Consider the following 53,872-nt stretch of genomic DNA (forward strand, 5'->3'; position numbering starts at 1 on the left):
CTGGTGATCGCCGAGTACCTGCGGCTGCGCCACCATCGACTGCGTCCGGTGGCGCCCTACAGCGCCCAGACCAAGGCATTGCGCACGGTGGTGCGCACCCGCGACGACATCGTCAAGATGCGGGTGTCGGCCACCAACCAACTCAGCGCCCTGCTCGAGGACCACTGGCCCGGCGCCAAAGCGATCTTCGCCGACGTCGAATCCCCGATCAGCCTGGCCTTCCTGCGCCACTACCCGACCGCCGTCAGCGCCACCCGCCTCGGCGAGAAACGGCTGGCCGCCTTCTTGGCCAAACACGCCTACTCCGGCCGTCGACCAGCCAAAGAACTGCTCGCCCGACTGCGCAGCGCACCCGCCGGCACCACCGACCCCGCCCTGACCACCGCCATCGCTGACACCGTGGCAGCCCTGGTCAACATCCTGGAAGCACTCAACAACGCCAGCAAGGCCCTCGACCGGTCGACCCTCACCCGCCTCGGGGAGCACCCGGACGCCGAGATCTTCACGTCGCTGCCAAGGTCGGGTCAGATCAACGCCGCCCAGGTGCTCGCCGAGTGGGGCGACTCCCGCGCAGCCTACGACGGACCCGACGCCATCGCCGCTCTGGCCGGGGTCACCCCGGTAACTAAAGCCTCCGGTAAACAACACGCGGTGCACTTCCGCTGGGCCTGCAACAAACGCTTCCGAAGGGCACTGACCACCTTCGCCGACAACAGCCGCCACGAAAGCCCCTGGGCCGCAAACATCTACACCACAGCCCGCGGCCGCGGACACGACCACCCCCACGCCGTACGCATCCTCGCCCGAGCCTGGATCCGCGTCATCTACCGCTGCTGGCACACCCACCAGCCCTACAACCCCAACCTCCACGGAGCCGCGCAAAAGCCGCAAACCGCAGCCTTGACTCAGGAAGTGTCATGCCTGCTTCATACCGGAGCCAGGCAACGGCGAGCAGATCGCGCGGTGAACGCCGGAACCGTCGGTAACGAATCCGGTAGCGTTTTCGATATGACGAAGGTGATGACGAACCTGCGGAATGGGGCGCTCCCCGTCGCGTCGGCAACGTTTGCACTGGTCGCGGCCGCGGCAGGCGCGATGTTTGGCCCGGCCACAGCGCATGCGGAGGGCCATCAGGTGACCTACACCGTGACCAGCCCGAACAATCTGACAGCCAACGTCTCCTACGTGAACGCCGACCCGCCAGGCCAGGCCGCCTACAATGCGGATCCGTCGAAGTTCATGACCAGCGTGCAGGCTCCGTTGAGCGGTGGGGCGCCGGCCGTCTACACGGTCACCCTGGCCAACCCGAACCAATGGGCGAGCGTCACCGCCAGCGGCATGCTGAAGTGGCCAGATTCGGGCAACGGCCCGGCGCAGTTCCACTGCGAGCTCGCGATCGACGGTCAGGTCGTCGCTCACCAGGACGCCACCACCACCGTCACCTGCGCGGCCCATCCCGGCTAGTCAGCCCGTTTAGCGCGGTTCGGTCTGAGCGACGACGACGACCTCGGCCGCATCGGTACCCAGGGCGCGGATCTTGTGGCTGATCGACGCGTCGAAGTACGCGCTGTCGCCGGCGGCGAGCGTGACGGTTTGGTCTGCGTACTGAAGTTCGATGCATCCGCTGTGGACGAACACGAACTCCTGGCCGGTGTGCTCGGCGTGTGGATCGTCGCCGACGGCCGCACCCGGTCGAACGATGAACGGCGACATGGACTTTCCCAGCAGCGCGGACGCCAGCACCTGATAGCGCCGGCCGTCGGCGTCGGTGGCGCGGTCGACGGTGATCTTGTCCTGAGCCGCTTCGTCGGAGAACAGCCGTCCGACATCGACGTCGAGTGCGCGCGCGACCTTGAGGGCGACCGCGATGGACGGGATGCTCTGCCGGCGCTCGATCTTGGACAGGTAGCTCTTGGTCAGCCCCGTCTGGGCGGCGAGTTGTTCGAGGGTCAGGCCGCGTTGCCTGCGGACGGCACGAAGCAGCGCTGTCATGCGGCAGGCCTCCCATCGCGGACGATGACGCTCGCGGACACAAAGTTTCCTATAATGCTACCTTGGTGTCATGGCAACCACGTTCCGCGATACCAAAGCCGACCTGATGCGTCGCTCCCAGGAGCAGCTGGCCGCCACCATCACCGATTCGGACCTGACCACCCGGCAGAAGCTGGCGCTGACCTGCCGGGCGCTATTTGACGCCGGGCATGATTCCGGTCTGGCCGGGCAGATCACCGCACGCGCCGAAACGCCGGGGACCTACTACACGCAGCGGCTGGGCCTGGGGTTCGACGAGATCACCGAGGACAACCTGCTGCTGGTCGACGAGGACCTCAACGTCCTCGATGGTGACGGACCCCAGGCCGGAATCCCTAATCCCGCCAACCGCTTTCACAGCTGGATTTACCGGGCCCGGCCCGACGTGCAGTGCATCGTGCACACCCACGCCTTCCACGTGGCGGCACTGTCGATGCTCGAGGTCCCGCTGGTGGTGTCGCACATGGACACCACGCCGCTCTACAACGACTGCGCGTTTCTGGCCGAGTGGCCGGGTGTGCCGGTCGGCAACGAGGAAGGCGAGATCATCAGCGCCGCACTCGGCGACAAGAAAGCGGTGCTGTTGGCGCACCACGGTCACGTGATCGCCGGCGCCAGTATCGAGGAGGCCTGCTCGCTGGGCATCCTGATCGAACGGGCAGCGAAGCTGCAGCTGGCGGCCATGGCCGCCGGCCGGGTCAAGCCGCTGCCCGAGCAGCTGGCCCGCGAGGCGCACGACTGGACGCTGACCCCCAAACGCAGCCAGGCCAACTTCGCCTACTACGCACGCCGGGCACTGGCCCGCCACCCCGACGCCCTGACGAGTTCCCCGACAAGCTAAGGAGCCGAGTGTCTGAGATCCACGGCATCATCGCCTACCCGGTCACCCCGTTCGTCGGGGACAGCGGTGGGGGCATCGACACCGCCGCGCTGGCCGAGCTCATCGAGCGGCTGATCACCGCGGGGGTGCACGCGATCGCCCCGCTGGGCAGCACCGGTGAATTGGCCTACCTCGACGAGAACGAGTTCGACACCGTGGTCGACACCACGATCGCCACCGTGGATCGCCGGGTTCCCGTCGTCGTGGGCATATCGGACGTCACGACCGCCCGGACCGTTCGCCGCGCCGAGTACGCCCAGCAGGCCGGCGCCGACGCGGTGATGGTGCTGCCGGTCTCCTACTGGAAGCTGACCGAACGGGAGATCGTGCAGCACTACCGCAGCATCAGCGACGCCGTCTCCATCCCGATCATGGCCTACAACAACCCGGCCACCAGCGGCGTGGACATGCCACCCGACTTGCTGGTCAGCATGTTCGAGAACATCGAAAACGTGCGAATGGTCAAGGAATCCACCGGCGACCTGTCCCGCATGCGGCGCATCGGCGAACTGTCCGGCGGTCGGCTGCCGTTCTACAACGGCAGCAATCCGCTGGTGCTCGACGCCCTGAAGGCCGGCGCCTCCGGATGGTGCACGGCCGCCCCGAATCTGCGAGCACAGCCGTGCCTGGACCTCTACGAGGCGGTGCGCGCAGGCAGCCTGGACAAGGCGCAGCTGCTCTACGACGACCTCAAGCCGTTGCTGGAGTTCATCGTCGCCGGCGGCCTGCCCACCACCGTGAAGGCGGGCCTTGACCTGCTGGGCTTCCCGGTCGGCGACCCGCGGGCACCGCTGCTCGCCCTGGATGAGGCGGGCCGGGCTCACCTGATGACGCTGCTGCGCGCGCCCTAGCCCTTAGCCCAGATAGTCGGCGGAGAACGTGTCACATTGGTGCACGTCGCCGGTTTGGTAACCGACGGTGAACCACTTCTGCCGTTGCGCGGCGGACCCATGCGTCCACGACTCGGGGTTGACCCGCCCGGTGGACTCCTTTTGGATCCGGTCATCGCCGACCGACGCGGCCGCCGAGAGCGCGTCTTGAATGTCTTTGTCGCTCAACGGTTCCAGATACGGCACTCCGGTGCTTTCCTGCTTGACCGTGGACGCGTAGTGCGCCCAGATGCCGGCATAGCAGTCGGCCTGCAACTCGGTGCGCACCCCGTTGCCGCCGGCGCCCTGGGCGCCCTGCTGGGAGCGGCCCAGCAGCCCCTGCAACTGCTGCACGTGATGGCCGTATTCATGGGCGACCACGTACTCCTGCGCGAAAGGCCCACCGCTGGACCCGAACTTGTCGACCAGCTCCTTGAAGAAGTCGGTGTCGAAATACGCGGTCTGGTCCACCGGGCAGTAGAACGGGCCCACCGCGGTCGTCGCCGGGCCGCACCCGGTGTTCACCGAACCGGTGAACAGGCGCACGTGCGGGCGGGTGTAGCCCTGCATCAGCTGGTGCCACACCGCGTCCACGGAGTTGCCGGTGGCCACCACGCGGCACTGCACGTACTTGTTGGCGTCGGCGCCCGTCTTGCACTGGCTGAGATCGAACCCGGGCGCGGAGTAGCCGCCCGTGTTGGGCAGCTGGTGGGTCGCCACGCGGCCCGGATCGATGCCGAAGAACAACGCGGCGACCAGGATCAGCAGCCCGACCCCACCGCCCCCGAACGCCATCCCCATGCCACCCATGCCGCCGGACGACTCCGCGGTGCTGGTGTCGATCTGCATACCCTCGTTGAAGGTCATCGCACCCTCCTAGTGTGTGGGCTGGTGGGGTAACGGCTGTCGGTGTAGCGGCGCAAGTTGCGGAGGAACCGGCGCAGCGCCAGGTTCAGCAGCGGCCCGGACGATCATCGCCAGCCGCGCCGGCCCGCGCGCCTGCTGCGCCATCGTCCAGGTCAGCCGGCACCCGCCCGGGACGGCCTGAACGCGGTAGTCCTCGGCGAACGCGGCGACACTTTTGGCGGAACACTCATTGAAGCGAAAGGCCATGTGGCTGAACGGTTCCCACGCCAAATATTCTTCGTTGCCGACCAGAGGTTTCAGGCCGCCGCGCATCTCGACGACGCGGGTGGTGCCGACGCCGCGGGGTGGTGGGCTGGTCCAGGTCACGTTGGTGATCACCGACGCCCAGCGCGGCCACGCGTCGGCGTCGGCCAGCACCTCGAACAACTGCTCGGGTGTGATCGCCAGATCGACGCTGTTGCGAAAGCGGAAGGGCGCGGTCTCGATGAAGTCGAGGCCGACCCGTTCGCAGGGATGCATAGGCATAAACCTAGCCCGGTCCGTCGCTGGCCGCGGCCAGTAACGGAACCAGCACATCGCTGATCGGCGTGGCCAGGTCGTGCCGGCGTGCCTTGCGGACGATCACCCCGTTGCGGATGTCCCATTCCATCGGCCGGTGGTGTTCGCGGTCGGCCAGGATCGAGGTGCCCAGGTCCGCCGGAGCCTGCGTGAACATCCCGACCAGCTCGTCGACCACGCCGTCGGGCAGGCGGGCGCCCTCGGCCCGCGCGACGGCGAGGCACTCGGCCACGTAACGGCGCGCCAGCACGGCGACGTCGTCGCGGCGAAACATCCCGGCGCGCCGCCCGGCCAGCGCCATGAACCCGGCCAGGGCATTGGTGAGCAGTTTGCGCCAGGCCGCCGTGTGGTGGTCGGGGTCGCAGTCCACCCGGCAACCGGCGCCGCTCAGCAGCTCGGCGACCGTCGCGGCCGCGGGGCCGGACGGCAAGACCAGTGCCGGCTCGGTGCGCAGCCGCACCCAACCCTCGGGTTGGGTCTCGGCGGAATACCAGACGATGCCGGGGATGACGGCCGAATCCGGGCACATCGGCTGCACCTGCTCGACTTGTTCGACGCCGTTCTGCAGCACCGTGACCACGGTGTGCGGGGCGCACAGCCGGGACAGCCAGCCGGCCGCCCGATGATTCTGGGTGGCCTTGACCGCCAACACCACCAGGTCCACCGGGCCGTCTACCTCGGCGGGGTCGGTGTGCACCGGGCCGGGCACGACGATAGGTTCCTGCCCGTCGGGACGCAGTTCGATCTTCTCGCGCGCGGTGCGGCCGCAGACAAGGACGGAATGGCCGGCCCGATACAGCAGGGCGGCAACCGTCGTGCCGACGGCGCCGGGGCCGACGAGTGCGATGTTTGTGGCGATAAAAGTGAAGTTACACCGCCCCTTAGACTGGTCAGTCGTCCAAGGTAGAGGGGAGTCTTCGTGCTGCGCAGTCACACCGCTGGTTCGCTTCGGGCTGCCGACGCCGGCCAGCAGGTGACACTGGTGGGGTGGGTGGCGCGCCGCCGCGACCACGGGGGCGTCATCTTCATCGACTTGCGCGACGCGTCCGGGGTCGCCCAGGTCGTCTTCCGCGACGCCCTGGAAGAAGGGCAGGTCCTAGAGCAGGCGCACCGGCTGCGGGCCGAATTCTGCATCGCCGTGCACGGCGTCGTCGAGATCCGCCCGGAGGGCAACGCCAACGCCGAGATATCGACCGGCGACGTCGAGGTCAACGCCACCTCGCTGACGGTGCTCGGCGAAAGCGCGCCGCTGCCCTTCCAGCTCGACGAGCCGGCGGGTGAGGAGTTGCGGCTGAAGTACCGTTACCTCGACCTGCGCCGTGCTGGCCCGGCCGCGGCAATCCGGTTGCGGTCCAAGGTCAATGCCGCCGCCCGGGCGGTGCTGGCCCGGCACGACTTCGTCGAGATCGAGACGCCGACCATCACCCGCTCGACCCCGGAGGGGGCCCGCGACTTTTTGGTGCCCGCCCGGCTGCATCCCGGCTCGTTCTACGCCCTGCCGCAAAGCCCACAACTGTTCAAGCAGCTGCTGATGGTGGCCGGCATGGAGCGCTACTACCAGATCGCACGCTGCTATCGCGACGAGGACTTCCGCGCCGACCGGCAACCGGAGTTCACCCAGCTCGACATGGAGATGAGCTTCGTCGACGCCGAGGACATCATCGCGATCTCCGAGGAGATCCTGACCGCGCTGTGGGCCCTGATCGGCTACCAGATCCCGACCCCGATCCCGCGGATCAGTTACGCCGACGCCATGCGCCGGTTCGGCTCCGACAAGCCCGACCTGCGCTTCGGGCTAGAGCTCGTCGAGTGCACAGAGTTCTTCAAAGACACCACTTTTCGGGTGTTCCAGGCGCCCTACGTCGGAGCCGTGGTGATGCCCGGCGGGGCGTCGCAGCCGCGGCGCACCCTGGACGGGTGGCAGGAATGGGCCAAGCAACGCGGGCATCGCGGGCTGGCCTACGTGCTGGTCGGCGAGGACGGCGAGCTGAGCGGTCCGGTCGCCAAGAACCTGTCGGACACCGAACGCGCGGGACTGGCCGCCCACGTCGGGGCCAATCCGGGGGACTGCATCTTCTTTTCCGCCGGCCCGGTGAAATCGTCGCGCGCCCTGCTGGGCGCGGCCCGCGGTGAGATCGCCAACCGGCTGGGCCTCATCGACTCCGGAGCCTGGGCATTCGTGTGGGTCGTCGACCCGCCGCTGTTCGAGCCCGCCGAAGACGCGACCGTCGCCGGCGACGTGGCCGTGGGATCCGGCGCCTGGACCGCGGTGCATCACGCGTTCACCTCGCCCAAACCCGAGTTCTCCGATGTGGTCGACACCGACCCGGGCGGCGTGCTGGCCGATGCCTACGACATCGTCTGCAACGGCAACGAGATCGGCGGCGGCTCGATCCGTATCCACCGCCGCGACATCCAGGAAAAGGTGTTCGCGGTGATGGGCCTGGACAAGGCCGAAGCCGAAGACAAGTTCGGATTTCTGTTGGAAGCGTTCACCTTTGGCGCACCGCCGCACGGCGGCATCGCGTTCGGCTGGGACCGGATCAACGCCCTGTTGTCGGGGGTGGACTCCATCCGCGAGGTGATCGCCTTCCCGAAGACCGGCGGCGGCGTCGACCCGCTGACCGACGCGCCCGCGCCGATCACCGCGCAGCAGCGCAAAGAGTCCGGAATAGACGTCAAACCCAAGACGGTTCCACAGACGTGACCGAACAGCGACCAGATCGCGACACCGTAAAAGAGTTCAACCGCAACCTCATCGAGGAGTTCCGCGCCAACGCACAGGTGCGTCTCGAGGTTGCCACCGACGCGGGTGTGCAGGCCTACGACGCGACCGCGCGCGAACTGCCGCCCGCCGAACGCGCGGCGATCCTGCCCAAGCTCACCGCCGGGGCGCCGGTGTTCGCGGAATTTCAGTCGAAGACCAGCCGGGTCATCCCGCTCTTCGAGTTGCAGCGCGGCTGACTCGTCCGCATTGCCGCACGCACAGCCGCTGCGGTAAATAAGCGGAATGAGCACATCACTGCTGACGCATCCGTTCGCGCGCGCCGCCGTCGTCGGCGGTGCGCAGCGGGTCCGCGGTGTGTGGTTCAACCTGCTGCAGACCTCGGTGGCGGCGGGGCTGTCCTGGTACATCGCGCACGACGTGCTCGCGCATCCGCAACCGTTTTTCGCGCCGATCGCCGCGGCGGTGTCCCTTTCGACGAGCAACGTGCTGCGCGCCCAACGGGCCATCCAGATGATCATCGGCGTGACGGTCGGCATCGGGACGGGCACCGTCGTGCAGGAGCTGCTCGGGCCGGGGACCCTGTCGGTCACGCTCGCGGCGTTGATCGCCCTGCTGGCCGCGGTTTTCATCGGACAGGGTCTGATCGGCCAGGGCATGATGTTCGCCAACCAAACCGTGGTGTCGTCGATCCTGGTGATCGCCCTCTACCGCAGCGGTGTCGGGTGGGAACGCATCTTCGACGCGCTGATCGGCGGCGGCCTGGCCATCGTCATCGCCGTCCTGCTCTTCCCGGCCAACCCGCTGATGGTGCTGCGCTCGTCGCGGCTCGCGGTGCTGGGGACCCTGGAATGGGTGCTGCAGCGCACCGGCGATCTCGTGCGCGGCCGCGAAACACCCGCTGCCGACTGGCCGCTGCCGGCGGTCGACCGGGTGCACGAACAGCTCGGCGGCCTCATCCAGGCGCGGACTACCTCGCGGCAGATCGTTCGGGTAGCGCCGCGGCGATGGGGGCTTCGCGACGCCGTGCGGGCCGGCGACCAGCAGGCCGTGCAGCTGGCGCTACTGGCGGGTGCGGTGCTGCAGCTGGCCCGCGTCGTCGTGCCCGCCTCCGTTGGCAGCCCCGACGGCCGTCGCGGTCGGCCATCGCATCCCGCCGCGGAGGTGCTCGACGACCTGAGGCGGGCGACCGCGCTGGCCGATGCCGACCCGGCCGCGGCGACCGGCCACGTCGACGCCGCCCGCCGGCATGCGGCGAGCCTGCTGGCGGACGCCCGGGAGCGCACCGAGGTGGTGCTGGCCGACGTCGTGCAGGCATGCATCGACGACCTGCAGCGGGTGATCGACCTCGCAACGACGTGAACGCTCAGAACGACCCGGTGAGGAACTCCTGCACGAGCTTCTTGGGGGCCTGCGACAGCCAGGCCTCGGTGATCAGCTCCTCGAGACCGCGCGCGTCGATCGCGTCCAGCTTGACCAGGACCGCGGGGTAGCCATCGAAATGCGGGGTGGTGAAGTAGATTCGCGGCTCGTCGGCCACCAGCGCGTACTTGACGCCCTCGTCGGACACCCGCACCCCGAGAATGTCGCCCTCGGGTGGCGGGACCCCGTTGGCCGCCAGCGCTTCCCGGTCTTTCGGGCGCAGCGGCCGCTCCCAGGCGAGCAACTTCTTGCCGACTCGCCAGTCGTGTGGTGACTGCTCGGAGGTCAGTGGCAGCTCACCGACGATTCGGGCAACGTCGTCCCAGGTGGCCACCTCTCCAATTGTGCTCCCGCTATGGTGCGCTTGGTGCCGTATTGGCTATCGGTCGCCAACCTGCACGAGCAGATACCCGGGAGGTGTTTCGTTGTCTGCTGCAGACCACGGCGCGCAGGCGCGCAGGCATCGCGTCACCCACCGCACCGAGTACCGCTATTCCGACGTCGTGACCAGCTCCTATGGCCGCGGCTTCCTCACCCCGCGGGACTCGCAGCGGCAGCGCTGCATCGCGCACCGGCTGACCATCGACCCGGTCCCGGCGGACAGCTCGACCAGCGTCGACGGCTACGGCAACATCAGCTCCTACTTCCACGTCACCGAGCCGCACCGCGCTTTGACCGTGATCAGCGACTCCATCGTCGACGTCTACCCGGCGCCACCCCAGCGGTACAGCAGCGGTCCGGCCATCCAACCGTGGGAGCAGGCCCGGCCGTCCGGGCGTCGCGGCGCGCTGGCCACCGAGTACGCGCTGGACCTCAATCCACCCGAGATCACCGACGAGGTCCGCGACTACGCGGCGCCCAGTTTCGCCCCCGGCCGCCCGCTGATCGAGGCGCTGCGCGACCTCGCGTCGCGCATCTTCACCGACTTCACCTACCGGTCGGGATCGACGACGATTTCCACCGGGGTCAATGAGGTTCTGGTGGCCCGGGAGGGGGTATGCCAAGACTTTGCCAGGCTGGCGATCGCCTGCCTGCGCGCAAACGGGTTGGCGGCCAGCTATGTCTCCGGGTATCTGGCCACCAACCCACCCCCGGGAAAGGAACGGATGATCGGAATTGACGCGACCCATGCGTGGGCCGCCGTGTGGACTCCTCAGGAGCCCGGCCAGTTCGAGTGGCTGGGGCTGGATCCCACCAACGACCAGATGGTCGATCAGCGGTACATCATCGTTGGCCGAGGCCGCGACTACGCCGACGTGCCGCCGCTGCGCGGCATCATCTACACCGACTCGGAACACAGCGTGATCGACGTCGCAGTCGATGTGGTGCCGTTCGAAGGTGATGAACTATATGCGTGACTTCAATTGTCCCAACTGCGGGCAGCGGCTGGCGTTCGAGAACTCCACCTGCCTGAACTGCGGTAGCGCGCTGGGCTTTTCGCTCGAGCAGATGGCGCTGCTGGTGATTGCCGACGGAAACAACAACCAAGCCGGCGACCACGCGGGCTTCGTCGACGGCGCACAGTATCAGCTCTGCGCCAATCTGCAGGTCGCCGAATGCAATTGGCTGGTGCCGGTCAACAATCCCCGGTTGCTGTGCACGTCGTGTGCGCTGACCACCGAGCGTCCCAACGACGCCGATTCGGTCGGTTTGGCGGAGTTCGCCCAGGCCGAGGCGGCCAAGCGCCGGCTGATCGTCGAGCTGCACGAGCTGAAACTGCCGATCATCGGGCGGCAGCAGGATCCCGAGCAGGGGCTGGCCTTCCGGCTGCTGTCCAGTGCGCACGAGCAGGTGCTGACCGGCCACGAAAACGGGGTCATCACACTGGATTTGGCCGAGGGCGACGACGCTCATCGCGAGCAGCTGCGGGTGGAGATGGACGAGCCGTACCGGACCCTGCTCGGGCATTTCCGGCACGAGATCGGCCACTACTACTTCTACCGGCTCATCGCCCCGTCCCAGGACTACCTACGACGGTTCAACGAGCTGTTCGGTGATCCCGACGCCGACTATCAGGAGGCGCTGGACCGCCATTACAGCGAGGGCGCCCCGGAGGGCTGGCAGGAGACGTTCGTCTCGTCCTATGCCACCATGCACCCGGCCGAGGACTGGGCCGAGACGTTCGCGCACTATCTGCACATCCGCGACACCATGGACACCTCGGCGTGGTGCGGCTTCGCGTCGGCATCGGCGACGTTCGACCGGCCGCCGTTGGGCCCCAGCGCCTTTCCCAACATCATCGACATGTGGATCCCGCTGTCGTGGTCGCTGAACATGGTGAACCGTTCGATGGGCCACGACGATCTGTATCCGTTCGTGCTGCCGGTCGCCGTGCTGAACAAGATGCAGTTCATCCACGACGTCATCGACGAGGTGGTCTCGGCGGCGCAGGGTCCGGCCGCCGTCGCGGGCTGAGCTAGGCGGGCATCTCGCGGCGTGCGTCGGGCCCCCACAGCGGCTGCATGCCGCCGGGCAGGGTGAGCTGGGTCTCGGTGATCACCTCGGCCAGGTCGCGCAGCTCGGTGTGGACGGTGGCCAGCAGATCGGCCAGCTCGGTACGCCGTCCCTCGGCGTCGGCCATCTCCAGCTCGGCTGGGTGCGAGCGGCGCAACAGCGTGGCGATCTCCTCGACGATGCGCTCCGGGCGCGACGAGCCCGACGCGCTGGGCAGCTCTTTGAGGTTGGCCCGCAACCGGTCCAGCTGATACAGCAGCGAGCGCGGATTGTCCGCGTCGAACAGCATCAGATCGGCGACCGCGGCGACGCTGGCCTTGCCGACGGTGCGGCGCCGATAGCTGACCGACGACTCGCAGGCCGCCAGCGTCGACTCGATCACCGTCTGCTCGGCGCCGGCGCCCCGCGCGGTGGTCAGCGTGGCGCCCAGCAGAGCGGTCAGCCACAGGCCACGTTCGATGCGTTTGCCGATGTCCATCATCGACCAGCCCACGTCGCGCACCATCGATTCGCTGGCCACCCCGGACAGGGTCAGCATCCCGGCCAGCGTGCGCGCGTGCGCCGACGCCAGCAGCGTGTCGGCCTCGGCCAGCGACTGTGGCGGCTCGGCCCGGTGGGTCAGCGCACGCTCCACATTGGCCAGCACCATCCAGGTGTCGTTGGACATCTGGTCGCGTACCGCTCGGGCGGCCAGGTCCAGCCCCTCGACCGACTGAACAAGCGAGCCGGCGCGGTTCGCATCGACGGTCAGCGACCACAGCGTCGACGGGACGATCGCGATCATCTCGGCGGGATCGTTGCCGGCGCCGGTGTCGGTCCCGGTGATGCGGCCCAGGGCGGCCATCAGCACCGGCACCACCACGCTTTCCTCGGTGTCCTGCTGGTGGCGGTACACGTGGAAGCGGTCCCGGGCGGCCATCAGCAGCCGGGCCGTGCTCTCGGCGCGCTCGCCATACCGCCCGATCCAGAACAGGTCGGACAATACGCGTGGTGAGCTGACGCCCCAGGTGCCCGCGGCGGTCTTCACCGGCTTCATCTCGGTTGGCAAGGTGATCGTCTCGGCCCGTGCCCGTTCCGTCGGCCGTATCCAAATATCCTTGGCGGCAACAGTTTTCAGGGAATATGCGGCGGTTCCCGCGGCCAGCACGTAGCCTACGCCGCCGGTCATCGGGGCATACCCGCCGCGTTGTGCGACCGTGAACAACCGCATGCCGACCCCGGCCGAGGACAACATGCCGGCGTGGTCGGTCGGCGCCGAGGAGAACTGCGGCAGCTCCTGGCCGGCCCATTGCCACGGCATGGTCTGGATCCGGTCCGCCAGCTCCTGGCGTTGCGACGACGAAAGTTCGGGCCCGACAAGGGTTTCCCCGCCGACGGTGGACTTGACCAGCAGCGATGACAGGTTGGCCAGCAGGTGGGAGCGCTCGGCGGCGATACCGCCCCAGTACACCGGTGCGGTGTTCAGCAGCGGGGCCTCGCCGAGGAGCCGCTCGGCCAGCTCCGGCAGGAAACGCAGCACCCCGGGGCTTTCCAGGATTCCGCTGCCCAGGGTGTTGACCACGGTCACCGTGCCGCGGCGTTGGGCTTCCACCAACCCCACCACGCCCAGCCGGGAGTCGGCCCGCAGATCCAGCGGGTCGACGTAGAGCGCGTCGACGCGCCGCAGAACGACGTCGACCTGTTTGAGCGTGCCCAGCGAGCGCATCCACACCTTGCCGTCGCGCACCACCAGGTCGGCGCTCTCCACCAGCGGAAAACCCAGCAGTGTCGCGAGATAGGCCTGATCGAAGGCGGTTTCGGAGTAGATGCCGGGGGACAGCACCACCACCACCGGGTCCTGGGCGACGTCGGGGGCTGCGTCGATCAGGGCCAGCCGCAGCGCCTGCGCGAACGGGGTGTTGGGCCGCGGCGCGATGCGCTCGTACAGATCGGGTATCGCGTGCGCGATGACGCGCCGATCGGCCAGGGCATAACCCGCGCCGGAAGGCGCCTGCGTCCAGTCCGCATTGACCTCGAAGCTGCCGGTGGGCAGTCGGCTCAGATCGCAGGCATGCATGAAAAGCTGGTGATGTCCCGGTATTTCGATGCCGGCGGCCGCCCGCACGTAGCCGGGATGAGCGAACACCAGTTCCGGCGGCAGCATGCCGTCGGTGAGCAGGCTACGCGGCCCGTACAGGTCGGCGAGCACGGCGTCGAGCAGGCGCGAGCGCTGCACCAGCCCCGCCTCCAGCGCCTCCCAATCGGCCGCGGACAACACGATCGGCAGGGTGTCGAGGTTCCACGGCCGCGGTTCCAGCGCGTGCGGATCGTCGGGATGGACGTCGGTGTAGGTGATCCCGTCGTTGTCGATCAGGCTGTGCACCACCGCGCGCAGCTGATTCAGCCCGGCCCGGCCCCGCTGCGCGACGGTGTCAGCGACCTCGACCCAGGCCGGGCGGACCCTGCCGTCGGCGTCCAGGAATTCGTCGTAGCCCGCGCCGTGCAGCGTACTGGGGCGCAGGTCGAACAGCGCCTCCTGGGCGCGCGCGGTCCGGTAACCCGCGAGCAGCCGGTCGGCGTCGTAGCGGTCGCCGGACGAGGCCGTTACCGTCGAGGGGTCGAGTGCCATTGCGATGCCAGTTCTGCGAAGACGTGATTACTGCTGCACGGTACGCACGCGTCGCAGGTCCAGAATCCCCGGCGCGCCGATGTCGGTGGATATCCGCGCTTGTTTCTCGCGTAGGTCCGACAGATCGAGCTTGCCGGGTGTGAAGCCGGTCGCCTCGAACCGGCGGGCACGCCGCGCCTCAGCCTCTACGGCGTTCACCGGTGGCTCGTCGTAGGCCCGGCCGCCGGGATGCGACACGTGATAGGTGCAGCCGCCGCGCGAGGTTCCCGTGGTCAGGTCGATCAGCTCGAATTGCAGCGGCACGTCGGTGGTGATGGTCGGATGCAACGCGCTGGGCGGCTGCCAGGCCTTGTAGCGGACCCCGCCCACGTGGATGTCGGGGTTGTCGGTGGCCAGCAGCGGCACCGGGTAGCCGTTGCAGGTGACCAGATAGCGGTGCCGGTCGGCGCCGATGATGCGTACCTGCAGCCGCTCGACCGAGGAGTCGACGTAGCGGGCGGTGCCGGTCGCGGTGGCTTCTTCGCCCAGGGTGTTCCACGGCTCGATCGCGCCGCGCAACTCGATCTCCACACCGTCGAAGACTGCGGTGCCGATGCGCGGGAAGCGGAATTCGGTAAACGGGTCCAGCCAGCTGGTCTCGAATGCGATGCCGTGCGCGCGCAGGTCGGCGGCGACGTCGGCGATATCGTGAATCAAAAAGTGCGGCAACAGGTATCGGCCGTGCAAGTTAGCACCGTGCCGGATCAGCGGCGCGTGCAGCGGTTTTTCGGCGAACCAGGCGACCAGCGCGCGCACCAGCAGCGACTGCACCATGGCCATGCGCAGGTGCGGCGGCATCTCGAAGCCCCGCAGCTCGAGCAGCCCGAGCCGGCCGCGTGGGCTGTCGGGGCTGTAGAGCTTGTCGATGCAGAACTCGGCGCGGTGGGTGTTGCCGGTGATGTCGGTCAGCAGGTGGCGCAGCGCGCGGTCGGTCACCCACGGCGGGGGCCCGCCCTTGGCGGCGGAGAGCCGCGCGATCTCGGCGAACGCGATCTCGAGTTCGTACAGCGCCTCGCTGCGGCCCTCGTCCACCCGAGGCGCCTGCGAGGTGGTGCCGACGAAGCGGCCGGCGAACAGATAGGACAGCGACGGGTGCCGCTGCCAGTAGGTCAGCAGCGAGACCAGCAGATCCGGGCGGCGCAGCAGCGGCGAGTCCGCGGGTGTCACCCCGCCCAGCGTGATGTGGTTGCCGCCGCCGGTGCCGCCGTGCGTGCCGTCGACGTCGAACGATTCCGTCGACAGTCGGGCCAATCGTGCTTGCTCGTACAGGGTTTCGAGCTGCTGTCGTTGTTCGTCGAAACTGGCAGTGGGCGCGATGTTGACTTCGATGACGCCCGGGTCGGGCGTGATCGTCGTCGACTGCAGCCGCGGGTCCGGCGGCGGCCCGTAGCCTTCGATCACCACCGCGGTGTGGGTCTCGGCCGCGGCGGCCTCGACCCGCGCGACCAGGTCGACGAAGTGTTCCAGCGCCTCGGTCGGCGGGAGGAACACATACAGCAACCCGTCGCGGGCCTCGGCGACCATCGCGGTCGTCGGCGCGCTGTCGTCGTCGGTGGTCTGCGCGCTGGTCGACTCCGTCACCAGCGCGTCGCCGACGGTCAAGGGATCGGTGTCGAACGACGGTCGGGGCGGCTTCCAGCTGATCGAGTTCAGCGGCAGTCGCAACCCCGCCGGCGAATCCCCTTCGAGCAGCACGATCCGGCCGCGGCGCAGTCGCCAGTCGGCGCTGGCCCAGCCGTCGACGTCCTCGCGGCGATGCAACGGCAGCACGAAAGCGGCTGGGGCCGTGGTCGATTCGTCGAGCCGAGCCAGCAGCGCGGCACGGGCGGCCGCGTCGTCGGCGCTGAGGTCGTCCTCGGGCCGCACCGCGTCACCCTGCGGCAGCCGGACTTTCGCCGCGAGGCGGGCCAGCGGGTCTTCGTAGGCCGGCCGCACCTGGGACAGCGGCAGCCCCAGGCTCTCGGCGACCCCGGCGAGCACCTTGTACGCCGACTCGTCGTCGGCCGTGGAACTCATCGGCTCTGCTGCCCAGGGGTCGGCCAGCAGCGTCTCGTCGGTCCACAGCGGTTGCCCGTCGGTGCGCCAGTACAGTGCAATCTGCCAGCGCGGCAACGGTTCTCCCGGATACCATCGGCCCTGCCCGCGGTGCACCAGTCCCTGGGGGGTCCACACCGATTTCAGCCGGGCGGCCAGCTCCGAGGCGCGCTGCCGCTTGTGCGGGCCGTCGGCCTGGGTCGTCCATTCCTTGCTTACCTGGTCGTCCACCGAGACGAAGGTCGGTTCGCCGCCGACGGTCAGCCGGACATCGGCGGCGGCGAGGCGTTCGTCGACGCTGCGACCGACCGCACAGATCGTCTCCCACGCCGCGTCGGTGTAGGGCAGCGTGACGCGCGGATCCTCGTGAATGCGGGTGACGGTGTTGGAGAACTCCAGCGCGGTGGTACACACCTCGGTGCTGCCGGTGATCGGGGCGGCGCTGGCCGGGTGCGGCGTGGCCGCCAGCGGGATGTGGCCCTCGCCGGCGAACAGCCCCGAGGTCGGGTCGAGCCCGATCCAGCCCGCCCCGGGGATGTACACCTCGGTCCAGGCGTGCAGGTCGGTGAAATCGGCGGCGGGCCCGGACGGCCCGTCGAGCGCCTCGACGTCGGAGGCCAGCTGCACCAGGTAGCCGGACACGAACCGGGCGGCCAGGCCGAATTGGCGCAGGATCGACACCAGCAGCCACGCCGAGTCCCGGCACGAGCCGACGCCGGTGCGCAGCGTGAAATCCGGTGTCTGGACACCGGGTTCCATGCGCAGGCTGTAGGCCACGTCGGCGTTGATCGCCCGGTTCAGCGCGACCAGGAAGTCGATGGTGCGGGTGCCGTCGGGTACCGAGAAGTTGCGCGTCCACGCCTGGGCGAGCTCGCCGGGGCCCGACCCCTCGTCGGCCTCGTCGACCGGCCGCAGGTACGGCTTGAGGTCCTCGGCGAGCGCCTTGGGATAGATCGACCCCGAAGCGGGCGGCCAGGTTTCGGCCCACTCCTCGATGAAAAAGTCGAAGGGGTTGATCACCTTGAGGTCGGCGATCAGCCCGACGGTGATGGTCAGCTGACGCATCGGGTTCGGAAAGACAAGCCGGGCAAGGAAATTGCCGAGCGCGTCCTGTTGCCAGTTGATGAAGTGCTCGGCGGGCTCGACGCGCAGTGAGTAGGCCTCGATGGGAGTGCGTGAGTGCGGGGCCGGACGCAGCCGCACGACGTGCGGGAACACTGAGACCAGCCGGTCAAAGGTGTAGCTGGTGCGATGCTCCAGCGCAACTTTGATGCTCATAACCGCTGATCTCATCACACGCGTGCCCAGGCTGCAGCGCGCCGCCGGTCCAGCGGGCCGTGCGACGGCGGGTGGGACGTGTTCGCTAGGCGGGCAGCGGTCCCGGCGGTGCCGCGGGCGCGACCTGACCACCGGAAAGCGTGCGGTAGACGTGGGTCATGATCAGCGCCGCGACGGGGACGGTCACCAGCAGGCCGATGCCGCACGCCAACGAGCCGACGACGATGGCCGCCACGGACACCAGCCACACCAGCAGCGCGGCGACGAAATTCGACCAGACCAGGGCGACACCGGACGTGAAGCCTCTGCCGGCCGACTGGGCGCGATCGACGACGAACAGGATGGTGAACTGGGTGAAGATCCCCACCAGCAGCCCGGGCAGGAAGCAGGCGGCATACCCGATCGCGGTGACCACGCTGACCAGAAACGCGGCCAGAAACGCCATGCCGAGGTTGCGCGGCTTGAAAAAGGATCCGATGCTCACCGGCCGGCCGTCGGCGATGTCCAGACAGCCGGCGAAGAACGCGGCCTGCGCGTAGGCGGTCACGACCAGGGAGACGACGTAGCCCAGCCCGATGACAGCCACCCCGGTGGGACTGAAGTCCATCGAAAAGTTGTAGTCGGTGAAGTCGAACTTGGTGAAGTTCGTGCTCATGTTCTGGCCGAGAAAGTTCAGGGTGGAGGCCGCGGCGAATAGCACGCCGTAGATGGCGGTGGGCACGATCAGCGTTACGGCGTTGCGGGTGAACGCATTCCACGCCCAGCCGAATGCGGTGCTCAGGCGGCCGGGGTGCGGTGCGGGTTCGCTCATTCGGCGAAGCCGGCTAGGCGAACTGCTGGCCGGGCGGCGGCCCGGGCGGCGGTCCCGGCGGGTAACCGGGCTGGTCCAGCGGGACGACCTGGCCGCCGGAAAGCTTGCGGTAGGTGTAGACCTGGATCAACGCGGCAATCGGCAGGGCCACGATAATGCCCACCCCGCACAACAATTCGCCGACCAGCACCACCGCGTACTGGACCAGCCAGGACAGCAGCGACGGCCCGATGTTGGCGCGGACGGTTGCGATGCTGGCCTTGATGGATTCCACCGGTGACAACGACCGGTCGATCACGAACGTCAGCGCGAACAAGGTGGCCAGCGCGAAAATGAGGCCGGGGACAAAACACAGGATCGAGCCGATGGCTATGCCGATCGCGATCAGCAGACTGGTGATCAGCACCGTGCCGAGGTTGCGGGGCCTGAACAACGATCCGATGCTCACCGGCCTACCGTCGGCGAGGTCCAGACCGCCGGTCAGCAACGCGGCGTGCATGTACACCACCACCAGGAACAGCAGGACGTAGCCGACGATCATCACCGCGATCGACGCCGGGCCGTAGGCGATTTCGACGCCGCTGGTGGTCTCGCCGAAGCTGTCGGTGTACGTGGTACTGGTGCTCTCGCCGAACGCCATCGGCAACAGCGCGGCCACCAGGATGGCGGCGGTGATCGCCGCGGCGTAGGCCAACACCGGCACGATCAGCGCCGCGGCGTTCTGGGTGAACTTGCCCCACGACCATTTCACCGCCTCGCCGATGTCAAATTGCGGTGACGGCGGGGCTCCGTAGGGGCTGCCGAAGCCCGGCTGTGGCGGATAGCCGGGCGGGGGTGCGCCATAGCCGGGCGGTGGCGGTGGGGGCGGGTAGCCGGGGCTTTGAGCGCCGGGGTGAGCGCCGGCCGGATCGCCTGGGTGTTCGGGTGGCTGGCTCATTTGCCGTCCTGATTCGCTGTCGCAGTGAGAGAAGCTTGCGGGCACACGCGCAAAGAACTGGGGCAATGCGGAACTTAGCAAATAAGCGGCCCGGGAGCGAGGATTGGCGTTTGCCTGTGTTGGTTGTCTTGCCGGTGTCCGGTCGCGGCCCGCGCTGCCGTCGCGACGTCCGCGTCGGGTCCGCGTGGTATGCCTGAAAACGTGTCCGACGGTCTGTTCGACCTGCCCGGTGAATCGCCGCCGGCCGGTCCGGGCTATGTCGACCCGGCCGCCCTGGCCGGGTCGGCCGGGTCGGCCGGCGCCCCGCTGGCGGTGCGGATGCGGCCGGCGTCGCTGGACGAAGTCGTCGGCCAGGACCACCTGCTCGCGCCCGGTTCGCCGCTGCGCCGCCTGGTCGAGGGATCCGGTGTGGCATCGGCCATCCTCTACGGTCCACCGGGAAGCGGTAAGACGACGTTGGCGGCGCTGGTCTCGCGGGCGACCGGCCGTCGCTTCGAGGCGCTGTCGGCGTTGTCGGCGGGCGTCAAAGACGTCCGGGCCGTCATCGACACTGCCCGCCGGGGCCTGCTGCACGGCGAGCAGACGGTGTTGTTCATCGACGAGGTGCACCGGTTCTCCAAGACCCAGCAGGACGCGCTGCTCTCCGCGGTGGAGAACCGGGTGGTGTTATTGGTGGCCGCAACCACCGAGAACCCGTCGTTTTCGGTCGTCGCGCCGCTGCTGTCGCGCTCGCTGATCCTGCAGCTGCGCCCGTTGACCGCCGACGACATCCGCACCGTGGTGCAGCGCGCGATCGACGATCCCCGGGGCCTCGGCGGCCAGATCGCCGTGCAGCCCGGGGCCGTCGACCTGCTGGTGCAGTTAGCCGCCGGCGACGCCCGCCGCGCCCTGACCGCGCTAGAGGTGGCGGCCGAGGCGGTCGAGCCGGGCGGTGAGCTCACCGTCGCGGCCGTCGAGCAGTCGCTGGACAAGGCCGCCGTGCGCTACGACCGCGACGGAGACCAGCACTACGACGTGATCAGCGCGTTCATCAAGTCGGTGCGCGGCTCCGACGTCGACGCCGCCCTGCACTACCTGGCCCGCATGCTCGTCGCCGGGGAGGACCCACGGTTCGTCGCGCGTCGGCTGATGATCCTGGCCAGCGAGGACATCGGGATGGCCGACCCGACGGCGCTGCAGACCGCGGTGGCCGCCGCGCAAACCGTCGCGCTGATCGGCATGCCCGAGGCGCAGCTGACGTTGGCGCACGCGACCATCCATCTGGCCACCGCGCCGAAGTCGAACGCGGTGACCAGCGCGCTGACCGCAGCGATGAACGACATCAAGGCCGGCAAGGCCGGTCTGGTACCGGCGCATCTGCGCGACGGTCACTACTCGGGTGCGGCGGCACTCGGCAACGCACAGGGCTACAAATACGCCCACGACAGCCCGGAAGGTGTTGTCGCCCAACAATATCCACCAGATGAGCTGGTCGGCGTCGACTATTACCGGCCCACCGGGCGCGGTGTCGAACGCGAGATCGCCGGGCGGCTGGACCGGCTGCGCGCGATCATCCGCAGGAAACGGGAACGCTCGTGACGCGCCCCGCCGCCGAGTGTGACGCCGTCACATTCGGGCGCGCACGGCCCGCGGCTGACGCCTCACACCAGCTCGGGCACGCTCAGCCTCGCGATCGCCAGTTCGAACTCGGCGACGTCGATGATCTCGGCGCCCAGGTCGCGAGCCCGGCGGCTGCGCAGCTCGCCGGCGGCCTCGCTGTTGCGCGCCATTGCCAGCTGGCTGTCGAAGGTCGAGCAGGACACCGCGCGGCGCCCGGCCGGGTGATCGACCAGCAGGCTGGCGCTGCAGAACCCTTCCAGCGTCTCCAGCTCCGGTAGCACCGCCATCCGGTAGAAGTCCATCGACCGCTCCAGCTGGTCGGGCACCACCTTGAGCCAGGTGGCGCGCACGAACGCGCCCTCCGGCGAGCGGTGCCGGCGGTGCAGCGAGGCGATCCGCCATTCCTCGACGCTGGCGCTGCCGTCGAACATCAACGCGACGTGGTCGCGGATCATCGCCACCCGCTCGGCGCTGGCGCGCATCGCCGCGATGGAGTTCCAGGAGCTGGTCGCGATGCAGCGCCCGGACTGGCGGTCGACCAACAATGACATCCCGACATATCCGTCGATCTCTTGCATTTGCGCCATGACGACGTCGCGAACATGGGCGATCCCGATGTCGACCGAGAGCGGCTGCCCGTCGATGGTGAAAGAACGTGCGTACACGATGGCTCCCTGCTGTGTTTGCCAGCAGCGCCCCCGGTGGCGCCACCGGTCTCACCGACTACCTTCCTCCTCCGTAGTACGGGTGGCAACGTTCAGAAGGGGTTGAGAAGGGCTGATGCGCCGTAGTCTTGATTCGATGCATACGGACGTGCTTGAGGTCGACACCACCCGTCGGCGCATCGTCGATCTGACCGACGCGGTGCGCAGGTTCTGCTTCTCCTGTGGGGACGGCCTGTGCAATGTGTTCGTCCCGCACGCGACGGCCGGGATCGCGATCATCGAGACGGGCGCCGGTTCCGACGACGACCTGGTCGACACGCTGGAGCGGCTGCTGCCGCGCGATGACCGCTACCGGCATGCGCACGGCTCCCCGGGCCACGGCGCCGACCATGTGTTGCCGGCGATCGTCGCGCCGTCGGTGACGGTCCCGGTCGCGGGCGGTGAGCCGCAGCTGGGCACCTGGCAGAGCATCGTTCTGGTCGACCTCAACAGGGACAACCCGCGACGTTCGGTCCGGCTGAGCTTTCTCGGGGGCTAGCTGCCGGCCGGGTGGCCGCGCCGGGGCCGGTACTGTGTGCGTTCGAAACAGCTTCGCAAAACAGCGTTGAACAGCCGATATCAGGAAGAAGCGGAAAAGAGTGCAGACACACGAGATCAGGAAGCGATTTCTTGATCATTTCGTGAAGGCGGGTCACACCGAGGTGCCGAGCGCGTCGGTGATCCTTGACGACCCCAACCTGTTGTTCGTCAACGCCGGCATGGTCCAGTTCGTGCCGTTCTTCCTCGGGCAGCGCACGCCGCCGTACCCGACGGCCACCAGTATCCAGAAGTGCATCCGCACCCCGGATATCGACGAGGTGGGCATCACCACCCGGCACAACACCTTCTTCCAGATGGCCGGCAACTTCTCGTTCGGCGACTACTTCAAGCGGGGGGCCATCGAGCTGGCCTGGTCGCTGCTCACCACATCCGTCGCCGACGGCGGATACGGGTTGGATCCCGAAAAGATCTGGACCACAGTTTATTTCGACGACGACGAGGCCGTGCAGCTGTGGCAGGAGATCGCCGGTCTGCCGGCCGAGCGGATCCAGCGCCGCGGTATGGCCGACAACTACTGGTCGATGGGGATCCCCGGGCCGTGTGGCCCGTCGTCGGAGATCTACTACGACCGGGGGCCGGAGTTCGGCGTCGAGGGCGGCCCGATCGCCAACGAGGACCGCTACATCGAGATCTGGAACCTCGTGTTCATGCAGAACGAGCGGGGCGAGGGCACCAGCAAGGAAGACTTCGAGATTCTCGGGCCGTTGCCGCGCAAGAACATCGACACCGGCATGGGTGTGGAACGCGTCGCGTTCATCCTGCAGGGCGTGCACAACGTCTACGAGACCGACTTGTTGCGGCCGGTCATCGACATGGTGGCGGCCCGCGCGCCCCGCGGCTACGACGCCGGTAACCACGCCGACGACGTGCGGTACCGCATCATCGCCGACCACAGCCGCACCGCCGCGATCCTGATCGGCGACGGGGTGAGCCCCGGCAACGACGGTCGCGGCTATGTGCTGCGCCGGCTGCTGCGCCGGGTGGTCCGCTCGGCCAAACTGCTGGGCATCGAGGGCCCCATCGTCGGCGACCTGATGGCCACCGTGCGCGACGCGATGGGCCCGTCGTATCCCGAGCTGGTGGCGGACTTCGACCGGATCCGCCGCATCGCCGTGGCCGAGGAGACCGCGTTCAACCGCACCCTGACCTCGGGCTCGAAGTTGTTCGACGAGGTGGCCGGCAGCACCAAAGCGGCTGGGAAGACCACGGTTTCGGGTTCGGACGCCTTCACCCTGCACGACACCTACGGCTTTCCGATCGAGCTCACCCTGGAGATGGCCGCCGAGGCCGGCCTGTCCGTCGACGAGCTCGGCTTTCGGGAACTGATGGCCGAGCAACGCCGGCGGGCCAAGGCCGACGCCGCCGCACGCAAGCATGCGCACGCCGACCTCAGCGCGTACCGCGAACTGGTCGACGCGGGACCCACGGAGTTCACCGGGTTTGACGAATTGACCTCCGAGGCAAAGATTTTGGGAATCTTCGTTGACGGCAAGCGAGTTCCGGTGGTGGCGCACGGCGCCGGTGACGGGCAGCGGGTCGAGCTGGTCTTGGACCGCACCCCGCTGTATGCCGAGTCGGGCGGCCAGATCGCCGACGAGGGCACCATCAGCGGAACCGGCTCGGGGGCGAGCGCCCGGGCCGCCGTCACCGACGTGCAGAAGATCGCGAAAACCCTGTGGGTGCATCGTGTCAACGTCGAGTCCGGCGAATTCGTCGAGGGCGACACCGTGGTCGCCGCGGTGGACCCGGGCTGGCGCAAGGGGGCCACGCAGGGGCATTCGGGCACCCACATGGTGCACGCCGCACTGCGACAAGTGTTGGGGCCCAACGCCGTTCAGGCCGGATCGTTGAACCGACCGGGTTACCTGCGTTTCGACTTCAACTGGCAGGGCCCGCTCACCGATGAGCAGCGCGGCCAGATCGAAGAGGTCACCAACCAGGCCGTGCAGGCCGACTACCAGGTGCACACCTTCACCGAGAAGCTGGAGAAGGCCAAGGCGATGGGCGCGATGGCGCTGTTCGGCGAGGCCTATCCCGACGAGGTGCGGGTGGTGGAGATCGGCGGTCCGTTCTCGCTGGAGCTGTGCGGCGGCACCCACGTGCACAACTCAGCGCAGATCGGACCGGTGACCGTTCTGGGCGAGTCGTCGATCGGCTCCGGGGTGCGCCGGGTGGAGGCCTACGTCGGGCTGGAGTCGTTCCGGCACCTGGCCAAGGAACGTGCCCTGATGGCCGGGCTGGCCTCGTCGCTGAAGGTGCCCTCGGAGGAGGTGCCCGCCCGGGTGGCCAATCTGGTCGAGCGGCTCAAGGCCGCCGAGAAGGAACTCGAGCGGGCCCGGATGGCCGGTGCCCGCGCCGCGGCGACCAACGCCGCGGCCGGCGCGGAGCGGATCGGTAACGTCCGTGTGGTGGCACAGCGCATGTCCGGTGGGATGACGGCGGGCGATCTGCGCTCCCTGGTCGGCGATATCCGGGGCAAGTTCGGCGGCGATCCCGCGGTGGTCGCGCTGATCAGTGTCGGGGACGACGGCGCGACGGTGCCCTACGCCGTGGCCACCAATGCGGCCGCCCAGGAACTCGGCCTGCGCGCCGACGACTTGGTCAAAGAGCTGGCCGCGGCCGTCGACGGACGCGGCGGCGGCAAGCCCGACCTGGCGCAGGGGTCGGGCAAGAACCCGGCCGGCATCGATGCGGCGCTGAACGCACTGCGTTCGCAGATCGCCGCGACAGCGCGGGTCGGTTGAGTGGACTTGGCACAGCATCGCTTGCCCGACCGGCCCGGCGACCCCGATCAGGACGCCGGCCGGGGGCGCCGGATGGGGGTCGATGTGGGCACCGTCCGCATCGGCGTGGCGGCCAGCGATCCCGACGGCATCCTGGCCACCCCGGTGGAGACGGTGCGCCGCGACCGGTCCGGCAGGCACCTGCGCCGGCTGGCCGAGCTGGTCACCGAGCTGCAGGCCGTCGAGGTGATCGTCGGCCTGCCCCGGACGCTGGCCGACCGCACCGGACCGTCGGCCCTCGACGCGATCGAGGTGGCCGACGCGCTGGCCCGGCGGGTGGCGCCGACGCCGGTGCGGCTGGCCGACGAACGGCTGACCACCGTCAGCGCGCAGCGCTCGCTGCGCGCGGCCGGGGTGCGGGCCAAGGCGCAGCGGGCGGTGATCGATCAGGCCGCGGCCGTCGCGATCCTGCAGAGCTGGCTTGATCAGCGCCGAGCCGCCGTCAGAGAGCCGGGCATGGGGGATGCCGTCGATGGTTGAGAGCGCGCGCGACGAACGGGCCGAACCGACCGCGGTGGGTCCGCCCCGAACCCGGTCCAGCCGGGTGGCCCGCATCCGGGCCGAGCGGGGACGCCGGCGGCGCCGATTCACCGGCCGCATCGCTGTGGGCCTGCTCGCCGTGATCGTGGTCGCCGCGGTGGTCGTCGGTTCCAAGATGTGGCACACGATGTTCGGCACCGGCGACGACTACAGCGGAGACGGCAAGCGCGACATCGTGATCGCGATCCAGGCCGGCGACTCGACGACGAATGTCGGCGAAACCCTGCACAACCAGGGTGTAGTCGCCACCGTGCGGGCCTTCGTCAACGCCGCGCACGGCAACGCCGCGATCAACTCCATCCAGCCGGGCTACTACCGGATGCGCACCGAGATCCCGGCGGCCTCGGCCGTCGCGCGGCTGACCGACCCCGGCAACCGGGTGGGCAAGCTCGTCATCCCCGAGGGCCGCCAGCTCGACGACACCACCGACATGAAGACCAACGTGGTGACACCGGGGATTCTCACCCTGATCTCCCGCGCCAGCTGCGTCGACCTCGACGGTCACACCCATTGCGTCTCGGTGGCCGACCTGCGCGCGGCGGCGGGCAACACCCCGCCCAACGTGCTGTCGGTGCCGGCGTGGGCGATCCAGCCCGTCACCGAGCTCGGCAGCGATCACCGCCGACTCGAGGGGCTGATCGCGCCGGGCACCTTCAACGTCGACCCGTCGGCGCCGGCGCAGGAGATCCTGACGAACCTGATCAGCGCCGGTGCCGTGGTGTATGCGCAGTCCGGGCTGCTGGACACCGCGCAGGCCCTGAAGCTGTCGCCCTACGACATCCTCGTGGTGGCCTCGCTGGTGCAGCAGGAATCGAACGCCCCGGATTTCGCGAAGGTGGCGCAGGTCATCTACAACCGGCTCAACGCCCACCACACGCTGGAGTTCGACTCGACGGTGAACTATCCACTGGACCGGCGCGAGGTGGCGACCAGCGACGCCGACCGTGCCCAGAAGACACCGTGGAACACCTATGTCTCGCAGGGGCTGCCCGCCACCGCGATCTGCTCCCCGGGCATCGACGCGCTGCGCGCCGCCGAACATCCCGAGCCGGGGGACTGGCTGTACTTCGTCACCATCGACGGCCAGGGCACCACGCTGTTCACCCGGGATTACAAGCAGCATCTGGCGAATATCGAGCTGGCCAAGCACAACGGTGTCCTCGACAGCACGCCCCGCTGACGCGGGCCCGCGCAAGGCGGCGGTGCTCGGGTCGCCGATCGCGCATTCGAAGTCCCCGCAGCTGCACCTGGCCGCCTATCGAGCGCTGGGCCTGCACGATTGGACCTACGAGCGCATCGAGTGCGACGCCGAGCAGTTGCCGCGGGTGGTCGGCGGGTTCGGCCCGGAGTGGGTCGGGGTGTCGGTGACCGCCCCCGGCAAGTTCGCCGCGTTGAAGTTCGCCGACGAGCACACCGACCGCGCCGCCCAGGTGGGATCGGCGAACACGCTGGTGCGCACGCAACGCGGCTGGCGTGCCGACAACACCGACATCGACGGCGTCGCCGGCGCGATCGGGTCGGCCTCGGGATGGGCGCTGGTCTGTGGATCGGGGGGCACCGCACCGGCCGCGGTGGCCGGCTTGGCGCAGCTCGGTGTCCGCGGCATCACCGTCGTGGCCCGCAACACCGACAAGGCGGCCCGGCTGGTCGAGCTGGGCACCCGGCTCGGCGTGCCGACCCGGATCTGCGGCCTGGACGGCCCCCGCGCCAGGGGCCTGGCCGACGAGGTCGCGGCCGCGGAGGTGCTGGTCAGCACCATTCCGGTGGACGTGGCGGCGTGGTACGCCGGGACGTTCGCGTCGATTCCCGTGCTGCTGGACGCCGTCTACGACCCCTGGCCCACCCCGCTGGCCACCGCGGTGACCGCCGCCGGCGGCCGGGTGATCAACGGCGTGCAGATGCTGCTGCATCAGGCGTTCGCGCAGGTCGAGCAGTTCACCGGGCTGCCGGCCCCGCGCGAAGCGATGACTTGCGCGCTGGCCGCCCTGGACTAACGTCCCGGCGGTGCGGGCGACGGCGGCGGTGCTGGTGTGCGGCTGGCTGGCGGCGTTGAGCTGCTACGACATCCGGCAGCGTCGACTGCCCAACCTGTTGACCCTGCCCGGGGCGGGCGTGATCCTGGTGGCGGCGTCGTGCGTCGGGCGCGGCGGGCCCGCACTGGCCGGAGCCGCGGCCCTGACCGGGCTATATCTGCTCGTGCACCTGATCGCGCCGGCCGGGATGGGGGCCGGCGACGTGAAGCTGGCCATCGGCCTGGGCGGGCTGGCCGGCTGCTTCGGCGTCGCGGCGTGGTTCGCCGCGGCGCTGACCGCGCCGCTGCTGACCGCTGCGCTGGGGGCGGCTTGGCGCGGCGCCGTGCCCCACGGTCCGTCGATGTGCCTGGCCACCGCGGCGGCGGTGGCGCTGGCTTAAAAATTGTGACGCTGGAAATCGTTGCCGGTGCGGTCATGCCCGCCTATGTTTCGGCGCATGCCCGCACTCGATCAGGTATTCGCCGAAATCGCCGAAGACTATCGCCGGCGTTTGGCCGACGGGCTGACCGAGCCGCCGCTGCGCGGGCTCAAGCTCGTCCGGGAACACCGGCTGGGTGCCGTGCGATTGGCCCGCGAACTAGGCGGTGCGGGCTACACCGTGCCGGAGTTCTTCGATCACCTCATCGCGCTGGCCGAGGCGGACCCGGACCTCGCGCACATCCTGCGGGTGCACCACGCGCTGGTCGAGGAACTGCAGGTCCAACCGAGCCGACCGGGCAGCGACCGGTGGATCGCGGTGGTCGCCGAGGGCGGGCTGATCGGCGGCGCCAACGCCGAACGAAGCCAGAAGTCGATCGGCGGCAACGACCGCGACACCCGGCTGGTGGCGACCGCCGACGGCCTGCGGTTGCGCGGCCAGAAGTTCTACAGCACCGGCGCCCAGTTCTCCGACTATCTGCGCATCACCGCGCAGGGCGACGACGGCGCACCGACCGCCGTGGTGATACCCGTCGACCGGGCCGGCGTCGAGCACGTCGACGACTGGGACGGCATCGGTCAGCGCCAAACTGGCAGCGGCACAACGGTTTTCCACGATGTCGAGGTCGCGGCCGACGAGGTGTTCCCGCTGGGCGCCACGATCGGGTTGGACCGCGCCCGGGGCGCGTTGATGCAGCTGTATCTGCATGCGGTGGCCGCGGGGATCCTGCGGGCGTTGACGACCGACGCCGCGACGCTGGTCCGCGGGCGGCGCCGCACCTACACCTTCGCCAGCGTCGACCAGCCGACGGCCGATCCGCAGTTGCTGCAGGTGGTCGGGGAGATCGACGCGGTGGCCTACGCCGCGCAGGCCCTGGTCCGCAGCGCGGCGGCCGAACTCGCCCCCGCGCTGCAGGCGGCCCGCACCACCGGGATCGACCCGGAATTGGAGAAGCGGTCCTCGATCGCGGCCGCCCGGGTCAAGGTCGCGATCCAGGAGCCGGCGCTGCGGGCGGCCTCGCGCGTCTTCGACGTCGGCGGCGCCTCGGCGATACAGGCGTCGGCGCTGTTGGATCGGCACTGGCGCAACCTGCGGACGCTGTTCTCGCACAACCCGACGGTGTACAAGGCGCGGGTGCTCGGCGACGTCGCCGTCAACGGTGCGGACCTGCCGGAAAGCAGCTTCTTCTGACGCCCATGGGACAATGGCACGCGTGTTGCGTTGGATCACTGCCGGGGAGTCCCACGGCCGCGCGCTGATCGCCGTGGTCGAGGGCATGGTCGCCGGCGTAGAGGTCACCTCCACCGAAATCGCCGACCAATTGGCGCGTCGCCGCCTCGGCTACGGCCGCGGTGCCCGGATGGCCTTCGAGCGCGACGCGGTGACCGTGCTGGCCGGGGTGCGCCATGGCGTGACCCTGGGCGGGCCGATCGCGATCGAGATCGGTAACACCGAGTGGCCGAAGTGGGAGACCGTGATGGCCACCGACCCGGTCGACCCGGCCGAGCTGGAGAACTCGGCGCGCAACGCGCCGCTCACCCGGCCGCGCCCCGGTCACGCCGACTACGCCGGGATGCTCAAGTACGGTTTCGACGACGCCCGGCCGGTACTGGAACGGGCCAGCGCGCGCGAGACCGCCGCCCGCGTCGCGGCCGGGACCGTCGCGCGGGCGTTCCTGCGACAGGCCCTCGGTGTTGAGGTGCTCTCCCACGTCGTCTCGATCGGCCCGTCGCGGCCCTACGAGGGCCCGCCGCCGGGGGCCGGCGACCTGGCCGCCATCGACGCCAGCCCGGTGCGTGCCTACGACAAGGCGGCCGAGGAGGCGATGATCGCCGAGATCGAAGCGGCGAAGAAGGACGGCGACACCCTGGGCGGGGTGGTGGAGGTGGTCGCGCTGGGCCTGCCCATCGGGCTGGGCTCGTTCACCAGCGGCGACAACCGCCTGGACAGCCAGCTGGCCGCCGCCGTGATGGGCATCCAGGCGATCAAGGGTGTGGAGATCGGCGACGGTTTTGCCACCGCCCGCCGGCGCGGCAGCCAGGCCCACGACGAGATGTATCCCGGCCCGGACGGGGTGGTGCGCTCCACCAACCGCGCCGGTGGCCTGGAAGGCGGCATGACCAACGGCCAGGCCGTGCGGGTGCGGGCGGCGATGAAGCCCATCTCGACCGTGCCGCGGGCGCTGGCCACCGTCGACATGGCCACCGGCGACGAGGCCGTCGCGATCCACCAGCGCTCCGACGTGTGCGCGGTGCCGGCCGCCGGCGTCGTCGTCGAGACCATGGTGGCGCTGGTGTTGGCCCGCGCCGCGCTGGCCAAGTTCGGCGGGGATTCGCTGGCCGAGACCCGGCGCAACATCGAGGCCTACCAGCGTGCGGTCGCCGAGCGCGAGGCACCGGCGGCCCGCGCCCGGGCGTCCGGGTAGGCGCACCGTGGCACCCAGGGCGGTACTCGTCGGATTACCGGGCTCGGGCAAGTCGACCATCGGGCGCCGGCTGGCCAAGGCGTTGGGCGTCGGCTATGTCGACACCGACACCCTGATCGAGGAGCAGACCGGCCGCACCATCCCGGAGATCTTCGCCACTGACGGGGAACCGGAATTCCGCCGCATCGAAGAGGCGGTGGTGCGCGCCGCGCTCGCCGAACACGAAGGTGTGGTCTCACTCGGCGGCGGCGCGGTCACCAGCTCGGGGGTGTGCGAGGCGTTGGCCGGTCACACCGTCATTTATCTGGAAATCGGTGCGCGCGAAGGCATTCGGCGCACCGGCGGCACCTCGGCGCGGCCGCTGCTGGCCGGCGGTAACCGGGCCGAGAAATACCGCGCCCTGATGTCGCAACGAACCCCGTTGTACCGGCGGGTGGCGACCCTGCGGGTCGACACCAATCGCCGTAACCCGGGCGCGGTGGTGCGTTACATCACGTCCCGCTTGCCCAATACCCACCAGTCCAAGGCGACTACATGACTGAAACTTCTGAACCGGTCACCGTGCAGGTGGCCGTCGATCCGCCCTACCCGGTCGTGATCGGCACCGGATTGCTCACCGAATTGGGCGAGCTGCTCGGTGACCGGCACCGGGTCGCGATCCTGCATCAGCCGGTCTTGGCGCAGACCGCCGAGGCGATGCGCGGCTACCTGGCCGACAAGGGCGTCGACGCGCACCGCATCGAGATCCCGGACGCCGAGGCCGGCAAAGATCTGCCGGTCGTCGGATTCATTTGGGAAGTGTTGGGGCGCATCGGCATTGGGCGTAAGGACGCTCTGGTCAGCCTCGGCGGCGGGGCGGCCACCGACGTCGCGGGTTTCGCCGCGGCCACCTGGCTGCGGGGTGTCTCGATCGTGCACGTGCCGACGACGTTGCTGGGCATGGTCGACGCGGCGGTGGGTGGCAAGACCGGCATCAACACCGACGCCGGCAAGAACCTGGTGGGCGCGTTCCACCAGCCGCTGGCCGTCCTGGTGGACCTGGCCACCCTGGAAACGTTGCCCCGCAACGAGATCATCGCGGGGATGGCCGAGATCGTGAAGGCCGGGTTCATCGCCGACCCGGTGATCCTGGACCTCATTGAGGCCGACCCGCAGGCGGCGCTGGACCCCGGGGGCGACGTGCTGCCCGAGCTGATCCGCCGTGCCATCGCCGTCAAGGCCGAGGTGGTCGCCGCCGACGAGAAGGAATCTGAGCTGCGCGAAATCCTCAACTACGGGCACACTTTGGCGCACGCCATCGAACGCCGCGAGCGCTACCAGTGGCGCCACGGCGCCGCGGTGTCGGTGGGTCTGGTGTTCGCCGCCGAACTAGCCCGGCTCACCGGACGACTCGACGACGACACCGCCGCGCGCCACCGCAGCATCCTGGCCGCGCTGGGCCTGCCCGTCAGTTACGACCCCGACGCCTTGCCGCAGCTGCTGGAATACATGGCGGGGGACAAGAAGACCCGCGCCGGTGTGCTGCGCTTCGTGGTGCTCGACGGGCTGGCCAAACCGGGCCGGCTGGTCGGGCCGGACCCCGGTCTGCTGGTGACGGCGTATGCGGGGGTGTGCGCGCCATGAGTTTGACGGTCAATGTGCTCAACGGCCCCAACCTGGGCCGGCTGGGCCGCCGCGAGCCGGACGTCTACGGGGACACCACACACGAGCAGCTGGCCGCTCTCATCGAACGTGAGGCCGCCGGGTTGGGTTTGAAAGCCGTTGTGCGGCAAAGTGATAGCGAAGCTGAGCTGTTGGACTGGATTCACGCGGCCGCCGACGCGGGCGAGCCGGTGATCCTCAACGCGGGCGGTCTGACGCACACCTCGGTGGCGCTGCGCGATGCCTGCGCCGAACTACGCGCCCCGCTGATCGAGGTGCACATTTCGAATGTGCATGCGCGCGAAGAGTTTCGGCGGCATTCCTATCTGAGCCCGGTGGCGACCGGGGTGATCGTCGGGCTGGGCGTCCAGGGCTATCTGTTGGCGCTGCGCTATTTGGCCGGGTCCAACACCGAAACTAACACCGGGACCGGCTAGTTCTTCTTGTCCGGGTCGGGGTCGGTCCGAATCACTTCGGTCTTGGCGTCGTCGGAAACCGTGGGGATCGATTCGGTGGGGGCGCCCCAGCGGCCGGTCGGGATCGTCTCGGTGGGCGCCTCGCGTTCGGCCGTGGCCACCGACGAGGTCGGGGCCTCGGCCTGCGCCTCGGGATGCTGGGCCGGGATTTCACCGGTCGGCGCGTCGTCGGCGCGAGCCGCGGCGAACACGTCGGTGTCGGCCCGCTCGGTGGCGGCTTCGCGGTCGGCGGGCGGATTGCGGTCCACCCGCCAACGGCCGACGGCCACCCCGATGATCCCGGGCAGGAACACGCACAGCGCGGTGAACGCGGCGAACGTCGTCAACTCGTTGATCAGCCCGCCGGTGTAGAGGCCCTTGTAGAACAGCGCGATGAGCCAGGAGACGGCGCCGCTGAGCACCCCGGCGACCAGGCCGGCCAGCAGCCACGTCATCGCCAGGTCGGCGCGGCGGTCCGGGTCGGCGTGGGCCCGGGCGTCGGCGCGTCCGTCCAGCAGGCCCCACACGACCACGCCGACGATGAACAGCAGCAGCAGTACCACGCTCACCAGGCCGGCCTGGGTCTGCCAGGCGTTGATGATTGCCCCCTGAAACAACCGGACGACCACCATCGCCGCGGCGAACGCCAAGCCCCGCACCATCCAGTTACTCATGGGCAATCAGCGTAGCGAGTACCGTCGTGAGTCGTGACACATTCCCAGCGTCGAGACAAGCTAAAAACCCAGATCGGTGCCGGTGGGCTGGACGCGTTGCTGGTCACGGACCTGAATAACGTCCGCTATTTGTCCGGTTTCTCCGGCTCCAACGGCGCGTTGCTGGTCTTCGCTGACGATCGCGACGCCGTTTTGGCCACCGACGGCCGCTACCGCACCCAGGCCGCGGAGCAGGCGCCCGATCTCGAGGTCGCGATCGAACGCGCCGTGGCCGGCTACCTGGCGGGTCGGGCGGCCGAATCCGGCGTGTCCAAGCTGGGCTTCGAAAGCAACGTAGTGACCGTCGACGGGTTCGACGCGCTGCGCGGGGAAGTCGAGGAGCACGGCGGAACGACCGAGCTGGTGCGCGCCGCCGGAGCGGTCGAGACGCTGCGCGAGATCAAGGACGCCGGCGAGGTGGCGCTGCTGCGGCTGGCCTGCGAGGCCGCCGACGCCGCGCTGCACGAACTGGTGGCCCGCGGTGGGCTGCGGCCCGGCCGGACCGAGCGCCAGGTCAGCCGCGAGCTGGAGGCGTTGATGCTCGATCACGGCGCCGACGGGATTTCCTTCGAGACGATCGTGGCGGCCGGCCCGCATTCGGCGATCCCGCACCACCGGCCGACCGACGCGGTGCTCGCCGACGGCGATTTCGTCAAGATCGACTTCGGCGCCCTGTTCGCCGGCTATCACTCCGACATGACCCGCACCTTCGTGCTGGGCAAGGCCGCGGATTGGCAGCTGGAGATCTATGCCCTGGTCGCCGAGGCGCAGCGGGCCGGGCGGGAGGCGTTGCGGCCGGGCGCCGAGCTGCGCGAGGTGGACGGCGCGGCGCGGCGGCTGATCGCCGACGCGGGCTACGGCGACCATTTCGGTCATGGTCTGGGGCACGGGGTGGGCCTGGAGATCCACGAGGCGCCCGGGATCGGCGCGACCTCGACCGGGACGCTGCTGGCGGGATCCGTCGTGACGGTCGAGCCCGGTGTCTACCTGCCCGGCCGCGGCGGGGTGCGCATCGAGGACACCCTGGTGGTGGGTTCGGATGACGCGCATGCGACGACCACGCCGGACCTGCTGACGCGGTTCCCCAAGGAGCTGGCGGTTCTGACTTAGCTGGTGCCGAGGGCAGCGCGTAAGCTGCATCCGGGCCCGGCTCGGCCCTGAAAATCCGTCATTCTGTAGGAGATAGACCGACTGTGGCAACGACTGCCGACTTCAAGAACGGACTGGTGCTGGTGATCGACGGCCAGCTATGGCAGATCACCGAGTTCCAGCACGTCAAACCGGGTAAGGGTCCGGCTTTCGTGCGCACCAAGCTGAAGAACGTGCTGTCGGGCAAGGTCGTCGACAAGACCTACAACGCCGGGGTGAAGGTCGACACGGCCACGGTCGACCGGCGCGACGCCACGTATCTGTATCGCGACGGCTCGGACTTCGTGTTCATGGACAGCCAGGACTACGAGCAGCACCCGCTGCCCGAGTCCCTGGTCGGCGACGCGGCCCGGTTCCTGCTGGAGGGTCTGCCGGTGCAGATCGCGTTCCACGACGGCGCCCCGCTGTACCTCGAACTGCCGGTGTCGGTCGAGCTCGTGGTCACCCACACCGAGCCCGGGCTGCAGGGCGACCGGTCCAGCGCCGGCACCAAGCCGGCGACGGTGGAGACGGGCGCGGAACTGCAGGTGCCGTTGTTCATCAACACCGGCGACAAGCTGAAGGTGGATTCCCGCGACGGCAGTTACCTGGGCCGGGTCAATAGCTGACCATGCCGGACGGTAAACCGCCGAGGCCCGCCAAAGGACGCCACCACGCCCGCAAGCGCGCGGTGGACCTGCTGTTCGAAGCCGAGGCGCGCGGTTTGACTCCCGTCGAGGTGGCCGACACCCGCATCGCGCTGGCCCAGTCGAATCCCGACGTCAAACCGCTGCACCCCTACACCGTCGCGGTCGCGCACGGCGTCGGCGATCAGCTGGCCCACATCGACGACCTGATCAGCACCCACCTGCAGGGCTGGACGCTGGATCGATTGCCCGCGGTCGACCGCGCGATCCTGCGCGTGGCGGTGTGGGAGCTGCTGCACGCCGACGACGTGCCGGAACCGGTGGCCGTCGACGAGGCGGTGCAGCTGGCCAAGGAGCTGTCCACCGACGAGTCGCCGGCCTTCATCAACGGCGTGCTCGGCCAGGTGATGTTGGTGACGCCGCAGATCCGGACGGCGGCCCAGGCCGTGCGGGGCCGCCGGGAGACGTGAGCAGCGACGAACCGATCGCTGAACATCCCGTCGATCCTGAGCAAAAAGATGACCGCGGCCGACCGGACCGGATAACAATGGAGCTGGACTGACGGCAGCAAATCCGCGCCAAAGAACAGGTGGCGACATGAATCCCTACAGTGCCGGCCCGCGACGACTGCATGTCTCCGCGCTGGCGGCGGTGGCGAATCCGTCCTACACGCGCGTGGACACCTGGAACCTGCTTGACGACGCTTGTCGGCACCTGGCCGAGGTCGACCTGGCCGGGCTGGACAAGACGCACGAGCTGGCCAAGGTCCGGCGATTGATGGATCGTCTGGCTGCCTACGAGCGGTACTGGCTGTATCCGGGCGCGGAGAACCTGGCAACCTTTCGCGCCCACCTGGAAAGCCTGTCCACGGTGCGACTCGCCGAAGAGGTGTCGCTGGCGGTGCGTTTGCTCAGCGAATATGGCGACCGCACAGCACTTTTCAACACTTCCGCGCCGCTGGCCGACCAGGAGCTGGTGGCCCAGGCCAAGCAGCAACAGTTCTATACCGTGTTGCTCGCCGACGACTCGCCCAACACCGGACCCGATTGCCTGGCCGAGGCACTGCGCGACCTGCGTTCCCAGTCCGAGGATGTCCAGTTCGAGCTGCTGGTGGTGACGAGCGTCGAGGACGCCATCACCGCGGTCGCCCTGAACGGCGAAATCCAGGCCGCGATCATCCGCCACGACGTGTCGTTGCGCTCGCGTGACCGGGTGCCGTTGATGAACACCCTGCTGGGCGCCACCAAAGATGCGGTGAGTCGCGACTGCGGCAGCGACTGCATCGAATGCGGCGCCTGGATTCGCGAGCTGCGGCCGCACATCGACCTTTATCTGCTCACCGACGAGTCCATCGCGGCCGGCAGCGACGAGGAAAACGACGTTTACGATCGGACGTTCTACCGCCTCAACGACGTCACCGACCTGTACAGCACGGTGGTGGCCGGATTGCGGAACCGTTTCGCCACACCGTTTTTCGACGCCCTGCGCGCGTACGCCGGAGCGCCGGTCGGTCAATTCCACGCGCTGCCGGTGGCCCGCGGCGCCAGCGTCTTCAACTCGCGTTCGCTGCAGGACATGGGAGAGTTCTACGGCCGCAACATCTTCATGGCCGAGACCTCGACCACCTCGGGTGGTCTGGACTCGCTGCTCGACCCGCACGGCAACATCAAGAAGGCGATGGACAAGGCCGCGCACACCTGGAACTCCCACCAGACCTACTTCGTCACCAACGGCACCTCGACCGCCAACAAGATCGTCGTGCAGTCGTTGACCCGGCCCGGTGACATCGTGCTGATCGACCGTAACTGCCACAAGTCGCACCACTACGGCCTGGTGCTGGCCGGCGCCTACCCGCTGTACCTGGATGCCTACCCGCTGCCGCAGTTCGCCATCTACGGTGCCGTGCCACTGCAGACGATCAAAAAGGCGTTGCTCGAACTCGAAGAGGCCGGCCAGCTGGACAAGGTGCGGATGCTGTTGCTCACCAACTGCATCTTCGACGGTGTCGTCTACAACCCGCAGCGGGTGATGGAGGAGGTGCTGGCGATCAAGCCGGATATCTGCTTCTTGTGGGACGAGGCATGGTACGCCTTCGCCACGGCCGTGCCGTGGGCCCGGCAGCGCACGGCGATGGTGGCCGCGGAACGTCTCGAGCAGCTGCTGGCATCACCGGAATACGCTGTGCAGTACCGCAATTGGGCCGCATCCATGGATGCCATCCCGCGATCGGAGTGGGTGAACCACCGGCTGTTGCCCGACCCGACCCGGGCGCGGGTGCGGGTGTATGCGACGCACTCCACGCACAAGTCGCTGTCGGCGTTTCGGCAGGCGTCGATGATTCACGTCCGCGACCGGGATTTCAATTCGCGGGCCCGCGACGCGTTCGGTGAGGCGTTTTTGACCCACACCTCGACGTCGCCGAACCAGCAGCTGCTGGCCTCGCTGGATCTGGCCCGCCGGCAGGTCGACATCGAGGGCTTCCAGTTGGTCCGGCAGGTCTACGACATGGCGCTGGTGTTTCGGCACCGTGTCCGCAAGGACCGGCTGATCAGCAAGTGGTTTCGCATTCTCGACGAATCCGACCTGGTGCCCGAGGAATTCCGGGCCTCCGCGGTCAGCTCGTACCGGGAGGTGCGCCAGGGCGCGCTGGCCGAGTGGAACGAGGCGTGGCGCTCCGACCAGTTCGTGTTGGACCCGACCCGCGTCACCCTGTTTTTGGGCAATACCGGGATGAACGGGTACGACTTCCGCGAGAAGATCCTGATGGAGCGCTTCGGGATCCAGATCAACAAGACCTCGATCAACAGCGTGCTGCTGATCTTCACGATCGGGGTCACCTGGTCGAGCGTGCACCACCTGCTCGACGTGCTGCGCCGGGTGGCGACCGACCTCGATCGGGAGCGGGAACTGGCCAGCGCCGCCGACTGGTCCCTGCATCAGCGACGTGTCGAGGAACTCACCGAGGATCTGCCGCACCTGCCCGACTTCAGCGAGTTCGACATCGCGTTCAAACCGGTGGACTCGTGCGCGTTCGGTGACATGCGCTCGGCGTTCTACGCCGGTTACGAGGAGTCCGACCGGGAGTACGTGCAGATCGGCAGCGCCGGTCGGCGAATCGCCGAGGGCCGCAAGCTGGTGTCGACCACGTTCGTGGTGCCTTACCCGCCGGGCTTTCCCGTCCTGGTTCCGGGTCAGGTGGTGTCCAAGGAGATTTTGTATTTCCTGGCCCAGCTCGACGTCAAGGAAATCCACGGCTACAACCCGGAACTCGGCCTGTCGGTGTTCACCGCCGAGGCGCTGGCCCGGCTGGAGGCCCAGCGCAGCGCGGCGGCCGCCGCGGTCGGCACCGCCTACCCGTCGTTCGAGTTGCCCGCGGACCCGTCGGTGCTCAATGGGGCGCGCAACGGGGACCGCGTCCGGCACCCCGTCGGCGAGGACGCGTGAGCGCCTCACCCGCAGGAGGACCTGCCGTTGTGCCCGCCTTCGAGCGACAACTCGGCCGCTCTCCGGCGCAGCGCCAGCACCCGGCGGTGAATTCGGTGCTCGGTGCCGCGGGGCATACAGCCGGGGCCGTACCGGCCGCGCGCTAGCCGCACCACCCGGCCGTAGCGCCGTTCCCAGCGCAGCGCGTCGGAGATCGACTTCGCCGCCCGCTCACCTGCGTCGAAGTTGTGATAGCGCAACGCCCGGATCAGCTCTTGCACCGTCGTCGTTCCGTGCAGGGCGAGATGCCAGGTCAACACGTACCGGAGTTCGGTTCCGCGCAGCCGCAGCGAAGTGGTCGTCATGCCCGCGACTGTCCCATCCGGTCCTGACACGCACGCGTTGTCGCTCGAAGGCGGGCACAACGCGGCATCCCTAACTTCGGCTCACCGGGATCGCAAAGACCGTGCGTTTGCCCAGGTGGCGTAATAGCCCTCGGGGCCCCGGTTTGCGCTGGTCGGCGGCGAAAGGCACCCGGCGGAATACGTCGGCCCGCCGCCGCCGGCGCCGACCGCGAGCCCAAAATGTGCCGCTGAGCTGCGTTAGCGTGGCGGCGTGGCGGAGGCGATAGCTATCGGAGGACCCCGGGCCGATCGTGCCCGCCGGGTTGCCGACGTGCTCCGTCAGCAGATTCACGCCGCCGCCTATCCCGACGGTCTGCCCGCCGAAAGCGATCTGGCGGCCGAGTTCTCGGTGTCGCGCAACACCATTCGCGAGGCGCTGGGCATCCTCAAACAAGAGGGCCTGATCGACCGCGGGCCCAAGGTCGGCACCCATGTCGCGCAGCGCAAGTATGACCACCGGATCGACTCCCTGCTGGGCCTCAAGGAGACCTTCAAACACGTCGGCGAGGTCCGCAACGAGGTGCGGGCCGCCATGTCCGTGGTCGCGCCGCCGGCGGTGGCCCACCGGCTGCGCCTGGCCCCCGGCGAGCAGGCCGTGTTCATCGAGCGCTTGCGCTACCTGGGCGACCTGCCGCTCAGCCTCGACCTGACCTACCTCACCCGCGAGATCGGCACCCGAATCCTCGAGCATTCGCTGGAGACCAACGACGTGTTCGCGCTCATCGAACAGGTCACCGGGCAGTCGCTGGGCTCGGCGTCGCTGGCGCTGGAAGCCATTCCGGCCGACGCACACTCCGCGGCGACGCTGCAGGTGCCCGACGGAGCACCCGTGCTCATGCTGGAGCGTCTCACCAGCCTCGACGACGGCAACCCCGTCGACCTGGAGTACATCCGGATGCGGGGAGACCGAATCACCATGCGCGGCAACCTGATAAGGAGCAAGCCATGACGCTGGTCAACAACAACCGCGTCGACGTGCCGGTCACCGTCGACGAGTCGCTGTGTATCGACGGCTGTACCCTCTGCGTCGAGGTCTGTCCGCTGGACGCGCTGGCCATCAACCCCGACACCGGCAAGGCGTACATGCACGTCGACGAGTGCTGGTACTGCGGCCCCTGCGCGGCGCGCTGTCCCACCGGTGCCGTCACCGTCAACATGCCGTATCTACTCCGCTGAAACACATTACAGCCCAGGAACTTTGATGAAACGACAGGCCATTCGGCTGATCGTGGCGATGACCGTCGCGGTGGTGTCCGGCTGCTCGCTGGAATCGTTGTCGGCGAGCTCCGGCGTCGTCAGCGTCGTCATCGGTTACCAATCCAAGACCATCAACACCGTGACCGCCGGGACGCTGCTGCGGGCGCAAGGCTATCTCGAGCATCGGCTCGCCGACATCACCACCCGCACCGGCACCAAATACGCGGTGCGATGGCAGGATTACGACACCGGCGCACCGATCACCGCGCAGATGTTGGCCGAGAAGATCGACATCGGCTCGATGGGGGATTACCCCATGCTGATCAACGGCTCCAAGACGCAGGCCAACCCGCTGGCGAAGACCGAGATCGTCTCGATCACCGGCTACAACCCCAAGGGCGCGCTGAACATGGTGGTGGTGGCACCGGGTTCGTCGGCGGCCACGTTGAGCGATCTGGCCGGGTCGAAGGTCTCGGCCAGTGTCGGTTCGGCGGGCCACGGCACCCTGGTTCGCGCCCTGGACCGGGCCGGGATTCGTGGTGTCGAAGTGCTCAACCAGCAGCCGCAGGTGGGCGCCTCTGCTTTGGAATCAGGTCAGGTACAAGGACTTTCGCAGTTCGTTGCCTGGCCCGGGTTGCTGGTATTCCAGGGCAAGGCCAAGCTGCTCTACGACGGCGCCGAACTGAACCTGCCCACCCTGCACGGTGTGGTGGTGCGGCGCTCCTACGCGGCCGCGCACCCGGAAGTGCTGGCGGCGTTCCTGCAAGCCCAACTGGACGCCACCGACTTCCTCAACGCCAAGCCGCTGGAGGCGGCCCGCATCGTCGCGCAGGCGAGCGGACTGCCGCAGGAAGTGGTGTACCTCTACAACGGCCCCGGTGGCACGTCGTTCGACACCACCCTGAAGCCGTCGCTGATCGAGGCGCTGAAAAACGATGTGCCCTATCTGAAGTCGATCGGCGACTTCGCCGACCTCGACGTCAGCGGTTTCGTGCAGGACGCCCCGCTGCGCGCGGTGTTCGGCGCACGCGGCCGAGACTACGACGCCGCCAGGGCGGCTACGGCCAACCCCTCGGCGCTGAGCGGGGACCCGGCCCTCGCCAGTGAACTGTGGTTGGACGGAGCGGATTCCAGCCAAACCGTCGCCGATCCGACCGCTCTGCTCCGCGCGATCCGGGACGCGACCGCCCGCGGTGGCAAGGTACGCGCCGCCTACGTGCCCGACGCCGAGCTGGGCACCCGGTGGTTCGCCGACAAGGCGGTCTGGGTGCAGGACGGCGCGACCTACCTGCCGTTCGGAACCCCGGCCGGCGCGCACCGCTATCTGGCCGCCCATCCCGGCGGCAGCCTCGTGAACTACCAACAAGCCCTTGGAGGTTCGCTATGACCGCATATCTGACCGGCGATCCGGCCGCCCCGGTCACCGGGCACGTCGTCGACCCCGCCCCGGTGGCCGGCACACCGCGACGCACCGCCTCCCCGTGGCAGTGGCGGCTGCTGCGGCTCGCGTCGGTCGTCGCGGCGATCGGGTTATGGCAGCTGCTCACCGCCGACAAGGTGCGGTTGCTGCTGCGATTCGACACGCTGCCCACGGTCACCGAGATCGTGCACGCGCTGGGCCACCGGCTGGGAACCTACGAGTACTGGCTGGACCTGGCGCAGTCGCTGATCCGGATTCTCACCGGGTTCGGGCTGGCCGCGGTGATCGGCGTCGCGACCGGCGTGCTGTTGGGCCGTTCCCGCTTGTTCGCCAACACTTTTGGTCCGCTGGCCGAGTTGGCCCGGCCCATCCCCGCGATCGCGATGGTGCCGGTGGCGATCCTGTTGTTCCCGACCGACGAGTCCGGCATCGTGTTCATCACCTTCCTGGCCGCCTACTTCCCGATCATGGTCAGCACCCGGCACGCGGTACGGGCGCTGCCCACCCTGTGGGAAGACTCGGTGCGCACGCTCGGCGGCAACCGGTGGGACGTCCTCAAACAGGTGGTGCTGCCGGGCATCCTGCCCGGCGTGTTCGGCGGCCTGTCGGTTGGCATGGGGGTGGCGTGGATCTGCGTGATCTCCGCGGAGATGATCTCCGGCCGACTGGGCATCGGCTACCGCACCTGGCAGGACTACACGGTGCTGGCCTACCCCCAGGTGTTCGTCGGCATCATCACCATCGGCGTGCTGGGATTCGCGACCGCCGCGGCCGTCGAGGTCGTGGGTCGCCGGGTGACCAGCTGGCTGCCGCGCGCGGAGGAGGAACACCGATGACCTCAAAACAAGCGGGAATGAGTCTCGAATTGGATCGAGTTCGCCTGTCCTACACCGGGTTGCCGGTGATCGACGGCCTGAGTCTGGCCGTGCGTCCCGGTGAGATCCTGGTGCTGACCGGGCCGTCGGGTTGCGGCAAGTCGACGGTGTTGCGCGCGCTGGCCGGGCTGCTGCGCCCGGATGCCGGGCGCATCGTGGCCGACGGCGCCGAGGTGACCACCACCTCCGGTGATCGCGGCATGGTGTTCCAGGACAACGCGCTGTTGCCGTGGCGCACGGTGCGTTCCAACATCGAGCTGGCGCTGCGGTTGCGCGGTGTCCCGCGGGCCGGCCGCCGCGCGGAGGCCGACCGCTGGATCGGTGAACTCGGCCTCACCGGCTTCGGCGACTACCTGCCCAAGAGTTTGTCCGGCGGCATGCGCCAGCGGGTGCAGCTGGCCCGGGGGTTGGCCGGCGCGCCGCGCGCGGTGCTGATGGACGAACCGTTCGGCGCGCTGGACACCCAGACCCGCACGGCCATGCAGCGGCTGCTGATCGAGACCTGGAGCGCGCACCCGACCACGATCGTCTTCGTCACCCACGACGTCGACGAGGCGCTGCTGTTGGGTGACCGGATCGCCGTGCTCGGCAGGGCGGGCCAGCCGCTGCGCGCCCTGGTCGAGGTGCCGGAGCCGCGCGTCGATCAACAGCGCGGTGCGCTTCGCGCCGAAGTGGTCGCCGCACTTGATCATTCGGCGGTGGCGGCATGATGCAGATCCCCGACCCGGCGGCGCCGGGGCGGCTGGACTGTGACGTGCTGGTCATCGGCGGCGGCACCGCCGGCACCATGGCCGCGTTGTCGGCCGCCGAGCACGGCGCGCAGGTGCTGCTGTTGGAGAAGGCGCACGTGCGGCACTCCGGTGCGCTGGCGATGGGCATGGACGGTGTCAACAACGCCGTCATCCCGGGCAAGGCCGAGCCCGAGGATTACGTCGCGGAGATCACCCGCGCCAACGACGGAATCGTCAACCAGCGCACCATCTATCAGACCGCCACCCGCGGCTTCGCGATGGTGCAGCGGTTGGAACGCTACGGGGTCAAGTTCGAAAAGGACGAGCACGGCGAGTACGCGGTGCGCCGGGTGCATCGCTCCGGCTCCTACGTGTTGCCGATGCCGGAGGGCAAGGACGTCAAGAAGGCGCTCTATCGGGTGCTGCGGCAACGGTCGATGCGGGAGAAGATCCGCATCGAGAACCGGCTGATGCCGGTCCGGGTGCTGGTTCAGGACGGGCGCGCAGTGGGTGCGGCCGCGTTGCACACCCGCACCGGCGAGTTCGTCGCCATCGGCGCCAAGGCGGTGATCCTGGCGACCGGGGCCTGCGGCCGGCTCGGGCTGCCGGCGTCGGGTTACCTGTACGGCACGTATGAGAACCCGACCAACGCCGGCGACGGGTACGCGATGGCCTACCACGCCGGTGCCGAGCTGTCCGGCATCGAATGCTTCCAGATCAATCCGCTGATCAAGGATTACAACGGTCCGGCCTGCGCGTATGTGGCCAACCCGTTCGGCGGCTACCAGGTCAACGCGGCCGGGGAGCGTTTCGTCGACTCCGACTACTGGTCCGGGCAGATGATTTCGGAGGTGAAACGCGAAATCGACTCCGCGCGCGGGCCGATCTATCTGAAGGTGTCCCACCTGCCCGATGAGACGCTGACCGCGCTGGAGAACATCCTGCACACCACCGAGCGTCCCACCCGCGGCACGTTCCACGCCAACCGCGGACACGACTACCGCACCCACGACATCGAGATGCACATCTCCGAAATCGGTTTGTGCAGCGGTCATTCCGCATCCGGGGTCTGGGTCGACGAGCACGCCCGCACCACGGTGCCGGGCCTGTATGCGGCCGGAGATCTGGCCTGTGTCCCACACAACTACATGATCGGGGCGTTCGTGTTCGGCGACCTCGCCGGCACCCATGCCGCCTCGATAAGCACGGTAGTTGATGCGCCGCAACAGCTTCCGCAAGATCAGCTGCGCGAGGCGCACGAGCTGATCTACCGGCCGCTGCGGCATCCGGACGGCCCGCCGCAACCGCAGGTGGAATACAAGCTGCGCCGGTTCGTCAACGACTACGTGGCCCCGCCGAAGACGGCCGCCAAACTGTCCATCGCGGTGCGCACGTTCGACCGGATGCAGGGCGAAATCGCCGAGATGGGGGCGCGCACCCCGCACGAGTTGATGCGGGCCGTCGAGGTGTCGTTCATCCGCGACTGCGCCGAGATGGCCGCGCGCTCCTCACTGACCCGCACCGAATCCCGCTGGGGCCTCTACCACGAGCGGGCCGACCTGCCGGTCCGCGACGACAGCGAATGGGGCTATCACCTCAACCTGCGCAAGGGGCCCGACGGCGAGATGGTGTTCCTCAAGCGCCCCGTCGCCCCGTACCTGGTGTCGGTGCCGGAGCTCGACGGCCTGCCACCGGTGGACCAGACGGTGCACGCGGTGGCGCAGCCGCCGCTGGTCGGCGGCAAGGCACCGGCCACGGCGGGATCGCGAATCACCCCCGCCGCCTCCGCGTTCGAGCCGCCTTCGCCGCGGATCGCGCAGGTGCTGGCCCTGGAGGAGCCCACGATCGCCGATCTGCGGACGTACCTCGAAGACGCCGATCCCGGGGTGCGCCGCACCGCGGTGGCCACCCTGACCGAACACATCCCCGATGGGTATGCGTCGGCCCTGTTCGCCGCGCTGGACGACACCGATGCGGGGGTGCGCCGCACCAGCGCCGAGGGCATCCGCGAGCTGGTCGAGGTGTTGCCCGACCCCGGCGGCGCGCAACCCTACCTGTCGTCGCCCGACACGGTGGTCCGGGCGGCTGCGGTCTATCTGCTGGCCGCCCGCCGCGTCGGCGCGCCCGGCCACTACCACCGCGCGCTGGACGACCCGGACCACCGGGTGCGTATCGAGGCGGTGCGCGCTTTGGTCTCGGTCGACGACGTGGCGGGGGTTGAGCGGGCCACCCGCGACGAAAGCCGGGAGGTGCGGATCGCGGCCGCCGCCGGCCTGGCCACGCTGCGCGCCGGTGGCGCGGCCGTCCGCGCGCTGATCAATGACGCCGATCCGCTGGTGCGGGCCGCCGCGCTGACCGCGCTGAGCGAATTGGGCTGCAGCCAAGACGATTTGGTCGCCGTCGAGCGGTCGCTGCGGGCACCGGCGTGGCAGATACGCGAGGGCGCCGCACGCGCGCTGGCCGGAGCCGTCGCCGAACGCGCGGTGCCCCTGCTGGCCGAGGCGTTGTCCGACGCACACCTCGACGTGCGCAAGGCGGCGGTATTGAGCCTGACCCGGTGGGCGGGTGACGCCGCGGCCCGCGACGCCCTGGGCCTCGCGCTCAAGGACAGCGACGCCGATGTGCGCGCCTATGCACGCCGTGCGTTGGACACCGCTGTCGCCGGTATCTAGGCCGTCGTCGCGGCTCCGCCGGATAATATACCGATAGTTATGCTATAAAGGTTCATCATGAGGTATCCGGCGGATCACAAGGCCAAGGCGCGCGCTGCCCTGCTGCGGGCGGGCACGCAGTCGATGAAGGTCGCCGGTTTCCACGGCATCGGCGTGGACGGCCTGGCCGCCGCCGCAGACGTCACCTCCGGGGCGTTTTACTCGAACTTCACCAACAAGGAAGCGATGCTGCAGGCGATCGTCGACGCCTCACTCGGCGAGCCATTCGTGTCCGACACGGCGCAGGACAGCAAATCGGAAGGCCGCAACAAGCTGAAAGGTTTTGTCGCGGAGTACCTCAGCGTCCACCACCTGGACCATCCCGCCGACGGGTGTGTGATGCCGACGCTGAGCGCCGACGTGGCGCGGGCCGGAACGGCTACCCGCGCGGTGTACGAACGCAAGATCACCAGGATGGCGGAGCGGGTGGCCGAACTGCTCGACGGTGCCGACCGGGAACGCCGAGCCTGGAGCATCGTCGCGCTGATGGTGGGGGCGGTGTCGATCGCGCGAGCCATGCCCGACACGGGTCCGCGTGCCGGCGTGCTCGAGGACGCGCGGAAAACCATCGATCAGCTGATTTCGCCTGTAAGGCAACGCAATTGAGGACTCGCGGCGCTGCCCTGGCTGCTGTCGCGACGGTGGCGGGCTGGCTGGGAACCGGTGGCGTGTCGTCCGCCGCGCCGGGCGATACCACCCCCCAACAGCAACGGACGATCGTCGGCGCGTTCGCCAGCGCCATCGTGCACGACGACCACGCGGGCATCGCCGAACACGCCACCCCCGACATCACCTGGACCATCCCGGGTTCCAGCGTGGTGTCCGGCCGCGCGGTCGGGATCGGCGACGTCACCCGGCTCGCGGATACCTTCGCCCAGTACGGATTGCAAATCTCCCCGCAGGGATTCGCATTCGGCCGGGACACCGTCGCCGTCACGCTGCATGACAACGGCGAGCACAACGGCAAGCGGCTGGACCAGGACGTGGTCAACGTGCTGACCATTCGGGGTGACAAGATCTCCGACGTCACAGCGCATCTCACCGACATCGATTCATTCGACGCGTATTTCTCCTAACCCAGGCGGCTGGCGAACCGAACGCGGGCTTGCAAATAGAATAACGAGCGTTATATAGTGATCGTTATCTTATAACGCGACGGAAAAGGCCGGTGCCATGCGGCCTTTCGAATTGACGCTGGCCGCGGCCGCGCGGCAGATCCGGGCCGGGGTGCTGTCGCCGGTCGAGCTCACCGAGTCGGTGCTGGCCCGCATCGACGCGGTCGATCCGCAGATCACGGCGTTCAGCAACGTCACCGGCGGAGCTGGCCATCGAGACCGCCGCCCTGGCCGAGCGGGAGATCGCGGCCGGCCGGTACCGGGGACCGCTGCACGGAATCCCCATCGGGGTCAAGGAAATCTACGACATGGCCGGCGTCCCCAGCACCTCGAGCTCGCGGGTGCGGGCGGACTACCTGCCCGACGAGGACAGCGTCGTCGTCGCGAAGCTGCGTCAGGCCGGCGCGGTCGTGGTGGGACGCACCCAGTCACACGAGTTCGCCTACGGAGTCGTCACGCCGCAGACGCGCAACCCCTGGCGCACGGACCGCATCGCGGGCGGATCCAGCGGCGGGTCGGCGGCCGCCGTCGCCGTCGGGGCGTGCTTCCTCGGACTGGGCAGCGACACGGCCGGATCCATCCGCATCCCCGCCGCCCTGTGCGGCACCGTGGGGCTCAAACCCTCCTATGGCCGGGTGTCCCGGACCGGCGTCACACCGTTTGCCTGGTCGCTGGATCACGCCGGCCCGCTGACCCGCTCGGTCGAGGATGCGGCTCTGGCGATGAACGTGATGGCCGGTTACGACCCAGGCGACCCGGGCTCGGTGGACATCCCCGTGCCGGACTTCGCGGCTGACCTGGGCCGCGAGGTGGCGGGGACGACGGCCGGGGTCCCGGTAAACCTCTTCACCGAGCACGTCGACCCGCAGATCAAAATCGCGGTCGACGCGGCGTGCACCCGGCTGGCCGACCTCGGGGTGCGGCTGCGTGAAGTCCGGCTGCCCATGGCCGACGAGGTGATGGCCACCGAATTCGGGATCCTGCAGCCCGAGGCGGCCAGTTTTCACGAGCAGACGCTGCGCGAGCACGGCGACCTCTACACCGAGGACGTGCGTGCGGCATTGCAGGCCGGAATGTCGGTATTGGCGACGGATTACCTTGCCGCACAACGCAAGCGGGACCTCTTCCGGCGGCAGTGGAACGCGCTCTTCGACGAGATCGACATCCTGGTCGCCCCGACGGTGCCGGTCGCGGCGATGGAGGCAGCCCGCCCGGAGGTGACCTGGCCGGACGGGCTCACCGAGGGCCCGGTGCAGGCATACATCCGGTTTTCCGCCCCGGCGAACCTTGCCGGGCTGCCCGCGCTTTCGGTGCCGTGCGGATTCACCGACGCCGGCCTGCCGATCGGCCTGCAGATCATCGGTCGCGCCTTCGACGAGGCCACCGTGCTACGCGTGGGCCACGCCTATCAGTCCGCGGCGGACTGGCCGTCGTGGCCGCCGGTGGTGGCAGCCGAGCGCAGCGTTTTGGCGTAGCGCAGGCTGTCCTGGGGCTCGGTACTCAAGTTGGGATAGACCGCGTGGCGGGGCAGTCGCTCCTCCAACACGAATCCGGCACGTTCGAGCAACCGCGCCGACCGTTGGTTGTCGACACTGCAGGTCGCCCAGACCCGCGCCACGTTGCCGTCGGACTCCAGCGCGGCCAGCAGCATCGTCAACACCTCGGACATCAACCCCTTGCCCCACCATCTGCGGCCCATGCAATAACCGATTTCGACCGATTCCGGCACCGGGCGCCGGCAGCTGGTCAGCCCGATGACTTCGCCGCTGTGTTGCAGTTCGATGGCCCAGGTGCGCTCGTCGTCGGTGGCGTTGAGTTTCTCGGCGATCACCCGCCGCGTCGTCGCCACATCGGGATGCGGGGCCCACAGCAGGTACTTGGTGACCGCGCGATCACGGGCAACCCGTTGAAAAAGGGCGCCGGCGTCCTCGAGCGTCGGCAACCGCAGCAGCAGCCGCGGGCCGGCGATCCGATCGGGCGGGTAGGCGACCATGCCGCTACAGGCCGAGCGCCTGATAGGTGCAGCGAACGAATTTCGGTTGGGCGGTACGCAGTTTCGCCAACGACGTGTTGCCCGCGACGGCGGTGGCCGCGTCGACGTTCAGGTCGGGCAGATTCTGGATCAGATAGATCAGGACGAGATCTACCGTCGGGTCCGCCTGCCACCACGTCCCGTACGCGCCCGGCCAGCTGAACGTTCCGACTCCGCCGGGCCCGAACAGCGGGACGGCCTTCGCGGGATTGGTCACCACCGACAGGTTCAGCCCGAATCCGCGTCCCACCCAGTACGGCGCGCCCAGGAAATCGTGGCGCTTCTGTGCATCGGTCAGCCGATCGGTGCGCATCAGCCGCACCGATTCGGGCGAGAGCACCCGCACCCCGTCGACGGTGCCATCGCCGAGCAGCATCCGGATGAATCGCAGATAATCCTCGGCGGTCGACCACAACCCGCCGCCGGCGTTGCAGAACGAGGGCGGCGTGATGTGCGGCGGGCCCATCACGTCGTGCCGCAGCCGATGATTGTCATCGAGCGAGTACATGGTCGCGGCGCGCCGGCGCGCCTGTGGGGAGACGAAGAATCCGGTGTCGACCATCCCGGCCGGGCCCAGCACCCGCTCGTCGAGCACCTGGTGGAAGGGTTTGCCGTCGATCCGAGAAGCGATGACGCCCAACAGGTCTATCGAGTGGCTGTAGGTGACCCGCTCGCCGGGTTGATGCACCAACGGCAGCCTAGCCAGCTCGCACAGCCACACGTCGGGACCCTGGTTGAACGGTAGCCGCTGGTAGGCCCGGGAGATCGGGCCGGACACCGAGAACCCGTAGGCCAGACCGCTGGTGTGGGTCAGCAGATCCTCGATCAGGAGGGCCCGGTTGGCCGGGTGCGTATGCTCCAGCGGGCCGTGCCGGTCGTCGAGTACCCGCAGGTTGGCCAGCTCCGGCGCCCACCGCGCGACCGGGTCTTTGAGCGCCAACTTGCCCTCGTCGACCATGCTCATGATCGCGGCCACCGTCACCGGCTTGGTCATCGACGCGATGCGGAACAGGGTGTCTTTCTGCATGGGCAGACCGGCGTCGACGTCGCGGTAGCCGATCTCGTTGATCTGCAGGATCTCGCCGAGCTGCCACACCACGGTCACCGCACCGGCGAGCAGGCCCGCGTCGCAGACCTCGCGGATGGACGCCTGATTGCCCTCGAGATTCACCCGGTTGAGGTTAGCGGCCGTTACCGGTGCTGCTGGTCCCCGGGCTGCGCGAATGCTTGCAGGCGCCGACGCGTCTGGTGATCCGGAGCGCCGGGCTCGCCGTCACGGTGCCGGCCGCGCGTGTAGTCGCCCTGCCACTCCACCCGGTCCCCGGCGGCCACCCGCGCAATCTGCTCGGCGTGCTTTGCCGCGTCGCGTTCGCGAAGGAACAGTTCATGTTTGCGCTGCAGGTCTTCGTCGGCGGTGATGCTGCGCAACTCGGGGACGAACTCTTCCAGCTCGGCGCGTCGTTGCGGGACGATCATGCAGATCGGCTCGTCCACCTCGAAGCGCACCGGCATCATCTTGCGGGTGAGTTTCCAGCTCATGCTGAAACTCGCGCTGGCCCAGTCGGTTTCGACGATTCCCTCCAGGGCGCACACGCCGTCCTTCGGGTAGTTCGCCGGCCCGCGGACCAACAGGTTGTAGCCCGGGGGAGTGCGAAACAGCAGCGGCAGGCGCCAGGTCAGGATGCCGTTGCCGAAGTGGCTGGCGGGCAGGAACTGGTTTGCCACGTACTCATCGGGTTCGATCAGCACGTCGATGCCGTCGTTTTGCGCCACCCAGGTGGCATTGAAGGCGCACGGGTTACGTAACTCCCAACCGCTTTGGTTGGCGATCAGCATCGGCAGACATCGACTCGGCCAGCCCTTGTCCGCGTCCGACTGGGCCGACATCCAGGCCCGGGTGATCGGTGCCGGAATGATTTGCGGTGCGCCGTCGCCCGTGATGTAGCCGATCAGCGGACGGGCCGGCCTGTCGTCACTCACGCGAGACAGATTAGCCGCGTTCGCGGCGCCGCACCGATCTCGGCGTCGCGTTACGCCGGCCGGTCGTGTCGCGCCGGAACGAAGGCGCGCAGCTGGCGCCGCGTCTGGTGATCCGGTGCCCCGGGGTCGCCGTCGGTATGTCTGCCCTGCATGTAGTCGCCTTGCCATTCCACCTGCTCGCCCGCGGCGAGCCGGGCCGTCTGTTCAATACGCCTGGCCTCGCTGCGGGAGCTCAGGAAGTACTCGTACTTGCGCTGCAGTTCGGCGTCGGATCCGAGACACCTGAGCTCGGGAACGAACCGCTCCAGCTCGCCTCGCCGCTGCGGCACGATCACGCAGATCGGCTCGTCGACTTCGAAGCGGACCGGCATCAATTTTCGGGTGAATTTCCAGCTCATGCTGAAACTGGCGCTCGCCCAATCGGTTTCGACGATTCCTTCCAGCGGACACACGGCGTCCTTGGGATAGTTTGCCGGGCCGCGGACGAGCAGGTTGTAGCCCGGGGGAGTGCGAAACAGCAGCGGCAGATGCCAGGTGAGGATGCCGTCGCCGAAATGGCTGACGGGCAGCAGCTGGTCGGGCTCGCGTTTCGCCGGCGAGATCAGCACGTCGACGCCGTTCTCCTCACCCATCCAGGTGGCGGTGAATGCGCTCGGATTGCGCAGCTCCCAACCACTTTGATTGGCGATCAGCATCGGCAAACACCTATTGGGCCAGCCCTTGCGGCCCTGCGCCATCTCCCGCATCCAGGCTCGGCTGGAGCGGGCCGGTGTGATCTGCGGGGCATTCTCCCGGGTGACGAAGCCGATCAGGGGGTACGACTGCCCGTCGCAGGGGTCACTCACGCGGTCAGACTATTTTCAACAACCGGGAATCCGCTGTGAGTCATCGTTGGAGGTGCTTGTGGTGCCCGCGACAACACCGGGTGTCAGCGCAGGGGCCGGCGCCCGCGTTTTGTCCCGGCAAAATTTCACCACGGTTTCGGTTGGGCAAAGGTACGGCAGCGTTACCGGCGTTGCGACGGCCGAGACCGCCGGGATGGCTTTAGGTTGGCCGTTATGGCCGGACTGAGCACATACGTGAAGCGCGGGCGCACAGCGCTTCACGTCGCCGTGACGGCCGCGACGGTGGGCGTCCTGGGGGTGGCCGTCACCCCCGTCGCTCACGCGGCCGCCGCCGCGGCGACGTTGTCAGTGCAGCACGCCTGGCAGACCGGGTTCATCGCGCGCTTCACCGTCACGAACATGAGCACGGCACCACTCACCGATTGGCGGATCGAGTTCGACTTGCCACCGGGAGAAGGTATTTCGCACACCTGGAACAGCAGCTTCACCCAGTCGGGCACGCATTTCATCCTCGGACCCGCGAACTGGAATCGCAGCATTGCACCCGGTGAATCGGCGACGGGTGGTTTCCGGGGAGTGCTGACCGGGGCCTTCTCACCACCGGCGAATTGTGTTCTCAACAGGCAAGTTCCGTGCAGCTAGCGGCGGCACCGGTCCCCAGGTCGCCGGGCAACGGGGGCGCGCAACTCCGGTAATGCGTCCCGGTCGGTGTGACGAACTCCACTGTATGACATCCCTTTTCGTCGATCGCCGCCGTCACGCGCCAGCCCGGCTCTTCCTTGGTGTAATTACAGCGTTCGCACATGCCGACACCGTTCGCCGCGCTGGTCGCCCCGCCCTGGCGATGCGGCGTGGAGTGATCCGTGTGCCGGATCGGGGCATCGCAGTACGGGGTGCGGCAGCGCTGATCCCGCAGGCGGATGAACTCCGCCAATCCCTTCGGAAAGCACCGGATTCGGGATTCCATGGTGATAAGCGATCGCGCCCGCGGGTGCCGATAGAGGCGCCGCAGCGTGGCGCGGGTGCGGCCGTCGAGCGCCGCGTCGCTCACCAGCCGACGGGCGATGCCGGCCGGTATCGGACCGTACCCACCGACCAGCGCGGCGCTGTCGTCGTCACCCAGCAATGAACCGTCGGAAATCACCAGATTGACCGCGACGGGCGCAGGCACCTGCGCGGGGCGCCCGGTAACACGTTCGATCAACGCATCGGCCATCACCTGGCCGCGGCTGCGGCCGTCGCACGTGGTGTCGGCGGTTCGCTTGAGCGCCGCGTACACCGACACGCCCTGCGCGACCGGGAGCAGCGCCGTCAGGTACGTCATGGTGTCGGGTGCCGGCCGGATCGTCACCGTGCGGTCCGAGTCGGCCTTGGCGGCCCGATCGACAACCGCCTGCGGGTCGAGCCGGTACGCGATGGCCCGGGCCGCCGCGGCCACGCGCGCATCGCCCATTCCCTCCAGCGATGCGGCGTCGGCACAGAGCTCGGCGTCCAGCGCCCGGCGGTCGTCGACCTCCAGGCAGGCCGACTCGCGCACGATGAGCGTGGCCCGCCACTCCGACAGCAGCCCGGCCTGCAGAGCCGCGAGCGTGTGCGGCATCTCGTATACCAGCGCCTTGGCGAGGCCGAGGTGCCTGCCGCCGCGAACCGGGGCATCCCGTCGTGCCAGCGCGATTTCCCCCGCCAGGCCGCGGCCGCGCCGCGCGGCCGGTACGTCGCGGCCGGCCTCGCGCGAGCGGCGCCGCACATCGAGGACGGCGGCCGCGCGCGCCTGACCCGCGGCGGCCGCGGACTTGACCCGCTCCAGTTCGGCGATCCGCGCGATCAGCGCCGCCTCGTCGGCGTCGGGATCGACGACGGCCAAACCAATGTATTCGAACATATGTGCGATAGTAATCGGGGCACTGACCGCGTTGACTCGCCAGAAATGCGCGTGAAAGGGTTATTCGTTGCCTCACTGAAAATGCGCGCGTACGCCC

The 53,872-nt window shown here is 68.8% G+C and carries 51 protein-coding genes and 2 pseudogenes; 35 read left to right on the forward strand and 18 right to left on the reverse strand.

Annotated elements, in window-relative coordinates:
* Positions 1-3: 3 nt before the first annotated feature.
* Positions 4-738, forward strand: a pseudogene (locus AWC25_RS19705) (transposase); the annotation flags it as partial.
* Positions 739-1,020: 282 nt separating this feature from the next.
* The gene (locus tag AWC25_RS19710; protein WP_069402131.1) at positions 1,021-1,464 is read left to right on the forward strand and encodes a hypothetical protein; all 444 of its coding nucleotides are present in this window, start codon (positions 1,021-1,023) and stop codon (positions 1,462-1,464) included.
* Positions 1,465-1,473: 9 nt separating this feature from the next.
* On the opposite strand, the gene AWC25_RS19715 is transcribed toward AWC25_RS19710, so the two are convergent.
* Positions 1,474-1,992 (reverse strand): helix-turn-helix domain-containing protein, encoded by a 519-nt coding sequence (locus AWC25_RS19715; protein ID WP_069402124.1) that lies wholly within the window; start codon positions 1,990-1,992, stop codon positions 1,474-1,476.
* 70 nt (positions 1,993-2,062) lie between these two features.
* Between AWC25_RS19715 and AWC25_RS19720 the strand changes: the two genes are divergently transcribed.
* Positions 2,063-2,872 carry an aldolase gene (locus AWC25_RS19720; RefSeq protein WP_085167315.1) on the forward strand — a complete coding sequence of 270 codons (810 nt, stop codon included), beginning with the start codon at positions 2,063-2,065 and terminating at the stop codon, positions 2,870-2,872.
* 8 nt (positions 2,873-2,880) lie between these two features.
* Positions 2,881-3,762 (forward strand): dihydrodipicolinate synthase family protein, encoded by an 882-nt coding sequence (locus AWC25_RS19725; RefSeq protein WP_069402122.1) that lies wholly within the window; start codon positions 2,881-2,883, stop codon positions 3,760-3,762.
* Positions 3,763-3,765: 3 nt separating this feature from the next.
* Here AWC25_RS19725 and ypfJ read toward each other — a convergent pair whose 3' ends face one another.
* From ypfJ to AWC25_RS19740, 3 genes and pseudogenes are all read right to left on the reverse strand, one after another.
* Complete coding sequence (gene ypfJ / locus AWC25_RS19730; RefSeq protein ID WP_069402121.1) at positions 3,766-4,647, reverse strand: KPN_02809 family neutral zinc metallopeptidase; 882 nt, start codon at positions 4,645-4,647, stop codon at positions 3,766-3,768.
* Positions 4,644-5,166: pseudogene (locus AWC25_RS19735) on the reverse strand (SRPBCC family protein). Before AWC25_RS19735 ends, ypfJ begins: the two are co-directional and overlap by 4 nt.
* 10 nt (positions 5,167-5,176) lie before the next feature.
* Entirely contained in the window at positions 5,177-6,064 is an 888-nt protein-coding gene (locus AWC25_RS19740; protein ID WP_198166712.1) for an oxidoreductase, read from the reverse strand.
* A gap of 60 nt (positions 6,065-6,124) precedes the next feature.
* Between AWC25_RS19740 and aspS the strand changes: the two genes are divergently transcribed.
* The 3 genes from aspS to AWC25_RS19755 are packed head-to-tail and all read left to right on the forward strand — an operon-like array spanning position 6,125 to position 9,292.
* Entirely contained in the window at positions 6,125-7,912 is a 1,788-nt protein-coding gene (aspS, locus tag AWC25_RS19745; protein WP_085167316.1) for an aspartate--tRNA ligase, read from the forward strand.
* Positions 7,909-8,169, forward strand: coding sequence for a nitroreductase/quinone reductase family protein (locus tag AWC25_RS19750; protein ID WP_085167317.1), 261 nt, complete (start codon positions 7,909-7,911; stop codon positions 8,167-8,169). Before aspS ends, AWC25_RS19750 begins: the two co-directional genes overlap by 4 nt.
* Before the next feature lie 46 nt (positions 8,170-8,215).
* The gene (locus AWC25_RS19755; RefSeq protein WP_085167318.1) at positions 8,216-9,292 is read left to right on the forward strand and encodes an FUSC family protein; all 1,077 of its coding nucleotides are present in this window, start codon (positions 8,216-8,218) and stop codon (positions 9,290-9,292) included.
* A 4-nt stretch (positions 9,293-9,296) separates the two neighbouring features.
* On the opposite strand, the gene AWC25_RS19760 is transcribed toward AWC25_RS19755, so the two are convergent.
* A complete protein-coding gene (locus tag AWC25_RS19760; protein ID WP_069402117.1) occupies positions 9,297-9,686 on the reverse strand; it encodes an MmcQ/YjbR family DNA-binding protein in 390 nt (129 codons plus the stop codon).
* A 91-nt stretch (positions 9,687-9,777) separates the two neighbouring features.
* Here AWC25_RS19760 and AWC25_RS19765 point away from each other — a divergent pair, with 91 nt between their 5' ends.
* Both AWC25_RS19765 and AWC25_RS19770 read left to right on the forward strand, forming a co-directional pair.
* Complete coding sequence (locus AWC25_RS19765; protein ID WP_085167319.1) at positions 9,778-10,710, forward strand: transglutaminase family protein; 933 nt, start codon at positions 9,778-9,780, stop codon at positions 10,708-10,710.
* Positions 10,703-11,767 carry a zinc-binding metallopeptidase family protein gene (locus AWC25_RS19770; protein WP_069402115.1) on the forward strand — a complete coding sequence of 355 codons (1,065 nt, stop codon included), beginning with the start codon at positions 10,703-10,705 and terminating at the stop codon, positions 11,765-11,767. The genes AWC25_RS19765 and AWC25_RS19770 overlap by 8 nt, the downstream gene beginning before the upstream one ends.
* A gap of 1 nt (position 11,768) precedes the next feature.
* On the opposite strand, the gene AWC25_RS19775 is transcribed toward AWC25_RS19770, so the two are convergent.
* The 4 genes from AWC25_RS19775 to AWC25_RS19790 all read right to left on the reverse strand — a co-directional run bounded on the left by AWC25_RS19775 (position 11,769) and on the right by AWC25_RS19790 (position 19,513).
* Positions 11,769-14,414 carry a circularly permuted type 2 ATP-grasp protein gene (locus AWC25_RS19775; protein ID WP_085167320.1) on the reverse strand — a complete coding sequence of 882 codons (2,646 nt, stop codon included), beginning with the start codon at positions 14,412-14,414 and terminating at the stop codon, positions 11,769-11,771.
* Between the two features lie 27 nt (positions 14,415-14,441).
* On the reverse strand, positions 14,442-17,765 hold the full coding sequence (locus tag AWC25_RS19780) for a transglutaminase family protein (RefSeq protein ID WP_069402113.1): 3,324 nt from the start codon (positions 17,763-17,765) through the stop codon (positions 14,442-14,444).
* Between the two features lie 85 nt (positions 17,766-17,850).
* A complete protein-coding gene (locus AWC25_RS19785) occupies positions 17,851-18,576 on the reverse strand; it encodes a hypothetical protein (RefSeq protein ID WP_198166709.1) in 726 nt (241 codons plus the stop codon).
* 13 nt (positions 18,577-18,589) lie between these two features.
* Complete coding sequence (locus AWC25_RS19790; protein WP_069402112.1) at positions 18,590-19,513, reverse strand: DUF2189 domain-containing protein; 924 nt, start codon at positions 19,511-19,513, stop codon at positions 18,590-18,592.
* A gap of 189 nt (positions 19,514-19,702) precedes the next feature.
* Between AWC25_RS19790 and AWC25_RS19795 the strand changes: the two genes are divergently transcribed.
* Complete coding sequence (locus AWC25_RS19795) at positions 19,703-21,091, forward strand: replication-associated recombination protein A (RefSeq protein ID WP_085167321.1); 1,389 nt, start codon at positions 19,703-19,705, stop codon at positions 21,089-21,091.
* A 62-nt stretch (positions 21,092-21,153) separates the two neighbouring features.
* Here the strand turns inward: AWC25_RS19795 and AWC25_RS19800 are convergent, their stop codons facing one another.
* Positions 21,154-21,777 (reverse strand): hypothetical protein, encoded by a 624-nt coding sequence (locus tag AWC25_RS19800; RefSeq protein ID WP_069402110.1) that lies wholly within the window; start codon positions 21,775-21,777, stop codon positions 21,154-21,156.
* A 148-nt stretch (positions 21,778-21,925) separates the two neighbouring features.
* Between AWC25_RS19800 and AWC25_RS19805 the strand changes: the two genes are divergently transcribed.
* From AWC25_RS19805 to aroQ, 11 genes are all read left to right on the forward strand, one after another.
* Entirely contained in the window at positions 21,926-22,315 is a 390-nt protein-coding gene (locus AWC25_RS19805; RefSeq protein ID WP_211281061.1) for a secondary thiamine-phosphate synthase enzyme YjbQ, read from the forward strand.
* Positions 22,316-22,415: 100 nt separating this feature from the next.
* Positions 22,416-25,121 carry an alanine--tRNA ligase gene (gene alaS, locus AWC25_RS19810; protein WP_085167323.1) on the forward strand — a complete coding sequence of 902 codons (2,706 nt, stop codon included), beginning with the start codon at positions 22,416-22,418 and terminating at the stop codon, positions 25,119-25,121.
* Entirely contained in the window at positions 25,122-25,640 is a 519-nt protein-coding gene (gene ruvX / locus AWC25_RS19815; protein WP_069402107.1) for a Holliday junction resolvase RuvX, read from the forward strand.
* Complete coding sequence (locus AWC25_RS19820; RefSeq protein WP_069402128.1) at positions 25,633-26,880, forward strand: endolytic transglycosylase MltG; 1,248 nt, start codon at positions 25,633-25,635, stop codon at positions 26,878-26,880. Before ruvX ends, AWC25_RS19820 begins: the two co-directional genes overlap by 8 nt.
* Complete coding sequence (locus AWC25_RS19825; RefSeq protein WP_069402106.1) at positions 26,855-27,694, forward strand: shikimate dehydrogenase; 840 nt, start codon at positions 26,855-26,857, stop codon at positions 27,692-27,694. Before AWC25_RS19820 ends, AWC25_RS19825 begins: the two co-directional genes overlap by 26 nt.
* A 10-nt stretch (positions 27,695-27,704) precedes the next feature.
* Positions 27,705-28,112: a prepilin peptidase gene (locus AWC25_RS19830; RefSeq protein WP_069402105.1), complete on the forward strand. Its 408-nt coding sequence runs from the start codon at positions 27,705-27,707 to the stop codon at positions 28,110-28,112.
* 57 nt (positions 28,113-28,169) lie between these two features.
* On the forward strand, positions 28,170-29,342 hold the full coding sequence (locus tag AWC25_RS19835) for an acyl-CoA dehydrogenase family protein (protein WP_244899558.1): 1,173 nt from the start codon (positions 28,170-28,172) through the stop codon (positions 29,340-29,342).
* 22 nt (positions 29,343-29,364) lie between these two features.
* Entirely contained in the window at positions 29,365-30,576 is a 1,212-nt protein-coding gene (aroC, locus tag AWC25_RS19840) for a chorismate synthase (RefSeq protein WP_085167332.1), read from the forward strand.
* Positions 30,577-30,583: 7 nt separating this feature from the next.
* Positions 30,584-31,114 carry a shikimate kinase gene (locus AWC25_RS19845; RefSeq protein ID WP_069402103.1) on the forward strand — a complete coding sequence of 177 codons (531 nt, stop codon included), beginning with the start codon at positions 30,584-30,586 and terminating at the stop codon, positions 31,112-31,114.
* Positions 31,111-32,199, forward strand: a complete 1,089-nt coding sequence (gene aroB, locus AWC25_RS19850; RefSeq protein ID WP_069402102.1) for a 3-dehydroquinate synthase — start codon at positions 31,111-31,113, stop codon at positions 32,197-32,199. Before AWC25_RS19845 ends, aroB begins: the two co-directional genes overlap by 4 nt.
* Positions 32,196-32,654: a type II 3-dehydroquinate dehydratase gene (gene aroQ, locus AWC25_RS19855; RefSeq protein ID WP_069402126.1), complete on the forward strand. Its 459-nt coding sequence runs from the start codon at positions 32,196-32,198 to the stop codon at positions 32,652-32,654. Before aroB ends, aroQ begins: the two co-directional genes overlap by 4 nt.
* Here aroQ and AWC25_RS19860 read toward each other — a convergent pair.
* Complete coding sequence (locus AWC25_RS19860) at positions 32,651-33,346, reverse strand: B-4DMT family transporter (protein ID WP_211281060.1); 696 nt, start codon at positions 33,344-33,346, stop codon at positions 32,651-32,653. The two genes, aroQ and AWC25_RS19860, sit on opposite strands and share 4 nt — an antisense overlap.
* 33 nt (positions 33,347-33,379) lie before the next feature.
* Here AWC25_RS19860 and AWC25_RS19865 point away from each other — a divergent pair, with 33 nt between their 5' ends.
* From AWC25_RS19865 to AWC25_RS19880, 4 genes are all read left to right on the forward strand, one after another.
* Complete coding sequence (locus AWC25_RS19865) at positions 33,380-34,495, forward strand: M24 family metallopeptidase (RefSeq protein WP_085167326.1); 1,116 nt, start codon at positions 33,380-33,382, stop codon at positions 34,493-34,495.
* Between the two features lie 83 nt (positions 34,496-34,578).
* A complete protein-coding gene (efp, locus tag AWC25_RS19870) occupies positions 34,579-35,142 on the forward strand; it encodes an elongation factor P (RefSeq protein WP_069402100.1) in 564 nt (187 codons plus the stop codon).
* Positions 35,143-35,144: 2 nt separating this feature from the next.
* Positions 35,145-35,630 (forward strand): transcription antitermination factor NusB, encoded by a 486-nt coding sequence (nusB, locus tag AWC25_RS19875; protein ID WP_069402099.1) that lies wholly within the window; start codon positions 35,145-35,147, stop codon positions 35,628-35,630.
* A 127-nt stretch (positions 35,631-35,757) separates the two neighbouring features.
* Positions 35,758-38,604, forward strand: coding sequence for an aminotransferase class I/II-fold pyridoxal phosphate-dependent enzyme (locus AWC25_RS19880; protein WP_069402098.1), 2,847 nt, complete (start codon positions 35,758-35,760; stop codon positions 38,602-38,604).
* Between the two features lie 5 nt (positions 38,605-38,609).
* Here the strand turns inward: AWC25_RS19880 and AWC25_RS19885 are convergent, their stop codons facing one another.
* Positions 38,610-38,948 (reverse strand): hypothetical protein, encoded by a 339-nt coding sequence (locus tag AWC25_RS19885; RefSeq protein ID WP_069402097.1) that lies wholly within the window; start codon positions 38,946-38,948, stop codon positions 38,610-38,612.
* Between the two features lie 250 nt (positions 38,949-39,198).
* Here AWC25_RS19885 and AWC25_RS19890 point away from each other — a divergent pair, with 250 nt between their 5' ends.
* From AWC25_RS19890 to AWC25_RS26890, 8 genes are read left to right on the forward strand one after another with little or no spacing between them, the layout of a single operon-like run.
* Positions 39,199-39,936, forward strand: a complete 738-nt coding sequence (locus AWC25_RS19890) for a GntR family transcriptional regulator (RefSeq protein ID WP_085167327.1) — start codon at positions 39,199-39,201, stop codon at positions 39,934-39,936.
* A complete protein-coding gene (locus tag AWC25_RS19895) occupies positions 39,933-40,163 on the forward strand; it encodes a 4Fe-4S dicluster domain-containing protein (protein ID WP_069402095.1) in 231 nt (76 codons plus the stop codon). Before AWC25_RS19890 ends, AWC25_RS19895 begins: the two co-directional genes overlap by 4 nt.
* Before the next feature lie 25 nt (positions 40,164-40,188).
* Positions 40,189-41,571, forward strand: coding sequence for an ABC transporter substrate-binding protein (locus AWC25_RS19900; protein WP_069402094.1), 1,383 nt, complete (start codon positions 40,189-40,191; stop codon positions 41,569-41,571).
* Positions 41,568-42,440 carry an ABC transporter permease gene (locus AWC25_RS19905; protein ID WP_069402093.1) on the forward strand — a complete coding sequence of 291 codons (873 nt, stop codon included), beginning with the start codon at positions 41,568-41,570 and terminating at the stop codon, positions 42,438-42,440. The genes AWC25_RS19900 and AWC25_RS19905 overlap by 4 nt, the downstream gene beginning before the upstream one ends.
* On the forward strand, positions 42,437-43,189 hold the full coding sequence (locus AWC25_RS19910) for an ABC transporter ATP-binding protein (protein WP_069402092.1): 753 nt from the start codon (positions 42,437-42,439) through the stop codon (positions 43,187-43,189). The genes AWC25_RS19905 and AWC25_RS19910 overlap by 4 nt, the downstream gene beginning before the upstream one ends.
* Positions 43,186-45,882 carry a fumarate reductase/succinate dehydrogenase flavoprotein subunit gene (locus tag AWC25_RS19915; protein ID WP_085167328.1) on the forward strand — a complete coding sequence of 899 codons (2,697 nt, stop codon included), beginning with the start codon at positions 43,186-43,188 and terminating at the stop codon, positions 45,880-45,882. The genes AWC25_RS19910 and AWC25_RS19915 overlap by 4 nt, the downstream gene beginning before the upstream one ends.
* Before the next feature lie 57 nt (positions 45,883-45,939).
* A complete protein-coding gene (locus tag AWC25_RS19920; protein ID WP_069402090.1) occupies positions 45,940-46,527 on the forward strand; it encodes a TetR/AcrR family transcriptional regulator in 588 nt (195 codons plus the stop codon).
* Positions 46,524-46,997 (forward strand): nuclear transport factor 2 family protein, encoded by a 474-nt coding sequence (locus AWC25_RS26890; RefSeq protein WP_158089765.1) that lies wholly within the window; start codon positions 46,524-46,526, stop codon positions 46,995-46,997. Before AWC25_RS19920 ends, AWC25_RS26890 begins: the two co-directional genes overlap by 4 nt.
* 69 nt (positions 46,998-47,066) lie before the next feature.
* Here the strand turns inward: AWC25_RS26890 and AWC25_RS27530 are convergent, their stop codons facing one another.
* Positions 47,067-47,234: a hypothetical protein gene (locus AWC25_RS27530; RefSeq protein WP_244899559.1), complete on the reverse strand. Its 168-nt coding sequence runs from the start codon at positions 47,232-47,234 to the stop codon at positions 47,067-47,069.
* A gap of 44 nt (positions 47,235-47,278) precedes the next feature.
* Between AWC25_RS27530 and AWC25_RS19930 the strand changes: the two genes are divergently transcribed.
* Positions 47,279-48,511, forward strand: coding sequence for an amidase (locus tag AWC25_RS19930; RefSeq protein ID WP_244899560.1), 1,233 nt, complete (start codon positions 47,279-47,281; stop codon positions 48,509-48,511).
* On the opposite strand, the gene AWC25_RS19935 is transcribed toward AWC25_RS19930, so the two are convergent.
* From AWC25_RS19935 to AWC25_RS19950, 4 genes are read right to left on the reverse strand one after another with little or no spacing between them, the layout of a single operon-like run.
* Complete coding sequence (locus tag AWC25_RS19935; protein ID WP_085167329.1) at positions 48,445-49,029, reverse strand: GNAT family N-acetyltransferase; 585 nt, start codon at positions 49,027-49,029, stop codon at positions 48,445-48,447. The two genes, AWC25_RS19930 and AWC25_RS19935, sit on opposite strands and share 67 nt — an antisense overlap.
* A 4-nt stretch (positions 49,030-49,033) precedes the next feature.
* Positions 49,034-50,239: a serine hydrolase domain-containing protein gene (locus AWC25_RS19940; RefSeq protein WP_085167330.1), complete on the reverse strand. Its 1,206-nt coding sequence runs from the start codon at positions 50,237-50,239 to the stop codon at positions 49,034-49,036.
* A 20-nt stretch (positions 50,240-50,259) separates the two neighbouring features.
* The gene (locus AWC25_RS19945) at positions 50,260-51,048 is read right to left on the reverse strand and encodes a DUF6065 family protein (protein ID WP_069402085.1); all 789 of its coding nucleotides are present in this window, start codon (positions 51,046-51,048) and stop codon (positions 50,260-50,262) included.
* A 50-nt stretch (positions 51,049-51,098) separates the two neighbouring features.
* Positions 51,099-51,893 carry a DUF6065 family protein gene (locus tag AWC25_RS19950; RefSeq protein WP_069402084.1) on the reverse strand — a complete coding sequence of 265 codons (795 nt, stop codon included), beginning with the start codon at positions 51,891-51,893 and terminating at the stop codon, positions 51,099-51,101.
* A 213-nt stretch (positions 51,894-52,106) separates the two neighbouring features.
* Between AWC25_RS19950 and AWC25_RS19955 the strand changes: the two genes are divergently transcribed.
* On the forward strand, positions 52,107-52,535 hold the full coding sequence (locus AWC25_RS19955; RefSeq protein WP_069402083.1) for a cellulose-binding domain-containing protein: 429 nt from the start codon (positions 52,107-52,109) through the stop codon (positions 52,533-52,535).
* Here AWC25_RS19955 and AWC25_RS19960 read toward each other — a convergent pair.
* On the reverse strand, positions 52,510-53,775 hold the full coding sequence (locus tag AWC25_RS19960) for an HNH endonuclease (protein WP_085167331.1): 1,266 nt from the start codon (positions 53,773-53,775) through the stop codon (positions 52,510-52,512). The two genes, AWC25_RS19955 and AWC25_RS19960, sit on opposite strands and share 26 nt — an antisense overlap.
* Positions 53,776-53,872 lie beyond the last annotated feature (97 nt).

This window comes from Mycobacterium sherrisii, from assembly GCF_002102355.1.
In the GTDB taxonomy this organism is placed as follows: Bacteria; Actinomycetota; Actinomycetes; order Mycobacteriales; family Mycobacteriaceae; genus Mycobacterium; species Mycobacterium sherrisii.

Excerpts from the sequence above, each read along its gene's own strand:
- aroB (WP_069402102.1), top strand. The coding sequence starts at position 31,111 with ATGACTGAAACTTCTGAACCGGTCACCGTGCAGGTGGCCGTCGATCCG.
- AWC25_RS19885 (WP_069402097.1), bottom strand. The coding sequence starts at position 38,948 with ATGACGACCACTTCGCTGCGGCTGCGCGGAACCGAACTCCGGTACGTG.
- AWC25_RS19935 (WP_085167329.1), bottom strand. The coding sequence starts at position 49,029 with ATGGTCGCCTACCCGCCCGATCGGATCGCCGGCCCGCGGCTGCTGCTG.
- AWC25_RS19920 (WP_069402090.1), top strand. The coding sequence starts at position 45,940 with ATGAGGTATCCGGCGGATCACAAGGCCAAGGCGCGCGCTGCCCTGCTG.
- AWC25_RS19820 (WP_069402128.1), top strand. The coding sequence starts at position 25,633 with ATGGTTGAGAGCGCGCGCGACGAACGGGCCGAACCGACCGCGGTGGGT.
- AWC25_RS19780 (WP_069402113.1), bottom strand. The coding sequence starts at position 17,765 with ATGAGCATCAAAGTTGCGCTGGAGCATCGCACCAGCTACACCTTTGAC.
- AWC25_RS19955 (WP_069402083.1), top strand. The coding sequence starts at position 52,107 with ATGGCCGGACTGAGCACATACGTGAAGCGCGGGCGCACAGCGCTTCAC.
- AWC25_RS19905 (WP_069402093.1), top strand. The coding sequence starts at position 41,568 with ATGACCGCATATCTGACCGGCGATCCGGCCGCCCCGGTCACCGGGCAC.
- AWC25_RS19915 (WP_085167328.1), top strand. The coding sequence starts at position 43,186 with ATGATGCAGATCCCCGACCCGGCGGCGCCGGGGCGGCTGGACTGTGAC.
- AWC25_RS19900 (WP_069402094.1), top strand. The coding sequence starts at position 40,189 with ATGAAACGACAGGCCATTCGGCTGATCGTGGCGATGACCGTCGCGGTG.
- AWC25_RS19880 (WP_069402098.1), top strand. The coding sequence starts at position 35,758 with ATGAATCCCTACAGTGCCGGCCCGCGACGACTGCATGTCTCCGCGCTG.
- aroQ (WP_069402126.1), top strand. The coding sequence starts at position 32,196 with ATGAGTTTGACGGTCAATGTGCTCAACGGCCCCAACCTGGGCCGGCTG.
- AWC25_RS19910 (WP_069402092.1), top strand. The coding sequence starts at position 42,437 with ATGACCTCAAAACAAGCGGGAATGAGTCTCGAATTGGATCGAGTTCGC.
- AWC25_RS19710 (WP_069402131.1), top strand. The coding sequence starts at position 1,021 with ATGACGAACCTGCGGAATGGGGCGCTCCCCGTCGCGTCGGCAACGTTT.
- ypfJ (WP_069402121.1), bottom strand. The coding sequence starts at position 4,647 with ATGACCTTCAACGAGGGTATGCAGATCGACACCAGCACCGCGGAGTCG.
- AWC25_RS19795 (WP_085167321.1), top strand. The coding sequence starts at position 19,703 with ATGCCTGAAAACGTGTCCGACGGTCTGTTCGACCTGCCCGGTGAATCG.
- AWC25_RS19860 (WP_211281060.1), bottom strand. The coding sequence starts at position 33,346 with ATGAGTAACTGGATGGTGCGGGGCTTGGCGTTCGCCGCGGCGATGGTG.
- AWC25_RS19715 (WP_069402124.1), bottom strand. The coding sequence starts at position 1,992 with ATGACAGCGCTGCTTCGTGCCGTCCGCAGGCAACGCGGCCTGACCCTC.
- AWC25_RS19835 (WP_244899558.1), top strand. The coding sequence starts at position 28,170 with ATGCCCGCACTCGATCAGGTATTCGCCGAAATCGCCGAAGACTATCGC.
- nusB (WP_069402099.1), top strand. The coding sequence starts at position 35,145 with ATGCCGGACGGTAAACCGCCGAGGCCCGCCAAAGGACGCCACCACGCC.
- AWC25_RS19770 (WP_069402115.1), top strand. The coding sequence starts at position 10,703 with ATGCGTGACTTCAATTGTCCCAACTGCGGGCAGCGGCTGGCGTTCGAG.
- AWC25_RS19755 (WP_085167318.1), top strand. The coding sequence starts at position 8,216 with ATGAGCACATCACTGCTGACGCATCCGTTCGCGCGCGCCGCCGTCGTC.
- AWC25_RS19785 (WP_198166709.1), bottom strand. The coding sequence starts at position 18,576 with ATGAGCGAACCCGCACCGCACCCCGGCCGCCTGAGCACCGCATTCGGC.
- AWC25_RS19720 (WP_085167315.1), top strand. The coding sequence starts at position 2,063 with ATGGCAACCACGTTCCGCGATACCAAAGCCGACCTGATGCGTCGCTCC.
- AWC25_RS19790 (WP_069402112.1), bottom strand. The coding sequence starts at position 19,513 with ATGAGCCAGCCACCCGAACACCCAGGCGATCCGGCCGGCGCTCACCCC.
- AWC25_RS19775 (WP_085167320.1), bottom strand. The coding sequence starts at position 14,414 with ATGGCACTCGACCCCTCGACGGTAACGGCCTCGTCCGGCGACCGCTAC.
- AWC25_RS19960 (WP_085167331.1), bottom strand. The coding sequence starts at position 53,775 with ATGTTCGAATACATTGGTTTGGCCGTCGTCGATCCCGACGCCGACGAG.
- AWC25_RS19895 (WP_069402095.1), top strand. The coding sequence starts at position 39,933 with ATGACGCTGGTCAACAACAACCGCGTCGACGTGCCGGTCACCGTCGAC.